Below are 57287 nucleotides of genomic sequence, written 5' to 3'. Positions count from 1 at the left end.
CACCATTTGCCCTCGCCATGGCGATGGCAGGCATGGGCGTCCAACCATCGCTCTGGCTGGCCGCGGCGGTCGGCATGCTCGGCATATTGGCTTTCTCGGCAATCATCCTGATCAGAAGGCAGCCTCTTGAGGTTGCGATACCTCTTGTGAATGCCAATAGCAGCTGATCCTAACAGTCCCCCGCCCAGATCGGCGGATGCCGCGTCGGCCATTGCGTTACCTGCTCCAGCTCATGGGCAATGCGGAGCAGCCGGTGATCCTCATTCTGGCGGGCAACGAGCTGGATGCCGACCGGCACGCCGCCCTCGGCGTGAAAGAGCGGAAGGCTGGCGGCGGGCTGCCCGGTGACGTTGAAGATCTCAGTGAAGGGCGCGAACCCGTAGGCCCTGTTTGCCCATTCCTCATAGTCGAAATGCGTGCCGTTGCCGTTGATCTCTCCGAGCCGGAGCGGTAATTCGGCCGTGGTCGGCGTCATGATCAGATCGAACCGATCGAACTTTCTCGCCATGGCGAGAGACGCTCGATGAGCGCAACCCAGGGCATCGAGGTAATCGGCCGCCGAGGCTTGTTCGAAGCGTTCCAGCGCGTGGCGGCTCAGTCGCTCGATTTCACCGTTTTCCGGCATGCGGCCGATCTCACCGGCTCGTTCCCGGATGGTCAGGCCAATCTCCGACATCCACAGGAGGCTCCAGCCGTCGCCGCAATCGGCCTCGGGTGGAAACGATGCTTCCTCCACCTCGTGCCCCATCTTCTCGAGCAGCGCCATGGTCTCCAGAAACCGGGCCTTGATTTCGGGCGCGATGTCGGTGCCATCGGCTCGCCGTTCCAGGCAGGCGATGCGCAGGCGCTCGCTCGGCGTGCGCAGCCAGTCGAAATAGGAGGGCACCGATCTGGATACGCGGTAAGGCGCCCCCAGTTCCGGGCCGGCGGTCATATCCAGCATGGCAGCGCTGTCGCGGACCGTGCGCGAAAGCACGTTTTCGGCATGAAGTCCGGCTCCGACCTCGCCGCGATAGGGGCCGAGAGGATTAAGAGCGCGGGAAGGTTTTAGGCCGAACAAGCCGCAGCAGGCCGCCGGCACGCGGATCGATCCGCCAATATCGGAGCCATGGGCTACGGGCACCATGCCGCTCGCGACGGCGGCAGCAGCCCCACCGCTTGAGCCGCCGGCTGTGATCGTCAGATCGCAGGGATTTAGCGTCGGCCCGCGGAAGGCCGGCTCGGTCACGAAGTCGTTGGCATATTCCGGCGCGTTCGTCTTTCCCAGAAATACCAGGCCGGCCGTCCGCCACCGCCGGACGATCTCGCTATCGGGCTTGGGCGCGGCATCCCTGAAATAGGCGGAGGAATGCGTTGTCGGCCAGTCCGCCGTGTGGATACCGGTATCCTTTATGAGGAAAGGAACGCCGGCTAAACGAGCGCTTCGATCCACGTTCCTTGCGCTGGAACGAGCGCCTTCGGCATCGACTAGGGTCACGGCATTGAGGACAGGATTGATCTTTGCGATCGCCTCGATTGCCGCCTCAGCCACCTCGGTAGCGGACAGGTCGCCGGAGCGAACATGTTCGGATAGCGCAACGGCGTCGAGCGCCGCATATTCCGGCAGCTTCATGGCTGGCTCATTTGCCTCGGCTCATTGTGTGCCGGAAAATGTGCAGAGATCAGCTGGGCGATCAGCGCCGGGTCCTCCCAGTGCGGGTTGTGGCCGCTATTTGCGGCTTCGACGACTGCAGCGGTGGGAAAGGCTTCCACCAGCCGCTGCCGATGCATACTGTCGAACAGCGGGTCGCGCCCGCCGTTTACGATCAGCGTATCGACCTTGACGCTTCGCGCAGCCGCCGTCAGATCGGTGCGGCGCACCTGATCCAGTATGGCGCGCCAGCGTGGCGCTGGCATGGTCGACGCCTCCGCCGCCGCCATTGTGAGGAAGTCGGGTGGAACGTCCGCCTCGCAGGCGTGCCAATAGGCATAGAACGGGTCCGTCGGCGATATCGGGTCGCGCAGTGATTGCACCCCGACGACCATCGGATGCGCATCGGGGATTTCGGGCTGCAGCGTGCCCGCAAGCAGCACCAGTCCACCGGCCAAAGCCGGATGCCGGGCAACCATCTCGATTGCAATCATGCTGCCCAGCGAATGGCCCACCAGAACCGGCCGTACGAGCTGCAGTTCGGCAATGAACGCGGCAAGATCGTCGGCGAAATCGGCCGGCCCGAAGCCGCTCGTCCCGGCCTGCGAGGCGCCGTGCCCGCGCAGGTCCGGGATGATCAGGCGGCGGCCTTCCAGATAGGGCACGAGCAGGGAAAAACTGCGGCTCGTATCGGTAAAGCCGTGGATGAGGACAAGCGGCGGCTCGGCGCCGCCGATTTCGATACAGGCCATGGCGATCCCGCGGATAGCGACACTTCGCTTGCGGCCGGCCCATCCCTCCTGCATTGCTGAGTTCACAGGCCGAGCTTTGCCTTCACGGCGTCGAGCGCCGGCTTGCCGTCGAAGGTGGTAACGCCTTGCAGCCAGGCGTCGAGCCTTCCCTCATTTTCCGATATTGCCTTCTCAGCGGCATCGAGCGGCGCCATGCCGTCAATGATCAGGTAGCCCATGCCGGTATTCTCGAAGTCGATGTCGAAGCTGAGGTTCTTCAGCAGCTGCGCGGCGTCCGGACAGGCTTCCAGATAGCCCTTGCGCACCTGGGTGCTGACGGTCGCCGCGCCAAAATTGGGGCCGTAGAATTTGTCGCCGCCAGTCAGATATTTGAAGTCGTACATCGTGTTCATCGGATGCGGCGCCCACCCCTGGAAGACGATGAAGTTCTTCTCCTTTATGCGATATCCGACCTCCGACAACATGCCGGCTTCGCTCGACTCGACGACTTCCCAACCGTTCAGACCGAGGCTCGGGTCGGCGATGGCGTCCATCATCAACTGGTTCGATCCAGGTTCGATGCCGTACATCTTGTTTCCGAATTTGTCGGCGAACTTCTTGAGGTCGGCCACGTCCTTGACGCCTGCTTCCCAGACATAGGTTGGAACGGCAAATGTGTATTTGGCGCCTTCGAGATTGATGCGGACGGTCTCGACCGAGCCATCCTGCTTGTACGGGGCAAAATTCGCGACCATGGCCGGGTCCCAATAGCCGAGGAAGACGTCGAGATCATTGTTCTTCAGGGCGGCGTAGATGACGTCTATCCCGAGCAGTGTGCTCTGCGGCTTGTAGCCGAGAGCGTCGAACAGGACGGAGGCGACACCGGTGGTGAAGGCGAGATCGTTCCAGCCAGGCTCGGCCATGCGGACGACTCTGCATTGTTCCGGTTCCGCGGCCTGGCTCGCCTGCGGCGCAAGCGCCAGAACACACAAGGGCATGCTGATAAGAAAGGCGCGAAGCATTCTGATATCTCCCGTTGTTGACCGTCTGGTCTGATTATTGTCCCACTGGTCAATTGTTGATCTCGGTGGACGGGAATGTCAATATGCATTTGCATCGGGACCAATCATGAAACTCACCCGCCTCAGCGACATCCGCCGCAAGGAGCTGCGCCAGGCAGCATTCGCCGTGCTTCAGCGGGAAGGCATAGCCGGCGCGACGATCGAGAAGGTCGCGGCACAGGCCGGCGCGTCGAAAGGCATCGTGCTGCATTATTTTAGGGATAAGCGAGAGCTGTTCGAACACGCGATGCGCGAGTCGAACCTGGTGCTGCGCGATGCGGTGGTGGCACGGCTGAAAGGCGCCCATACGCCTATGGAAAGGCTCGACGCGGTGATCGACGGCAATTTCGAGCCGCATTTCTTCCAGCCGTCGCTTTGTCATGCGTGGCTCTCGCTATGCGCGGAGGTGCCGCGCGACGAAAAATTGAAACGCATTCAGCGCGTCATCCACAGCCGGATGCGTTCGAATTTGCTGTCCGGCCTGCGCAGTCTTGTCGTCGAAGCTGATGCAAACGATATCGCTTTCGGCATCACCACGCTGATCGACGGACTATGGCTGCGGCTTGGCCTGCAACCCGGCAGCGTTTCGCGCGACTACGCGCTGCGCCAGGTCAAGGACTATGTCGCCGCGCGGCTGGCAAGCGCCGAATCGCCGGCCGCGCGGCCCGCATCAGTCGGCGTCGAGAAGGCCAGCTAGCCGGCGCCTGATGGCTGCGCGCCATCCGCATTCGTCCAGCTTGTGCGCAACAGCGAGCCGTCGGCCATGCGCGCTCGACGGGCCGCGATGCGGTTGATAAGCCCTCTCCCCAAGGAGAGTCGAGACATGACCGTTGCGATCGAGATGGGCCACACGACCGCGGGCGCCCCGGCGGCGCTGGATCTTGAGGAGCTGCTGGCGACCCGCCTTTTGGTGCAGGGCAATTCGGGCTCCGGCAAATCGCATCTGCTGCGCCGGCTGCTGGAGCAGAGCGCGCCCTGGGTGCAGCAGACCATTATCGACCCCGAAGGTGATTTCGTGTCGCTGGGCGACCGTTTCGGCCATTTGGTGATCGATGCCGAGGAGCATACCGAGCGCGGCCTGCAGAGCGCCGGCGAGCGGGCACGCGTCCACCGTGTCTCGACAGTGCTCAATCTCGAAGGGCTCGACGCCGAGAACCAGATGCGGCGCGCCGCCGCCTTTCTCGGCGGGCTGTTCGAGGTCGCCCGCGACCACTGGTATCCGATGCTGGTGGTGGTGGACGAGGCGCAACTGTTCGCGCCGGCGGTTGCCGGCGAGGTGTCGGACGAGGCGCGCAAACTCTCGCTCGGCGCCATGACCAATTTGATGTGCCGCGGCCGCAAACGCGGGCTTGCCGGGATCATCGCCACCCAGCGGCTGGCCAAGCTCGCCAAGAACGTCGCGGCGGAAGCGTCCAATTTCCTCATGGGCCGGACTTTTCTCGATATCGACATGGCGCGCGCCGCCGACCTTTTAGGCATGGAGCGGCGACAGGCCGAGGCTTTTCGCGACCTGGAGCGCGGGCAGTTCATTGCGTTGGGCCCGGCGCTATCGCGCCGTCCGCTCGGCCTGCGCATCGGCCCGACCGATACTAGTCCGCGCAATGGCACCCCGCGGCTGATGCCGCTGCCGGAATCGGCGCTTGAGGATGCCCGCGCGATCATCCTGGCAGCCCCGCCGCCCGAGACAGTGAGGCCGCAGCGCCGGGCGGCGTCGCCGGACCTGCTCGACCAGCTGATGGCGGCCAAGTCGGCGGCGCTGGAAATGCGCCCCGAACCGGTGGAGCCGCCGATTAGCGCCGAGGATCTGGCGGAGCGGCGTGAGCGGGTGGACCGTGTCCTGCGCGCCGTGATGGCGCAGCCCGACGCGGGGTTCCGTGTCATCGGCGTGCTCTATCAGGAGTTCGTGGTCCGCTGCCGCATCGAGGGCCTCGCCTCGGTCGTGCCGGATCTGCCGGAGTTCCGCCGCATGCTGACGCGCGCCCGCGCCGGGCTCGGCTCCGACATGGCAGGGGATGACGCGTGGCAGGATGTCTCGGTTCGCGCCTCGCTGCTGCCCGAGGATATGCAAGGCGTGTTCATGATGATCGCCCGCGCGGCGAAGGAGGGCTGGCCCTGCCCGAGCGACGCGGCGATCGCCCGCGCCTATGGCTCGCACTCGCTGCGCCGCGCCCGGCGCCTGCTGACTTACATCGAGGAGCAGGGGCTGATCGTGTGCCAGCTCGACGGTGTGGGACGGCGGACGGTGACGCTGGTGGAACTGGCCTGGGCGACGGCACCGGGCGATCCGAATGCGGAGGAGGCGGAGCAGGGGCGTTTGGCGGTGTGAGGTGGGTGAAGGGTGCGTGAGAAGAAGAGCCTTTCTTCAAGCTGCTGGTATAGTCGATGGTAGGCACAGCGGCCATGCCTGCATTGCGCCCATAGGCGGACACTCCGGAACGGCCAATTCCTCGCCCCAGCCATCCGGAAGATTTCTATGCGACGCGTGCGGGCCCCGGCCCGGGTTTGAGCACAGTAGCGAGCACGATGCCAGCGACGATAAAGGCAGCGCCGATCAGGTCGTAGCCGTGCAAGCCCTCGCCAAGCAATAGATAGGCGAGTATGGCGACGAACACTGTCTGCAAATAGAGCAGCATGCTCGCCCGGCTCGCACCAAGGGTTTCCACGCTTTTGTTGTAGAGATAGTACATCAAGGCGCCGCCCGGGCCTGCCAGATAGGCGAGCGCGAGAATGCTATTGACGTCCATGGTGGAGCGTTCGTCGTTGAACAATTCCCATAGATGGAAAGGCAAAGCGACCAGCGCGCCGGCGCCGAGCAGCAGCACGACCATCGGCAAGAGTTCGATGCCGAACCTGGCACGGCGCAAAAGCACGGTATACAGGCCCCAGCAGAACGCGCTGCCAACGATCCATAACTCGCCAGCGTTGAACCTGAGCTGAAGCAGTGCCGTCAGGTTCCCGTGCGCGACGATGAAAACCATCCCGGCCAGCGCAACCAGCGCGCCAAGCGACTTCCAAAGCCCGAGCGGCTCGCCAAGCAGAAAACGGGCGAGCACCATCGTCATGACAGGAGATAGCGCCATGATGATGCCGGCCGTGGTTGCGTCAGTGTCGTTGAGGCCATGGTAGATCATGCCTTGGCACAACGTGAGGCCGATTGCGCCGACGGCGACGACCTCCACGGCGCGCGTTCGCAAAAGTTCGATCATTGCCTCATGGTGACGGTGCACGATCGGCAGCAGGATGGCGCAAGCCAGCGCCAGCCGCCAGAAGCATAGCCCCCAAGGCGGCATTTCAGGTGCCACCCATTTGGCCGCGATATAGACACCGGCCGAAAGCAGCCAGCACAGGACAGCGGTTGGATAGCCGGCCATGGAGGATGCGGGACTGACGGCAGGTTGCGTCGCTTGATGCGCTATCGGCACTGCCTGCATGCCATGCCCTCCCGCGATGAGCCTCCGCCCGAGGGAGGTAATATAGCCTGTGGCGTTGGATCGTGCATCTGGTTTTGGATGGTGGAGGGAATCGGGCCGGCCGCACTATGTCTCCCGATGGGGTGGAAACTCTTTCCCCTGAGTGGAAATGCGTCCTGACTTCGAGGGCGGCAACCTGCCGGCTGCAGCCGGATGCCGGGCGGACATTATGAAACCTTCTGACTATCAAGCCGTTGTCGGCGATGCCAGAGGCTGAATTCAAAGCCAAACCGCCCGGCAGCGCCAAACCGCCCGGTGCGAGAAAGCCGCGCCCGTCGCGCCGAGAGAAATCGCGTCCAGAGGTACCGAGCGAAGAGAAACCAGGCGAAGAGAACGCCCCGGTCATCGAACCCGCTCCCGAGGTCGACGGCGAGCCCGCGCCACCGCCGGAGGCGATCGAACCCGATCCTCAGCTGACGCCCGAGCAGGCCGAGCAGGCGCGCAAGAAATATCTGCTGAAGCGCTTCTGGATCAGCGGGCGCGGATACTGGGGCGGCGGCGGCGACAGGCTCGCCTGGCTGTTCACGATCGCGCTGTTGATTCTGATCTGCATCAATGTCGGCTTCCAGTATGGAATCAATGTCTGGAACCGCTCGATTTTCGATGCCATCGAACAACGCAATGCCCGCACCGTTTATTTCCTGAGCGCCGTTTTCCTGCCGCTCGTGTTCGGCAGCGGAAGTCTGGTCGTTGCGCAAGTCTACCTTCGCATGACGATCCAGCGCCGCTGGCGTTCCTGGCTCACCACAGCGGTCATCGCGCGCTGGCTCGCAAACGGCCGCTATTATCAGTTGAACCTCGTCGGCGGCGACCACCAGAATCCCGAAGCCCGCATCGCGGAGGATCTGCGCATTGCCACCGAATCCCCCGTCGACTTCATCGCCGGTGTCCTCAACGCGTTTCTGTCGGCTTCGACCTTCATCGTCGTGCTGTGGACGATCGGCGGGGCGCTGACGCTGACGATCGCGGGTTCGAGCGTCACCATTCCCGGCTTCCTCGTCATCACGGCGGTCGTCTACGCCGCGATCACCTCCACGTCCATGACTGTCATCGGCCGCCATTTCGTCCACCTCTCCGAGGAAAAGAACCAGGCGGAAGCCGAGTTCCGCTACACGCTGACGCGCGTGCGGGAAAACGGCGAGAGCATCGCCTTGCTCGGCGGCGAGGAGGAGGAGCGCAGCGGCATCGACAGGAATTTCGGCCATGTGCTCAGGCAATGGGCGCTGCTCACAGGCCAGCACATGCGCACGGCGCTGGTGTCGCAAGGGTCGAGCCTGTTTGCGCCGCTCGTGCCGGTCCTGCTTTGCGCTCCGAAGTTTCTCGAGGGAAGCATGACGCTTGGACAGGTCATGCAGGCTGCGTCCGCCTTTGCCATCGTGCAGGGGGCGTTCGGGTGGCTGGTCGACAACTATCCACGTCTCGCCGACTGGAACGCCTCGGCCCGGCGCATCGCTTCGCTGATGATGTCGCTCGACGGGCTGGAGCGCGCCGAACAGAGCGACGCCCTGGGGCGGATCCAGCGTGGCGAGACCGAAGACGATGCGATGCTCAGCCTCGACAATCTGTCCGTGACGCTCGACGACGGCACCTCCGTGGTCAAGGAAACCGAGGTCGTGATCGAGCCAGGCGAGCGGGTGCTGGTGGCCGGCGAATCGGGTTCGGGCAAGAGCACGCTGGTGCGAGCCGTCGCGGGTCTGTGGCCATGGGGCGGCGGCAGCGTCAGTTTCCACGCTGAGAGACGACTGTTCATGTTGCCGCAACGGCCGTATATCCCCTCTGGTACGCTTCGCCGCGCCGTCGCCTATCCAGCGGCGGCCGACAACTGGACGACCAACGAGATCAAGGCTGCCCTCGACAAGGTGGGCCTCGCCTATCTCGCCGCTAAGATCAAGGAAGACGCGCCATGGGACCAGACCTTGTCGGGTGGCGAAAAGCAGCGGCTCGCCTTCGCGCGCCTCCTCCTGCACAGTCCCGATATCGTCGTCCTGGATGAAGCGACCTCAGCGCTCGATGAGAAGAGCCAAGGCAGGATGATGGAGGTGCTGCTCCACGAATTGCCCGATGTCACCATCATAAGCGTGGCGCACCGAGCCGAGCTGGAAGCCTATCACAGCCGCAAGATCACCCTGGAGCGGCGCAAGGACGGCGCAAAGCTTGTCAGCGATATCGAGCTTGTCCCGCGCAAGGGCAAACGGAACCTGTTCACGCGCGCCCTATGGGGCTCCGGTGCGACCGACAAGCGGCGTGCAGGGAAGTAGGCTCATGATGGCTGGGACGGAGAGTTGCAAGACCGCATGGCCGCAACGGTCAACGTGTGCAGACGTAAGTCGACTTTGCCAGAAGCAGGCGCCGCGGCGCCTTCACCTCTGTTTCACAATCCGCAAATACGCCGCCGTCACGAGCAGCACGATCACCCGAACAATATCCGCCGCGCGCCCTCCGGCATTTGCAGAATGGTGAGCAGTGTCGTCAGCACGGTGAGGATCAGGGCGCCGATGATGGTGCCGGTATAGCCGCCGCGGCCGCCGAAGATCGAGGTTCCGCCGATCACGGCGGCTGCCACCGAAGGCGGCACCAGCAGTTCTTTAGTTAGTTCCCGAAGCGCCGATGGACGCTTCGGGGTTGACGTAGTCTCATTCACTTGCTTGTCGCAGCCTGCTCGATGAGTGCAGCGACAGCCTCGGGCTTTGATACATAGACGGCATGGCTGCCGGCGGTTTCTGTGACGGTTGATCCGGCACGCCCGGCCATCATGCGCTGCGCCGCCGGCGGGATCATTCGGTCTTCAGACGCAACCAGGTAGTAGCTCGGCTTCGACTTCCATGCCGGATCGGTGACTGCGCCGGTCAGCGCTTCGACGCCCCACGGAACCTGCGAATCGGCCATGAACGATGCCACATCGGCGTCTACATCTGCTGCGAACGAGGCAGCGAACTTGTCTTTGTCGAGGAAGAGGAAACCATCCACGGGCGGCAGGATCGGCGGCACAGGCGCGCCAGCAGGCGGATTGGCGATCAGCGAGGAAACGGACTCACCCTTGTCCGGTGCGAACGCTGCAATGTAGACGACAGCCTTCACCTTCTCGTCCGTGCCGGCTTCGCTGACGACGACGCCACCATAAGAATGGCCGACGAGAACGACAGGGCCGTCCTGTTCGGCAATCGCGCGCCTTGTCACGGCTACATCGTCAGCCAACGAGGTCGTCGGATTCTGAACGATGGTGACGTTGTAACCGTCCTTCTTCAGGATCTTGTAGACGCCTTGCCAGCCCGAACCATCGACGAAGCCGCCGTGGACGAGAACGACGTTCTTTACGCCTGCCGGCTGTGCGGCGGCGGGTGTGAGAGCGGTTGCCGCCATTGCAAGTGTCGCAGCGGCGGCGATGAGGGTCTTGATCATATCGGCATCTCCTTGTTTGTCACGATAATCATTATCGCGATAATCAACGTGTACAGATGCGCATTCGGCTTGTAAAGCGATTTCTTTATCGCGATATCATTTTCTGTGATAGTGGACATCCGCGCCACGAAATGGAGGCTACAATGGCCAACGACCCCGTGCTACCGCTTGATGGTCAGCTTTGCTTTTCGATCTATTCCGCCTCGATCGCCATTCAGCGTGTCTACAAGCCGATGCTGGACGAGCTTGGCGTCACCTATACCCAGTACCTGGTATTGAGCGTCCTTTGGGAGCGCGACGGACTAACGATCGGCGCTATCGCGGACAGGCTGGCGCTGGAGCCAAGCACGATCACGCCTGCCGTAAAGCGCCTCGAAGCTGCGGGCTTTGTTGCTCGCCAGCGCAGCACAACGGATGAGCGGCAGGTGCAGGTCCATCTCAGTGAAAAGGGCGCTAGCCTTCACGCCAAGACAGGCTGCTTGACGGCCGCCCTACTGCTCCATTCGGGCTTCACGGCACCCGAAATGATCGAGCTAAACCGTAAAGTGCAGTTATTGCGCGACGGCATGAGAGACGCTGCCGCTCCAACTCCGGTCGCGTAGTCCTTCGCTACGGCGTCTGCTTTCGCCGGTAGCGGTCCTACTGGCGGCAAAGCCGGCTGTCCGCTTCGGGTCACAAGCAGCGGCTCGCGCCACCCCTACCGATCCTCGATAATCCGCAAATATGCCGCCGTCACAAACAGCACGATCAGCCCGAACAATATTCGCCGCGCGCCTTCCGGCATTTGCAGGATGGTCAGCAGCGTCGTCAGCACGGTGAGGATCAGCGCCCCGATGATCGTGCCGGTGTAGCCGCCGCGGCCGCCGAAGATCGAGGTTCCCCCGATCACGGCGGCTGCCACCGAAGGCAGCACCAGCGGTTCGGCCAGCGATAGCGACGGCGCCTTGATCAGGCCGATATAGAGCAGGCCGGTGATGCCGGCGAGCACGCTCGAGATGATGTAGAGCGCGGTGATGACCTGCCAGTAGCGGACGCCGGACAGGCGTGCCGCCCCTTCATTGTCGCCGACCGCGTAAAGCAGGCGGCCAAAGCCGGTGCGGTTCAGGGTGAAGACGATGAGGATGGCGACGGGCACGAACAGCAGCAGCGCATTGGGTATGCCATAGGTCAGGCCGGTGCCGAGCCAGGCCAGGAAGGGCGGAATCTTGGCGCCCGAAGCGATGACGGTGCGCTGGTAGACCTGCAGGCAGCCGGTGCCGATCAGGCTGGTGCCGAGCGTCATGATCAGCGGGTGCACGCGAAAGACGCCGACGCCGATGCCGTTGACCAGGCCGATCAGCACCGCCGGCACCAAGGCGATGAGGATCGCCACCGCCGGGTCATGGTTGACGACCTGCGTCGCCATGATGAAGGCGCTCATCGTCGCCACGGTTCCGACCGACAGATCGATGCCGCCGGTCAGCATGGTCATGGTCTGGCAGCCGGCGAGGATCGCCAGCGGGATGGCGAACTTGACGGTGTTGGCGAGCCAGCGCTCGTTGACGATGCCGGGGCGCAGGATCTGCAGGATCACCACCAGCATGACCAGCAGGATGATCAGCGGGATCAGCGGCCGGTCGGCCATGAAGCGTTTCAGGCGGCGGCCGAAGGGGACGGGTTGGGGAGTGATCGCGGTTGTGCTCATCAGATTGCTCGCGATTGGTTTTGCCCGGGGCAGGACAGAGGGGGGCGCCGTAGAGCGCCAAGCCTTACTTCATTCCGATGCGCCAACCTCACGGCACTGCTCATCATTGCCGCCCTCTCATCGTAATAAACGCCCCGAACATCACCACGGCGACCATGATCGCGCCCTCGATGATTGCGGTGACGTTGGGATCGATGGCGAGCAGCGTCAAGTCGGTGCGTACCAGCCGCAGCACGAAGACGGCGACGATCGGGCCGAGCAATCCGCCCTTGCCGCCGCCAAGCGCGACGCCGCCGAGCACCACCGCCGCCACGCTGGCAAGAAGATAGGGGCCGGGGATAGGCGCGCCGATGCCGGTGCTCATAGTCAGCGCCAGTCCGCCCATGGCGCCGAAAAGCCCCGACAGGGCATAGGCGATGATCTTGGTGCGCGCGACGGGCACGCCGCTGCGAAATGCTGCCAACTCGCTGCTGCCGATGGCGTAGATCGAAAGGCCGAGTTTTGACCGCTTGAGGGGTATCCAGATGATGCAAAGGCAGACGATGAGCAGCACCAGCGCCTTCGGTATCCAGGCAGAGATCCCCGGCAGCCCCGGAATCGGGACGGTGCCGATGATGGTCGCCCGCAGCCATTCGGCCACCCCACCGCCGGGCGCGCCGAGGACGAGCAGGGCGGCGCCCTGCAGGACGAACAGGGTGGCCAGCGTGACGACGATATCGGGCACGCGGGTGACGACGATCAGCATGCCGTTGACGGCGCCCAGCACCAGCCCCATGGCCAGCACGAACGGCACCACGAACAGCGCGTATTCCTCGCTGGCGCCGTCCATCATCGAGGCGGCGGTGACGCTGGTCAGCGCCATCATGGCGCCGACGGAAAGATCGATACCACCGGCGATGACGACAATCGTCTGGGCGGCCACGGCAAAGGCGTAAGGCAGCACCGCGCGCACCAGCGAGCCGAAATCGCCGCTGCCATAGCCCGGCTGGATCAGCTTGGTGATCACCAACAGCACCACGAACAGGACAATCAGGCCGGCGACCCAGCCCTGGCGGCGGATAAGGCGGCTCAAGGCGTCACCGCCGGGTTCGCGCCAGCAAGGATGCCGACATCCTCCTTGGCGCCGCGCGGCAAGCCGTAAGCGGCGCGCATCAGCGCCGGCTCGTCGGCGAGTTCGACGGGGAAGACATCGACGACGCGGCCCCCAAAGATGACGATGACGCGATCGCAGACACGCTGCACCTCCTCGAGCTCGGACGTATAGAACAGCACCGACTTGCCCTGGTCGGCGAGTTGGCGCAGCAGCTTGTAGATCTCCTGCTTGGTGCCGACATCGATGCCGCGCGTCGGGTCGAAGCAGAGGATGGTCTGTGCCTCAGCAGCGATCCAGCGGGCGATCGTCACCTTCTGCTGATTGCCGCCGGACAGGCGCTGCACCTCGCGCTGGGCGCGCGTGTCGATCTGCAGCCGCTCGATCGCATTGACGACCCTGGAGCCTTCCTGCCGCATGTTGATCGGCCCCCAGTTGCGCAAGGCGGCGCTGAACGGGAGCGCGATGTTTTCACGCACCGAGCGCTGCATGGCGAGCGCCTCGGTGCGGTCGCCGGGCACATAGGCGATGCCTGCGCGGATCGCATCGGCCGGATGCGCGAATTTCACCGGCTGCCCGTCCACCTCGATCGTCCCGCCAGACGGGCGGATCGAGCCGGCAAGTGCTGCGAAGAGCTCGTCCTGGCCTTGGCCCTCAAGCGCGACGACACCCGCGACTTCGCCGTTCGCCAGCTCGAACGACACGTCGTTGAGCTTGGTGCCGACACGAAGGTTCGCCACGCCGAGACGCGGACGGCTATCCCTGGGCGAGGCGGCCTGGCCCGCCTGGCGCGCGGCCACTCGCGTCCTTTCGATCTTGGCGCCGAGCATCATCTCGACGATGCGCTCCTCTACGCCCGGTTCGATGTCGACGACACCGACGGTCTCGCCGTCACGAAGCACGGTGGCGCGGTCGCAAAGCGCCGATATCTCGACAAAGCGGTGGGAAATGAAGATCACCGAACGGCCGCTGTCGCCTTGCCGGCGTACGACTTCGAGCACTTTTTCGGCAAGGTTTGCCGGCAGTGCTGCGGTCATCTCGTCGAGCAGCAGAACGTCGGGCTCGACGGCTAGTGCGCGCGCCAGATCGAGCACGCGCAGCACGGCAAGCGGGATGTCGCGCGCGGTGTCGCGGATGTCGAGGTCGGGAATGCCGAGCTCGCGCACCCAGGCGCGGAACGGCTCGACCGGCGTGTCGGTCAGGCGAAGGTTGGAGGCAACGTCGAGATCCGGGATGAGCGATGGTTCCTGGTAGACCGGAAGCAGGCCGGCGCGGCGCGCATCGGCAGGCGAGCGGACGTCGCGGGCTTCGCCGCGGATCAGGATATGCCCGGCATCGGCGCGGATGGCGCCGGTCAGGATCTTGACCAGCGTCGATTTGCCGGCGCCATTGGCGCCCATCAGCGCGTGAACCTCACCCGGCAGAACCGAAAGCGACGCGTTGCGGAGCGCCACCACGGCGCCGTAGGTCTTCACGACGCCGGTGGCGTCCAGGAGGGGGTTTTGCTGCAAAGGGTTTGTTGTCAAAACGTGTTGTTCTCGTCCAAACTGTCCAAATATTTATGACGCCAACCACTTACGCTGTCCGCATCAGAAACAGAACATTCTTGCTGGCGCTCTACGGCGCCCCCCTCTGTCCTGCCGGACATCTCCCCCACAAGGGGGGAGATTGGCAGCTTTGACGCCGACCCTCTTCTTGCAACGCCGAAGATTGGCCAAAGCCTTGGTAACGGCTGATCTCCCCACTCGTGGGGGAGATGTCCGGCAGGACAGAGGGGGGCGCCGTAGAGCGCCAACCAATCAACTCGTTGTATCGCGAGGACGGCAGTTCGCCGTCCTCGCTACGCTGCTCGAAGCGATCATTACTCGCCAGGGCCTTTGCAGGCGACGATCTGTTCCTTGGTGTAGGTGGTCCAGTCCGGGATGGAGATCGAGACCGGCCATTCCGGGCTCAGCGACGGATCGGCGGCGGCCTTCAGCTTGGCCTTGCCCTCCTCGGTGGCGTTCTCCCAGAGCTGCGGCTCGACCAGCACGGTCTGCTCCGCCGGCTTCTTGCCGTTCAGGATCTGAAGGGCCAGCGTCACGCCGGCGCCGCCGATTGAACCGGGGTTGGTCACCGCCGCGCCGACAAGGCCTTCGACCGAGTTCAGCTGGCCGACGAAGCCGGCATTGTCGGCGCCGACCACCGGCACCAGCGGCGTCTGCGACTCGACCAGCGCATCGACGATCACATTGTCGATGCCCGAGGTCCAGATGCCGTTGACGGGCGTTCCGGTGGCGATGAAATCGAGGATCTGCTGCTTGGCCTGATCTTGCTGCCAGCCGGTGAAGACCTCATGCACGACTTTGACGTCGGGGAATTCGGCGAGCGCCTTCTTGAAGCCCTTGTCGCGGTCGCTGTCGGCCGAGGCTCCGGCCGCACCCCGCATATAGACGACGTCGCCCTTGCCGCCGATCTGCTGGAACAGCCATTTGGCGCCGAGATAGGCGTACTGTTCCTGGTTGTTGGAGATGATGTAGGCCGACGGCTCGGTGACCGCCTGGTCGACGGCGACGACGACGATGCCGGCCTTGGTGGCTTCCTCAAGGGCTGACTTGATGCCGGCCGGATCGGCCGGGTTGACGACGATGGCGTTGACCTTGGCGCTGATCAGGTTGCGGATATCCTCGAGCTGGCCGGCGGCGTCGGTGTTGCGATGGGCGATGTTCAGCTTGGTCACTTCGCCGGAGGCAAGCGCCTGCGCCTTCATCGCGCAGATCATCTCCTCGCGCCAGCCATTGCCCTGGACGGTGTTGGAAATGCCGATCGTGTATTTGGCTTCGGCGGCCGAGACGCCCACCGAAGCCATCAAGGCCGCGCTGGCGAGCAGCGGGACCATTGCCAGATATTTCCTGTTACGCATGTACGTCTTCCTCCACATTGATTTCGGTTCAGTTCAAAGCAATGTCACTTCACGAAGGGGCGCAGCACGTCGCGGGCCAGCAGAAAGCCCCGCTTGACCTTGTCGTCGCTCCCTTCAAATCGCCGGTCCTCGTGTTCGATGATGATGGGTCCGTCATAGCCGGCGCGATAGAGGCCTGAGAAGATGACGTTCCAGTCGACATCGCCGAGCCCCGGCATGCGCGGCACCTGCCAGCCTATGCCGGCCGACAGGATGCCGCGCTCGTAAAGTGCATCAGGATCGATCATCAGGTCCTTAGCGTGGGCATGCAGCATGTATGGGCCGAATTCCTTGATGAAGCGGGCCTGGTCGATCATCTGCCAGACCAGATGCGACGGGTCGAAGTTCATGCCGACATCGCTGCCCCAGGCCTCGAGGATACGGCGCCAGATGTAGGGCGAATAGGCGATGTTGTGCCCGCCTGGCCACTCGTCATAGCTGAAGATCATCGGGCAGTTTTCAAAGGCGAGCTTCACGCCGTGCTCGCGCGCGTGGGCGACGATGGTGGGCCAGACCTTGAGGGCCTCTTCCCAGTTGGCGTCGATGGTTTTTGAAGCGTCGCCGCCGCAGAAGGTGTTGACGACCGGCACGCCCATATGGCTCGCCAGCACGATCACCTTTTTCAGATGGTCAATGACGGTCTTGCGGTGGGCGGCATCGGGATGCAGCGGATTGGGGTAGAAACCGAGGCCCGAGATCGACAGGTTCTTTTCCGCCAGTGATGACGCGATTTCCTTGGCCTGCGAAGCCGAGGCCGAGGCGGCGTCGATATGGCTGGTGCCGGCATAACGCCGGGCGGACCCGGAGGATTTCGGCCAGCAGGCAATCTCCAGCGCCTCAAAGCCGACCGAACTCGACCAATCGGCAACCTCGTCAAGCGAGGTGTCCGCAAACGGTGCGGTGAGCAGTCCGAGCTTCATAGTGCCTCCCTTCCCCCTACTATGCCGATTGTGTGGGCCGCTTCAACCGTGCGGCCGTCGGCAAGGCACAAACCTGTCTGACGAAAGCCATCGGATCGTCGCCGAGCAGGCCGTCGAGACCGGCGATGATCGCGTTGCGGAAATCGCCGTTTGCGGCAAGCTTCGGATCGAAGATCGTGTCGATGGCGAGGATCGCGGCTGCCAAAGCCTTCGTGTCGGCGCCGATCGCGTCGGCAAGGCCGGCGATCCTGTCGCCATAAGGGTCGGACACCGGCCAGCGTCTGCCGAACCGTGCCGAGGAGCGGATCAGATAGGCCATCCAGCCTGCAACCGGGACCGACAAGAGCGCGATGCTGTCGCCACGCTGCAACCGCTCGCGGATCGGATTGAGAAGCCGCTGCACGATCTTTTGCGAGCCGTCGGTGGCAATCTGGTGATTGCGATGCCGGATCGCCGTATTTCGCAAGCGAGCGAGGCTTTGCTCGACATAGGCCAGCGGCGCCATACCCGGCACAGGCATCAGCGTCGGAAGCGTCTCTTCGATCAGCATGCGCCGAACGAAAGTAGCGAGCAGCGGGTCGGCGATCGCATCCGACGTGTGCTCAAGGCCGGCCAGCACGCCGAGCGTGGCAAGCGTGGTCTGGGCGCCGTTGAGCACCCGCATCTTGAGGTGCTCGAACGGCGTGACGTCGCCGACGAAGCTCGCGCCGACCCGGTCCCATCGCGGCACGCGGCCGGCGAATTTTTGTTCGATCACCCACTGCCTGAACGGCTCGCCGACGACGACGGCGGCATCGCGATAGCCGAAACGCTGCTCCACGGTATCGATGTCGGCCTGAGAGGTCGCTGGCGCGATGCGGTCGACCATGGCCGAGGGGAAAGCGACGTTGGCGGCGATCCAGTCGGCAAGAGCGTTGCTGCGCCGGCTGGCCAAAGCCTGCACAACATTGGCCAGGATGACGCCGTTGGTCGGGATGTTGTCGCAGGAGAGCAGCGTCACCGGACGACCATGCGAGCTCATCCGCAGTTCGAGCGCCCGCGCCAGAATGCCCGGCACGCTTCGCGGCGTTTGCGGGTTGGCGAGATCGTGGACGATGTCCGGGTGATCGACATCCAGCGCGCCGCTGGACGGGATGTGGCAATAGCCTTTCTCCGTCACCGTCATAGTGACCATCTCGATGTCGGCGGAAGCCAGCACGTCGAGCGCGGGTGCCGCACTGTCCTGGCTGTCGACGACCCTGGTGATGCTGCCGATGATTCGCGCCTCGACCTTGGTGTCCTGCCGGATCAGGCGCGTGTAGAGCCCGCTTTGCCTGCCCAGTGTCTGCGACAGGTTTGGAGCGCGGATGTTGATGCCGACCACGCCCCAGCGATCGAAATGGCTGGACAGGAGATCGTCGGTGTATTCCGCCTGGTGGCAGCGATGGAAGGCGCCGACGCCGATATGGGCCATGCCGGCGGCCAGCGCTGTCCGGTCGTAGGACGGCTTTTGAATGTCAGAACGAAGCCGGCTAATAAGTTTCGGGCCGAGCGTTTCGGGGGACGCTGAAGCGTTCACCGGTTCGCCCCCACGACCCACTGTTCCTGGTCGATCAGCGCACCGGTCATCGGCCCGGAGGCGTCGGAGAGCAGGAAGACGGCGAGGTTGGCCACTTCGTCGGCCGCCAGCAGTCGCCCGAAAGGTTGCGACGCGTTGGCGGCGTCGAGCCACCCCGGGCCCAGCCCAAGCGTCTCGGCCTGCATGATGCGCTCGGCCGGCGTGTCGGTCCAGCCGACATTGATGCCGTTGACGCGGATGCGGTCGAAGCGATGCGCATTGGCGGCGTTGCGGGTGAGGGTAGCGAGCGCGCCCTTGGTGGCCGAATAGACGGCGAGTTCGGGCGAGCCGCAATGCGCGTTGATCGATAGGATGTTGACGATGGCGCCGCCTTGACCTTGCTTGCGCATCTGCGCAATGGCCGCCTGCATCAGGAAGAACGGCGCCCGTGCGTTGACGGCGAACAGCGCTGCCCAATCGTCGAGGCCGGCATCGAGGAACGAGGCGCGGTTGGTCAGGCCGGCGGCGTTGACCAACGCGTCGATGCGCCCGAAGCGCCCGACGCATGCCTCCACCAGCCGCGCCGGCGCCGTGGCGTCAGCCAGATCGGCGGCGACGAATGCGGTGGGCGTGCCTATCTCTGAAAGCGCCGCTGCGACTTCGGCGCCACGCGCCGGCTCACGGCCAGTGACCAGCAGGCCGCCGGCGCCAGCGCGCCCAAGGCTTTCGGCAATCGCCCGGCCAATGCCTTGCGTCGCGCCGGTGACCAGCATCACTTTGCCCTCTAGCCGAAGCTCCATTGCTCCTCCCGGAACAAAGTTTCTATTTTTCTAAATATGGAACAAGAATTCCCGATAGTCAATCGTGTCCGTCTGCGGCCGTGCGGCGCGCGACGACGCCGTGGACAAGGGCCATGCCGACGGCGAGCGAAGCGGCAAGCGAGCGGAAGCCGGCGAAGTCGGATTCGACAACCTCCAGCCATGTGTCCGAGAACTTGACCAGGGGAGAAAACGTGCTGTCGGTTATGGCGACGATGCGCGCCTTTCGCTCATAGGCGACAGCAACGAGATCCGGCGTGATCGAGTTATAGGGGCTGAAGGAGACCGCCAGCACGGCGTCGCTCTTGCCAATGCAGCTGATCTGGTCGAGCGCGGTGGACCCGACATTGTCGACCAGCACATTGCGCACGCCCTGCTGCGACAACGTGAGCGAAAGATAAGTGGTGACCGGAAAGGCGCGTTTGCTGCCGATCACATAGATCAGGTCGGCCGCCGCCAGCAGGTCGACCATGCGCTCGAAGCTGGCAATGTCGAAGCTATTGTCGATGCGGCCGAGCGAAGCCTGAGAGGCGCCGATCATGCCGTTGAGAAAATGCAGATCGGCGTTGGGTTCGGTGGCCGCGCGATCCTGTCCGTCGCGCGCCCGGCTTTCCGGCCAGGAGCCTTTGACATGGTCCTTGAAAAGCCCCTGGAAATCGGAAAAGCCGGCATAGCCGAAGATCTGGGCGAAACGGACGAGCGTCGAGGGCTGCACACCGGCCTGCTCGGCGACCTGCGCGATCGTGCCGAGCGCGACGTCGCTCGGATGCTGCCACAGGAAGATGGCAACCTGGCGCAGGCGTTTTGGGAAATGCACGGTGCCGGACGACAGCACCGCGCGCAGTTCCTCATAAGTCTGCGGCTTGGTGTAGCCGAGCGCAGCAAGCGAGCGGCCCTGTTTCTTCGCCGGGGCCTCGTTGCGGCCGCCAGTGCCAGCTTGGTCGGGCGATCTGCGCGCTCCGCTCATCGCACAGGGAAGGCGGCGTCTAACAAGCTGTGTCTCGTCACCCGAACCCTCCTCCCAAGGTCATGACAGCCACCAAGCTAGCGCGGCATGATCGTTTTACAAAACAAAAATTGGAAATCATGTTCGAAAATGGCGTCCGACATCCTATAGTCGCGTTCACAATCTTCGGCACGGAGTTCTCAAATCATGGTCTATGCAACCTCGGACGGATCAATGCGCCAACGCCTGAGGGTCGGCATGGTGGGTGGCGGCCGCAACGCCTTTATCGGTGCCGTGCACCGGCTGGCCATGCGGCTCGACGACCAGATCGCGCTGGTTGCCGGGGCATTGTCCTCGGATCCGGAAAACGCGGCCGTCTCGGCCGCCGAGATCGGTATCGTGCCCGAGCGCAGCTATGCCGACTACCGCGAAATGGCGCGCGCCGAGGCGATGCGGCCCGACGGCATCGAAGCCGTCGTCATCGTGACGCCCAATCATCTGCATGCGCCGATCGCGACGGCGTTCCTCGAAGCCGGGATCGACGTGATCTGCGACAAGCCGCTGTCGACGACACTGACTGACGCAGAAGCACTGGTGAGCCTGGCGCGCGTGAAAAACCGTAAATTCGTGGTGACGCTCAACAACACCGGCTACGCTATGGTCCGGCAGGCGCGCGAGATGGTGGCGGCCGGCGAGCTCGGCCGGGTCGTCGCCGTGCACGCCGCCTACATCCAGGATTGGCTAACCTTGCCGATCGATGCGGAGGGCCAGAAGCAGGCCGAATGGCGCACCGATCCGGCGCGGGCCGGGCAATCGGCGGTGCTTGCCGATATCGGCGTGCACGCGTTCAACCTCGCAAGCTTCGTCTCGGGATACCAGGCCGAGCAGGTCTCTGCCGATCTCTTCACCGCCGTGCCGGGGCGGCGGCTCGACGACAACGCCCATGTGCTGGTGCGCTGGACGGGCGGGGCGCGTGGCACCATCCTGGCCAGCCAGACCTCTCCCGGCCATTACAACGACCTGTCGGTCCGCATCTACGGCGACAAGGCCGGGCTTGAATGGTCGGGCCTGCGGCCCGAAGAACTGCGCTTTTCGCGCCATGGCGAGGAAACGCGCACGCTTGTGCGCGGCGGTCATGGTGCGTCCGAGGAGAGCCGGCGTGTGTCGCGCATGCCGGCAGCCCACCCGGAAGGTTACATCGAGGCGTTCGCCAACCTCTATCGGGACGCCGCCGATATCATCCGCGCTCATCGCGCCGGCGAAGCGGTTGATGCCGTCCGCGCGGCCCAGGTGCCCGATGTCGTCGACGGCGCCCGTGGCGTGAAGTTCGTCGCGGCGGCCGTTGCCTCGAGTTCGGCCGGTGGAGCGTGGGCGCCGGCTTCGTTTCCCTGAGTGCCGAGAATCCAGGCTCGAAGGAACAGCAGTGGCCGGCACTTGGCATCGGTCAGCGCGCGGATCGATCCGGGCGCGCAAAATAGTTGCCGTGAAAGCCAAAAGGGATGTGATGCGGGACGGATGCCCGGGCGCGTTCGGCGAGCGTCGCGGCGTCGAGCACGAGCAGGAATGACGTGCCGGCACCGACATCGAGGACAACGGACAACAGGACGCCATCGTCTTCCTCCACGCCGGCCTGCCGCGCCACATAAACAGGCTCGCCAGCATAGCAGCCCGGTTCGACCCAGGTCGTCACGGTCGCCGGCGCGGTGGCTGAAAGGTCGATCTTGGCTATGGTGTGGAGGAAACTGTCCGGTTCACTTTGCCCGGCTCCCCATACGCAGCGGTACGATCTGCCTGCGCGGCGGGAATAGTCGATGCGCGGCAACTCGATGCGCGTGTCGCAGAGCGGTTCCGGCTCGATCTCGACAGCCGCAGAAGGATTGCCGTCGAGCGGAATGCGGTACCGCGTCAAGGTCGAGGTTGGGTTGACCTGCGCTCCGGAGCGCAGCCGGTCGAGGCGCAGCTCGTCGATGATCCTCGCATCAGGATAGGCGAGGAGGTCCACCAGCAGCGCACCGTCCGCCTCGAAGGCATTGACGTGGTGAAAGCAGAAGCACGCCGCCGCCCTGGCACGGGCGGCGACAGCGCCGGTCGACTTATCGATCACTGTGAATACCGTGCCAAACTCCGGCTGCCAGCGATAGTTTGTGATGAAGGGCCTGCCTGAGAAAGCGAGCTTGAGCGGGTTCACCCGAAGCGGAAACTCCGTCAGCACCAAATACCGTTCCGACATGCCGAAGGAATGCATGTAGCTCGGCCGATCAACGGGCAATTCGGCCAGGACACGCTGCACGCCGCTTTCGTCGACGAACAGGCGATACGTGCTGCGGCGACCCATCTCGATGACGTAGGAGTAGCCGCGCTCGCCGTCGCTGTGCGGGTGCGCAGTCGAGATCTGCCCCTTGATCGCCCGACTGAATTGGAGCCCGCCGTGCGTTTTGAGCGTGCGTGGATCGAAGCGGATCGGCATCGGCGTCTCGGTCAGCGCCACGATCTCGCCGGCCAGCACCGACACATTGACATTCGCATTGTCGGTCAGCTTCGGATTGAAGATCGCCATGACGCGACCAAAGATCGTGCGGCAGGGATCGGTCATGAATTCGCCGCGCGTGATGCGACCCGTCTCCATCGCCTCGCAATAGGATTGCGATCGGATGAAGCGGTTGGAATAGCCGACCGCGCCATCGCTGAAGTCGAAGGCGTGGAGCATGGCGAGACCGTCGAACCAATGCGTATAGGCTTGCCGGCCTACCTCGAATTTCGCGGGCCCGGTTCGGAGAAGCCGCCCGGTGAGCCACGCCGGCAATTCGCCTTCCACCTGCAACGGGAGTTGATCGACCTCCTGTTCGAGTGTGGTGAAGCCCAGTGCATAACGGCCATTCGCTTTGGGCATTCCAGCCTCCTTCACTTCGCTGGTGCCTCCGCCCTCCTGCTGCTAAACGCGTCAGCGTCGCCGATGTTTCGCATCCGAGCCGTAGAGCCGGACCGACTGCCAAGTTCCTGATAGCAGCGGGGTCAATCGGCTTCGCCACCAGGTCGCCGATCTTTTTTGATCGAGACAGGACCGCGTACGACGCGGTTCTGGGCGTCATAACCCGTCGGCGTGGCGGTGGACCTTCGTCATCCGCCCATATGCGGCCGCCGCCGTGCCGGGGATGACCGGTTGCGCGAACCACAGTCCAGCCAACGGAAAACCGTTCACTGGCAGCGAAATCAGATATTTAGGCTATCCCACTGGTGGAGCTGAGGAGGATCGAACTCCTGACCTCGTCATTGCGAACGACGCGCTCTCCCAGCTGAGCTACAGCCCCGTCCAGCGGATGGGCGCATTTATCGGGCGCGGCGGTTTCCTGTCAAGACGGTGTTCTGCCCAAAAAGCCGCGCGGCCAACCCTCCGCGCGGCCTGCCGCGGACAGCGGCTCTTGCTGCTTTCGCCCGTAATGGCTACATGTCGGCAACAATCGGAGACCGGCATGATAGCTCTCATTCAGACCATTGTCCTGGCGCTTGACATTTATTGGTGGATCATCATCGCCTCGGCGATTTTCTCCTGGCTCTACGCCTTCAACGTCGTCAACTCGCGCAACCAGTTCGTCGATAGCGTCAGCAACATGCTCTTCCGGCTGACCGAGCCGGCGCTGCGGCCGATCCGCCGCTTCTTGCCCGACCTCGGCGGGATCGACATTTCGCCGATTATCCTGCTTCTGATCCTGTTCTTCCTCCGGCAGTTCCTGCTCACCACGGTGGCGCCACTGGTCGTCTGACCGGTCATTCCATGACTGGGCCGTTTCGCCCGCGTGACGACGGCGTCGACCTGTTCGTCCGGCTGACGCCGAAAGCGGCAATGGACAGGCTTGAAGGCATCGAGATCTCGGCAGACGGGCGAAGCCATCTGAAGGCTCGCGTCCGCGCCGTGCCGGAAAACGGCGCCGCCAATCAAGCGCTTGAACGGCTGGTCGCCAAGGCACTGGGCGTGCCGCGATCGGCCGTCTCGGTCGTCGCCGGTGGCACGGCCCGGCTGAAGACGCTGCGCGTCCTCGGCGATCCGGCTGCGCTGGCGAAAAGCGTCGAGCTGCTCAGCGACGCCTGAACCGTCTCATTCCTTCGCGCCCCCTCAGTCCTGCCCTCGTTACCAAAACTTGGCATCTCCCCACGAGGGGGAGATCGGCAGCTTCGGCGTTCAGACCAGCCCGCGCTTGATCATCATCGCTTCGGGCGAAGGCATCTTGCCGCGGAAGGCGGTATAGAGCTCTTCCGGGTCCTTCGAGCCGCCGGCAGCATAGATGTTCTTCCTGAGCCGCTCGGCCAGCGCCGGATTGAACGGGTCGCCCGTCTCCTCGAAGGCGGCGAAGGCGTCGGCGTCGAGCACCTCCGACCACATGTAGGAATAGTAGCCGGCCGAATAGCCGTCGCCGGAAAATATGTGGCCGAATTGCGGGGTGCGATGGCGCATGGCGATGGTGTCGGGCATGTCGAGCTTTTCGAGCGTTTCGGCTTCGAAACGAAGCGGTTGGTCCGGCGCATCCGGCCGCGCATGGTAGGCCATGTCGACCAGCGCCGACGCGGTGAATTCGACCGTGGCGAAGCCGGCGCCGAAGGTGCGCGCCGCCAGCATCTTGTCGACCAGCGCCTTCGGCATCGGCTTGCCGGTCTTCACATGCAGCGCATGCTTTTCCAATACCGCCGGCACGGTCAGCCAGTGCTCGTAGAGCTGCGAGGGCAGTTCGACGAAATCGCGGCTGACCGAGGTGCCCGCGACCGAAGGCCAGGTGACGTCGGTCAGCATGCCATGCAGCGCATGACCGAACTCGTGGAACAACGTCTTTGCCTCGTCGACCGACAGCAGAGCGGCCTCGCCTTCCGGCGGCTTGGCGAAATTCATGATGTTGTAGATGACGGGCTTGGAGCCATGGCCAAGCTTGTAGCCGGATTTCAGCGCGCTCATCCAGGCGCCGGAGCGTTTCGAAGGCCGCGCGAAATAGTCGGCCAGGAACAGCCCGCGTTCGCTGCCGTCGGCATTTTTCACTACGAAGACACGGGCGTCCGGATGCCAGGCGGTGATGCCCTTCTTCTCCTCGAAGGTGATGCCGAACAATCGTGTCGCCACGTCGAAACAGGCGTCGATGACGCGGTCGAGCTGCAGATAGGGCTTCAACTCGGCCTCGTCGAAAGCGAATTTCTCGGCGCGCAGCTTCTCCTGATAGAAGCGCCAGTCCCAGGCCGCGAATTCTTCGTTGCTGCCGGCCTCGGCCGCCAACCGCTGCAATTCCGCCTGGTCGCTTGCGGCCTTTTCCAAGGCTTTTTCCCAGACCGGGTCGAGCAGCATATGCACCGCCTCCGGCGTTTTCGCCATGGTGTCGTCGAGCTTCAGCGCCGCGAAAGAGGCGTAGCCGAGCAGCTTCGCCTTCTCGGCGCGAAGGCGCAGCATATCGCGCACCACGGCGGTGTTGTCGCTGGCGCCGCCATTCTGGCCGCGCATGGTAAAGGCGCGGAAGGCGATTTCGCGCAGGTCGCGGCGTTCGGAGAAGGTCGAGAACGGCTCGTAGATCGAGCGCGACAAAGTGACGGCGTAGCGGCCCTTCTGGCCGCGCATCTCGGCGGCCTCCGCCATCGCGCTTTTCAGGAATTCCGGCAGGCCGGCAAGATCGGCCTCGTCAAGGAACAGCGCCCAGTCGCGCTCGTCGGCTAGCAGGTTCTGGCCAAATGTCGTGCCGAGCGACGACAGTTCCTCATTGATCGCCGCCAGCCGCTTCTTGCCTTCGGCGTCAAGCTTGGCGCCGGAGCGGACGAAGCTTTTCCAGGTCTTTTCCAGCACACGCAGCGTCTCGGCATCGAGATTCAGCGCCTCCCGGCGCTGGTAGAGATCGTCGATGCGGGCAAACAGCCTCTCGTTCATCGAGATCGCCGAAAAGTGCCTGGACATCTTTGGCGAGATCTCGCGCTCCAGCGCCTGGATTGCTTCGTTGGTGTGGGCGCCGGCCCGGCACCAGAAGATCGACGAGACATGGTCGAGCGCCTCGCCGCCAAGCTCCAGCGCCGCGAGTGTGTTCTCGACGGTCGGCGTCTCGGCATTGCCTGATATTGCCTCGATCTCGGCCTCATGCGCCTTCAATGCCGCATCGAAAACCTCAGAAAAATCGTCGTCGCCGATGCGGGTGAAATCGGGCAGGCCAAGCGGTCCTTGCCAAGCGGTCAGCGGATGGGCGGCGAGGTCGACGGCTTTTGTGGACGGCATGGACAAATCTTTCGCTGAGATGGCTGTAGAGGCAGGGCGGGATCATTACCGATGTAAGGCGCTGGCTTGCCGCACGCAATATTGCGGCTGGCCAGTACCCGCTCAGTAGCCGTCGCAGTTTTCCGCGATCGCCGCCTGCGAACTGGCGGTGATGCGGTTGTCGGCGATCGCGAAGGTTTCCTGCATCAGCATGTCGTTTTTGGGAAAATCATAGCAGGCGATCACCGTGGTGACGCCGCCCTCGGTCTTCTCGATCCGATGCCGGATTTCAGCCCCGGCGACAGCGCCTTTCCATTCGTCGATCGCGGCGATGAATTCCTGCTTGGTCTGGACGACGCCGAGGTCGTCGAGTTTTATCCGGACGTCGTCGGCAAGCAGGTCTGACAATTCCGTGCGATCGGCGACCAGCAGCGCCGCATACCAGCGGCCGATGAGCGCGCCGTCATCGGCGCGCGCGGACATGACTGAAAACAGCAACGCCGCTACGGCGAAGGCGATCGGACGGCATGCCATGCAACCCTCCTATGTGATTTCCGGCCGCTCGAAGTCACCGGTGTCCTTGTTCATCACCCAGAGCTCGCCGGTCGAGATGTCGAACCAGGCGCCATGCAGCGACAGCCGTCCCTTGCCTTCCAGGATCGAGACGCAGGGGAAGGTCCTGAGGTTGGCGATCGAATAGCGGATCGAAATGCGCTCCAGCGCGGTCTGGCGCTCCGTCGCCGTCATGAAGGTGCTGGAGGATACGGTCTCGGCCGCCGGTGCAATCAGGCTCATCCATTTGCCGATGAAGTCGCCGGGCGACAGCGGCGCGGAATTAGGATCGAGTGCTGCGCGGATGCCGCCGCAGCGACCATGGCCCATCACCACGATGTTCTTCACCTTGAGGCTCTGCACGGCGAATTCGAGCGCCGCGGAGGTCGAGTGGAACTGGTCATCGGGTGCATAGGGCGGCACCAGATTGCCGACATTGCGCAGCACGAAGAGTTCGCCGGGGCCGGCGTCGAAGATCGCCTCGGGAGCCGCGCGGGAGTCGCAGCAAGCGATTATCATTGTTTCGGGTGACTGGCCCTCGCGAGCGAGCGAGCGATAGCGTCCGCTTTCTGCGAGATAGCGGCCGCTCATGAAATTTTGGTAGCCGGTGAGTAGATGGTCAGGGAGATGAGGCATGGGCGGCGTCTGGAGCCTTTCCGGGTTGGGCGGCAGCTCTTTTTAAGTCAGGAAGGCTCTAGCGGCAAAAGCCGGTCGCGAGCAATGCCGAATTGTACAGGACTGCAATTGTCATGCTGGAAGGCCCCTCTCATTCGGCCTTCGCCGATGCGGTTGCCTCAGGAAATTCATGCCCAGATGGCGACAGGAATGCCAAAACGATCGGCGAGCGGCGGATCCGGAAACGGCCTTGCCTCACCGCTGGCGATGCGGCCGGCGATCAGCATCATCACCGCGGCGTCGAGAAAGTCGTCGGCAGCGGCGCCTCGCGGCGGCGCCCGATCGAGAAAGGCCCTGGTATAGCCGTGCTGGCAAAGCAGCGCCTTGCGTTCCGCCATGCCGGCCGGGTTGACGGCGCCTTTGATCTTCTTCGGCAAGTGCATTGCCTGATCGTTGTTCAGCCGGCAGAAGGCGACCTCCGGATGCGATTCGAACACGCGGCTGCGCAGTTCGGGACGCGCGATGAGCACGGCATCGATCTCGCGGATCTTGGTAAAGATGCCGAAGGCCTGGATCGAGACGCCACGCGGCGGATCGGAGGTCGCCTTCGCCACTTCGCTTGCCCGGCGATGGGCGGCATACCAGGCCTCGACCGTGGTGAAGCCATCTGTATGCGCGTAAAGCGCCGCACGCGAGGGGATGGCGAAGACGCTGGATTGCCTGTTACCGAGCAGCGGCCGCACCAGCGCCTCCGGCCCGCGTCCGCCTCTTTGCGAAAGATCGGGCAGACCGATCGGCATGTCGACGGCGACCGTCGCATCGGCCGGCAATGCTTCGAGGAGTGCTGCGAAGCTTGGAAAAACGGCTACCGAGGGTGCCGCGTCGGGGTTACGAAGTATCGAACCGGGGTTACGAGATGTCGAACCGGGATTACGAGGTGTCGAATCAGGATCGCGGCGAACGGCGATCCAGCCAGCCTTGCAGCCGTCCACGCCGACAAGCGCGACATTTCTGGCAAAAGTCACGCCCTTTTGTCCCGCCCCGGATGCAGGAGATGGCGAAGCTGCACCATCGCCATCGGGTGCGACAGGCTCTGTGCGTCGGTTTCGAGCTGCAATTCGTCGCCGCCGCGCTTGGCGGTGCGCGCCAGTATCTCGTAGACCGCCGCCGTGGTCGACTGCAGCGCCTTGACCGCCGGCTGACCGGACAGGATGCGCGCCAGATAGACGGCCGCGGTCAGGTCGCCGAGCCCATTGGGCGGCTTGTCGATGAGGCGATGCTCGGCCAGCAGCGCCTGGTTGCCGTTGAGCAGCAGATTGCCGGTACCGCCGGCCATCATCGCCGGCGCCGAAGTGACCAGCATGGTCGCTGGCCCGGCATGAAGGGCGGCCGTCATCACCGCTTTCAGGTCGGGCAGCGGCGCTCCCGCCATCCATTCCAGCTCGTAGCGGTTTGGCGTGGCGATGTCGGCGATCGGCATCAGCCGGTCGCGCATGGCGATGGCGGTGGTCTCGGGCACATAGAGCCCGCCCGAATCGCCCATCACCGGGTCGCAGATGTAGACGGCATCCGGCGTCTTCGCCTTGACCGCGCCGACCAGCGAGGCGACGGCGTCGGCCTGGCCGCCTTCACCGAGATAGCCGGACAGCACCGCGCCGACCTCGCCCAGCCACGGCGCGCGCTCGAGATCGGCCATCAGCGCCTTGAATTGATCGAGCGGCGGCACGATGCGCGTCGCCCGTCCATGGCCGGGATGCCAGGGCAGGATGACGGTCGGCACCGCCCACACCGGAAAGCCCAGCGTCTCGAGTGCAAAGACCGCGGCGCGGTTGCCGACCGAGCCGCGCGCGACATGGCTGGAGATGACGATGACCGCGCGCGGCGCGTCGTGTTCTTCGGCGTTCACGAGATTCCTAACTTTGGATGATGAAAAGCACGAGCCAGATCAACAAACCAATGGCAATAATGAGCCCTAGTGCCCGGCCAATGCGCGTGCCCCAATATTCGATCGGGTCCGACTGGTCGGCATCCACTGCTGCGACGTGATCGCGCGCGCCCTTCGCGGCTCCGCTAGTGAACGAGGTGCCGCCTGGGTCGGTCTCACGTGCCACGCGCTCAATGATACGGCGTGATTCATCGTCGCTGTCCTGGCGTCCGGCCATGGCGAATGTCCTATTTCGTGGCGACTTTAACCCGTTCGCCCGGCCAATCACAGGGCCTTGCGGTGGATGATAAAGAACCAGTAACGCTTCCACGGGGAGGTCATGTTCTTGCGCGCGGATTGTGGTAATGCTTCGCCTGTCAGTCTTATTGAGGGATCTTACCATGCTTGCCCAGCGTCTTTCCTCTCCTTTCGTCTTCCGCAACCTGCCAGCCTTGCTGATGATGGCGATCGTGCTGCCGCTGCTTGCCGGCTGCGGTTACAACACCATCCCGACGGCGGAGGAAAACGCCAAGGCCGCATGGAGCCAGGTGCTGAACCAGTACCAGCGCCGCGCCGATCTCATTCCCAATCTGGTCGAAACGGTCAAGGGCTATGCCGCGCACGAGAAGGATACGCTCGATGCCGTGGTCGAGGCGCGCGCCAAGGCGACGCAAGTGACGGTGACGCCGGAAACGCTGAGCAATCCAGAGGCCATCAAGAATTTCCAGGACAGCCAGGCCGGCCTGACCAGCGCGCTTTCCCGGCTGCTGGCAGTGGTGGAGAATTACCCCGACCTCAAGGCCAACCAGAATTTTCTGGCGCTGCAGGCGCAGCTAGAAGGCACCGAAAACCGCATTGCGGTCGCCCGCCGCGACTATATCCAGGCGGTGCAGGAGTACAATCTGACGCTGAAGACCTTCCCGTCGGTGATTTGGGCAACCCTGTGGTTCCGCGGCAACCAGCCGTTCGCCAACTTCACCATCGAGGAAGACAAAATGCAGACGCCGAAGGTCGATTTCGGTACGACGCAGGGCGGGTGATGAACAGCTAGTGAGCGTGATCCCTATTGGCCTTGCACTCCGTCTCACCCCCCTCTGTCCTGGCGGACATCTCCCCTGCAACGGGCGAGATTGCCAGCTTCTGCGTTCCGTTCACCCCTGCAATATTCAAAATTGGCGAAAGCCAATGCGATAGTCGATCTCCCCCATTGCGGGGGCGATGTCCGGCAGGGGGGATGGGACGAAGCGCCAGCCTCGCATTCCTGCCGGTCGTTCTAGCCCTTCTCTGCTTAACCCTCTTCCTCCCTCTCGCCGCCCTTGCCGCCGAATTGCCTGCGCTGACCGGGCGGGTCGTCGACAATGCCGGTATCCTCGATGCCGCGACCGAGGCGGCGCTGTCCCAGAAGCTTGCGGACTTCGAAGCCAAGGGCGCCGACCAGATCGTCGTCGCCACCGTCCCCAGCCTCGACGGCGAGGAGATCGAGCCCTACGCCAACCGGCTGTTCCGCGCCTGGAATCTCGGCCAGGCCGGCGAGGACAATGGCGTGCTTTTGCTGGTGGCGCCGAACGACCGCAAGATGCGCATCGAGGTCGGCTACGGGCTGGAAGGCACGCTGACTGATCTGCACACCAAACTGATCATCGAAAACGACATGGTGCCGGCCTTCCGCGCCGGCGATTTCTCCGGCGGCATAGTCAAGGCCGTCGACGACATGGTCATGGTGCTGGAAGGCAATCCCGAAGAGCTGGAAGCGCGCGGGACCCGCAACCAGCAGGCGCCGTTCAACACCGACGATCTCTTCGTCACGTTATTCATCGCCATCTGGGCGATCATCTTCTTCGGCAGCATCGCCGCCTCCATCCTGCCGCCGATCTTCGGCCAAAAGATCGGGCCTGGCCGCTATCGCTGGCTGGGCATGACTTTCGAGCCGAGCCGGCGGTCGTCCAGCGGTTGGTCTGGCGGCGGCTGGTCGTCGGGCGGGGGAGGCTGGTCGTCCGGCGGTGGCGGCTTTTCGGGCGGCGGCGGCTCGTCCGGTGGTGGTGGCTCTTCGGGAAGCTGGTGAGAGACAACATGGCGACACGACCGATCAGCCCTGAGGATCATGACCGCATCGCCGAAGCGATCCGCGCCGCCGAGACAAAGACCGACGGCGAAATCTACTGCGTGGTGGCCTATGCCAGCGACGGCTATTTCTTTCCGGCCGCCTTCATGGCGACGCTGGCCATGCTCGTCGTAAGCCTCGCGGTCAGTTACGGGCTGGAAGTGTGGTGGCTGTCGATCCGCTTACCGCATTTCGTCATTGCGCAGCTCCTGGCGATGGCCTCGGTGCTCGTTCTGTTGTGGGCGCTGCCCGGCTTGCGCATCCATCTGGTGCCGAGACGGCTGCGCTACCAGGCCGCGCACGCCAATGCGATAAAGCAGTTCCTCGCCCGCAACGTCCATCGCACCACGGCGCGCACCGGCGTGCTGGTCTTCGTCTCGATTGCCGAGCGCTACGCTGAAGTGGTCGCCGATAGCGGCATCGACAGCCGCGTCGGCCAGGATGTCTGGGACAGTGTCGTCCGCGACCTTACCGCGCATGCCGGCGACGATCGTCTCGCCGATGGCTTCATCAAGGCAATCGAAGCGACGGGCGCGGTGCTGGCCGAGCATTTCCCAGTCTCGGCCGGCGACAGCAACGAGCTCGACGATCATCTGGTCGAAATCTGAGTCGTTACGAACGGGTTCGTTCAGCGTTCAACGGCCCCTCGATCGCCTGTGCGAAAGCCTGGGAGCCGCTGACCGGACTCTTGCAATCGGGCGATGCGGGTTTATGGTTAACCAATCATGAATACGCTGAGCATCGATATCAGGAAAGCTGAGCCGCGCGACGCAAGCGCCATCGCCGACGTGCACCTGCTGGCCTGGAGTGGCGCCTATGCCGGCATCATCCCGCACCGCACGCTGACATCGATGATCAACCGCCGCGGCGCCGACTGGTGGGCGAACGCCATCCGTCGTGCCGCCACCGTTCTGGTCGTCGAGATCGGCGGCAAGATCGCCGGCTACGCCACGATCGGCAAGAACCGCGCCCGCGAGCTCAAGCAGCAGGGCGAGATCTATGAACTTTACGTGCGCCCGGAATATCAGGGCATCGGGCTCGGCAGCCGGCTTCTCTCAGCCGCACGAGCGCGACTGGCCGACCACGGGCTGAAAGGCATGGTGGTGTGGGCACTGGAGGACAATCAGAACGCACTCACCTTCTATGCCGGCGCCGGTGGCCGCGACGTCGCCGAGGGCGTCGAGATCTTCGAGCAGAAGGCTCTGAAGAAGGTCGCCTTCGTCTGGGAATGACGGCTCGACACTCCTTCCGCTGAACCCCCAGTCCGTTTCCAGTACCATTCGCCGCATTGCACCATGCGCCACCGCCCGCTATCGGTTTTCCAAATCGATAGAGGGATAAAAGTCATGCGTATCGAAGCCATAGCCATCGGAAAGAACCCGCCGGAGGACGTCAACGTCATCATCGAGGTGCCGATCGGCGGCGAGCCGATCAAGTACGAGATGGACAAGGAGGCCGGCACGCTGTTCGTCGACCGCTTCCTGCACACCTCGATGCGCTATCCCGGCAATTACGGCTTCGTGCCGCACACGCTGTCGGGCGACGGCGACCCGATCGACGTGCTGGTCTGCAACACGCGCGCGCTGGTGCCGGGCTGCGTCATCAATGTGCGGCCGATCGGCGTGCTGGTGATGGAAGACAATTCCGGCCAGGACGAGAAGGTCATCGCGGTGCCTTCGCCCAAGCTGACGCTACGTTACCAGAACGTCACCGAATACACGCAACTGCCTGACATCACGCGCGATCAGGTTCAGCATTTCTTCGAGCACTACAAGGACCTCGAACCCGGCAAATGGGTCAAGATCGAGGGTTGGCACGATGCCGCCTACGCCAAGAAGATGATCATCGAGGCGATCGAGCGGGCGAAGGCGAGCAAGTAGGCCAAGGCCCGAAGGACGAACAATGGGCTGTCGCAACCGTTGAGGTTGGCCAAAGCCCCTCAGCCTCGTCATCCTGGGGCGGAGCAAGGAGCGTAGCGACGCAGCGCAGACCCCTGGATCCATGCCGTGACGTCAAAGCGCTGCAACGGTGCAGAATTCTGGTCCGCTGCGCACTTCGGTTGATGTCACGGAATGGATCCCAGGGTCTGCGCTCCGCTTCGCGTCGCTCCGCCCAGGGATGACGAAGTCAGTTATCGACGCGGCCGAAGGCGGGGACGTCGCCGACCGTCACGCGCATGTCCGTGCCACAGGCGAAGCTCCGCGCCTTCTCGTCGGCGAGCTTGCGCGCCTCATCGTTGGCGGCCGGATTGCCGGTGGCCAGCACCAATGCGACCGTACAGCCCTCATACTTCTCCGGCTGGGAGACCTTGGCGACGACCAGCACCTCGGTCGATTTGCTCTCGTCCTCGGGATTGCTGATCGAGCGGCGGTGGATGACCGCGAAGGGAATGGCACGGTCGCCATTCGTCTCGATGCGCCATTCGAGCCTGGGTCCAGCCGAATTGAAGCCGATAAAACTTTCCCAGACCGCGGTCATGTCGCTGGACGGAAAACCGTAGAACAGCGATTCGCGGGCGTCGTCGTAGGCGATCAACACCGGGTAGCCGCGATAGCCCGAACAGGTGAGGCTCGCCCAGTCGCCATCGTCTTCCTCCGCCTGCGCATAGGTCACGCAGTCCTTCTTCGCGTCGAGATCGGTGTAGGCGCTGGAAATATCGCCGGCCTGGGCAGCCTGGCTGAGGGCGGCGAGGGCAAGCGGGATCATCAAAAGAGCACGCATCGCAGGCAACTCCGTTTCGGGCTGCCGTAGCGTATCGCATGACCCCGAAAATCGAAACCGATTTCGGAAAGGATCATGCGCAGAATCAAAGTGTTACAGCGTCCTTTGCGCGTCCGAAAGGACGCGCGGCGCTGTAATCCAAACGCTATTTCTTCAAGCTCGCTTCGATCAGGAGGTCGGCGTTGCGGGCGACGGATTTCGCCGGTCCGCCGGCGCCGAACAGCTGCCCGCTGATATAGGCGCCCTCGATCAGAAGCAGCAGCCCGTCGCCCAGCGTATCGGCGTCGCCGGCACCCATCGTCGCCGCCATGGCGCGCAGGCGGCGGCGCAATTCCTGTTTGTTGGCCTCACTCACGATGCGGGCCGGGTGGCCACGTTCGGGATATTCCACGGCCGCATTGGTCATGCCGCAGCCGCGATAGTCGGGTTTTTGCGTGCGCTTGCCGACGCGGGTCAGGAAGGCGGCGATCTGCGCGCGCGGATCGCCGGGATGGGCAGCCACCGCCTCGTCGAAGCGGGCCCAGAACTCGAGGTCGTATTGCCGGAGATAGGACGCCGCCAACTCGTCCTTGGACGGAAAGCTGCGATAGAGGCTGGGCTTGGTGACGCCGGCGCGCCGTACGATCTCGTCGACGCCAATCGCCCGGATGCCTTGCCGGTAGAACAGGTCGCGGGCCACGCGAAGGATTTTTTCGCCGGCGCGCGGCAAGGCTGACGCGTGAGGGTCTTTGATGGACGTTTCAATATTTTTGTCCGATGGCATGCAACGACTCTCTTGACAATGTTACTGACCGGTACGTATGGATGGCTTCAAGCAATTGCAACGTACCGGTCAGTAACATGATAGTCCAATCCCGCCCGTTTGGCCAGCGCTACGCTTTCGTCGTGGTCGCCGTCATTTTCCTCTGTCTGTTGATCGCAGCGGGCCTCCGGTCGGCACCGTCGGTCATGATGCTGCCGCTGGAGGAGAGTTTCGGCTGGCGGCGCGACGTCGTCTCGCTCGCCGCGGCGATCGGCATCTTCCTCTACGGCTTGACCGGGCCGTTTGCCGCGGCCCTGATGGAACGGATCGGGCTGCGCCGCACGCTGCTCGCATCGCTGGTGATGATGTCCGGCTCGACGGCGCTCAGCCTGTTGATGACCCAGCCGTGGCACCTGCTCCTCACCTGGGGCGTATTCTCCGGCGTTGGTTCGGGCGCGGTCGCCACGGCGCTTGGCGCCACCATCGTCAATCGCTGGTTCAAGACCAATCGCGGCCTGGTGATGGGTCTGATGTCGGCCTCCGCCGCCACCGGCCTGTTGGTGTTTCTGCCGCTGCTCGCCGCGCTCGCCCAATCGGGCGGCTGGAAGCCGGTCGCCATAGTCATTGCGATCGCCACCGCTTGCATGGTGCCGCTGGTCTGGCTGCTGGTGCCGGAGCGTCCGGCTTCGATCGGCATGGTGCGCTATGGTGCGGACGCCGACGACGTGCCGCCGCTTCCGCCGGCCTCGCAAGGCAATTTTCTCATGCAAACGCTCGGCACGCTGCGCCGTGCCGCCGGCACCCGCGTGTTCTGGTATCTGTTTGCCACCTTCTTCATCTGCGGCTTCACCACCAATGGACTGGTCGGCACGCACCTGATCGCGTTTTGCGGCGACATGGGCATCGGCCAAGTGCAAGCCGCCGGCCTGCTGTCGCTGATGGGCATCTTCGACCTGATCGGCACGACGCTATCGGGATGGCTCACCGACCGCTTCGATCCCCGCAAGCTGCTCGGCGTCTACTACGCGATCCGCGGCCTGTCGCTGATCTATCTGCCCTATTCCGGCTTCTCGTCGACCAGCCTGATCATCTTCGCGGTGCTTTATGGATTGGACTGGATCGCCACCGTGCCGCCGACACTCAGACTGTCAAACGAGGCGTTCGGCGACCGCAGCGGGCCGATCGTCTTCGGCTGGATCGTCGCCGGCCACCAGGTGGGTGCGGCGACCGCTGCTTTCTTCGGCGGCACCATGCGTGAATTGCAGGGCAATTACGAGCTTGCCTTCCTCATCGCCGGCATGACGGCAATAGCCGCAGCCTGTATCTCGCTGTTGATTAACACCAGCCGTCCGGCATTCGAGCCGGAACCGCAGGCGGCTTGAGGTGTGCTGATATTCAGGTGAAGCCGGCCTGCAAACGGCGGTTTCCTGCGCTTCCGGTGCTCACGTACCAAAAGTACGCTCCGCTCCGGTTCTCGGAAACCACCATTTTCGACTCGGCCTGACCTGAATCTCAACACACCTTCGCGGCCGAAACTTTAAAAAGGGTGGCCTGACGATCAGGCTGCCCCGTTTGAATGACGTTTTCTGCCTGTCGATTGTTATGAAACCTTCATGGTTTCGAGATGCGGCTGAAACATTGACGCTGGAGCTTGGCGGCGACGTTCAACGCCATCCAGGAGACAGCCATGAACAAGATTTCGCGCCGCGCTTTCGTCACGTCGGCGAGCGCCATTGGCCTCGTCGGCGCCTCGGGCCTCGCGCTGCCCTATTATTCGCGCGCCAATCAGCGGCCGGCATTCACCCATGGCGTCCAGTCCGGCGACGTCGACGCCACCGGCGGCATGATCTGGACGCGCACCGATCGCCCGTCGCGCGTCATGTTCGAAGTCTCCTCGACCGAGAATTTCGCCAACGCCGTCCGCCTTGCGCCGCTCGATACCTCGCCGGCAAGCGACTACACGGTGAAGCGGCTGCTCACCGACCTCGCCTCCGATCAGGACATCTTCTACCGCATGACAGCGGCCGATCTCGCCGACATCAACGCCGTCTCCGAGCCGATCGTCGGCCGTTTCCGCACGGCGCCGGCCTCGAAGCGCAATATCCGGTTCGCCTGGTCGGGCGACACAGCCGGCCAGGGTTGGGGCATCGACGACACCGGCATGAAGACTTACGCCACGATCGGCAAGCATACGCCCGACTTCTTCCTGCATTCCGGCGACACCATCTATGCCGATGGCCCGATGAAGGACGAGGCGGACCTGCCCGGCGGCGGCAAGTGGAAGAATACTGTTCTCATCGACGAAAAGCGCAAAGTTGCCGAGACGCTGGACGAGTACCGGGGTCAGTGGAAGTACAATTTGATGGACAGGAACGTCCTGGGGCTCAACGCCATCTGCCCGACCTTCTACCAGTGGGACGACCACGAGGTGGTGAACAACTGGTCGGATTCGAAGGACCTGAGCGCCGACGACCGCTACTCGGAAAAATCCATTCATGTGCTGGCAGCACGCGCGGCACGCGCTTTCCAGGAGATGACGACGATCCGCTACGAGCCGTCGGAACCCGGCCGGGTCTATCGCAAGGTCGCCTATGGGCCGTTGCTCGACGTGTTCTTCCTCGACATGCGTTCCTATCGCGGCGCCAATGGCCCTGGCATGCAGGATACGGTAACGCCGCAATCGCGCATTCTCGGCGAACAGCAGACGAAGTGGCTGAAGCGCGAGCTGGCAAATTCCAACGCGACTTGGAAAGTCATTGCTGCCGACATGCCACTTGGTCTCGTCGTCTGGAACGATGCCACTGAGAAGGCCGGCGCCGAGGCCGTCAGCAATGGCGACAATGGTCCGGCCAAGGGCCGCGAACTGGAAATTGCCGATCTTCTTCGCTATATAAAGAACGCTGGCATCAGCAACACCGTCTGGCTGACCGCCGACGTGCATTACACGGCGGCGCATTACTACAATCCTGACAAGGCGCAGTTCCAGGATTTCAATCCGTTCTGGGAATTCGTTTCGGGTCCGCTCCACGCCGGCACTTTCGGCCCCAATGATTTCGACATGACCTTCGGGCCGGAGCTGAAATTCATCAAGGCGCCGACCGCCGAGCAGGGCCAAAACCTGCCGCCGTCGGCCGGCCTGCAGTTCTTCGGCCTCGTCGACATTGACGGCGCCACCGAACAGATGACGGTGCGGCTGATGGATCGCGACGACAACGAACTCTACAAGATGACGCTCGATCCGGTGCGGTCGGCCTGAGGAGACATCCTTGGGTGGAGCGAATGCGAAGCGGAACGCAGATCCAAAGTCCATGCCGCGGCGTCGAAGCGCGCAACGGTCCGGAACTGACGGACAACGGGGGCGAGAAGGATCGATCAGAGCGGCTACGCCGGGGATGACGACTGCCGACGGCGGCAGTCAGTCCGGATAGCAGACGGTTGGAATCTCGGGCCAGACCGCGCTGTCGCAGCCGGCGTTTTCCTGCCTCTGCTTGAAAGCGGCGGTGACCGGTCCGGTCACCACCGGGTCGACGCCATCGGGAGCATCGGCAAAACGCTGTTCCGCCAGACGCGTATCGGACGGCAGGCCAAGGCGTGCTTCCTTCAGCGTCGCGGCCGAGTGCGCCGCGCCTGCCGCAAGGAGGACGGCGAGGGCAGCCCATGCGAGGATTGGCCGATATCCGATGCCCGTTTTGCTCATGAAATTTGAACTGTCCCGACCGCGAAAGGTTCCGCTTTGGTTAATAAATCCATTTCACACCAAGACGCTTAAGATTTGGTGACCATGTATTTGGTGGCACGCCTCCTCTTTCGCAATTGCGAAAAACCCTGTATGAGCCGCCCAACCGAAAGAGGCAGCGCCTTTTGGCCTGCTGCCTGCAACGCTCCCGAGACCACAACATGAAAATTCGTAATATCGCGATCATCGCGCACGTCGACCATGGAAAAACCACCCTCGTCGACCAGCTTCTGAAGCAGTCCGGCTCGTTCCGCGACAACCAGCGTGTCGCCGAGCGCGCCATGGATTCCAACGACCTCGAAAAGGAACGCGGCATCACCATCCTGGCCAAGGCGACCTCGGTCGACTGGAAGGACACCCGCATCAACATCGTCGACACCCCCGGCCACGCCGATTTCGGCGGTGAAGTCGAGCGCATCCTGTCGATGGTGGATTCGGCCATCGTGCTGGTCGATGCCGCCGAAGGGCCGATGCCGCAGACCAAGTTCGTCGTCGGCAAGGCGCTCAAGGTCGGATTGAAGCCGATCGTCGTCATCAACAAGATCGACCGGCCGGACGCCCGCCATGTCGAGGTGGTCAACGAAGTGTTCGACCTGTTTGCAGCGCTCGACGCAACCGACGAACAGCTCGACTTCCCGATCCTGTACGGTTCAGGCCGCGACGGCTGGGTGTCGGAAAACCCCGAAGGCCCGAAGGACCAGGGCCTGGCGCCGCTGTTCGACCTCGTTATCAAGCATGTGCCGGCGCCGACCGTTCATCCCGGCCCGTTCCGGATGATCGGCACCATTTTGGAGGCCAATCCGTTTCTCGGCCGCATCATCACCGGCCGCATCGAATCCGGCACGCTGAAATCCAACCAGGCGGTCAAGGTCCTGCATCACGACGGCACCCAGGTCGAAACCGGCCGTATCTCGAAGATCCTGGCTTTCCGCGGGCTCGAGCGCCAGCCGATCGACGAGGCGCAGGCGGGCGACATCGTCGCCATTGCCGGCCTGTCGAAGGGCACCGTCGCCGACACGTTCTGCGACCTGTCGGTGACCGAACCGCTGCATGCGCAGCCGATCGATCCGCCGACCGTGACGATGTCGTTCCTCGTCAACGATAGCCCGCTGGCCGGCACCGAGGGCGACAAGGTGACCAGCCGTGTCATCCGCGACCGCCTGCTGCGCGAGGCCGAAGGCAATGTCGCGCTGAAGATCGAGGAATCGCCTGATAAGGATTCGTTCTTCGTCTCAGGGCGCGGCGAATTGCAGCTTGCCGTGCTGATCGAGACGATGCGCCGCGAAGGTTTTGAGATCGCCGTGTCGCGTCCGCGCGTCGTCATGCAGCAGGGCGAGAACGGCGAATTGCTGGAGCCGGTCGAGGAAGTCGTTATCGACGTCGACGAGGAGCATGCCGGCGTCGTCGTGCAGAAGATGTCGGAGCGCAAGGCCGAGATGGTCGAATTGCGTCCGTCCGGCGGCAATCGCCAGCGCATCGTCTTCCACGCGCCGACGCGCGGCCTGATCGGCTACCAGTCGGAACTGTTGACCGACACGCGTGGCACCGCTGTCATGAACCGGCTGTTCCATGCCTACGAGCCCTACAAGGGCGAATTGCCGGGCCGCACCAACGGCGTGCTGATCTCCAACGAACAGGGTGAATCGGTGGCCTATGCCATGTGGAACCTGGAAGACCGCGGCCCGATGGTCATCGATCCGGGCGTCAAGGTCTATCAGGGCATGATCATCGGCATCCATAGCCGCGACAACGATCTCGAAGTGAACGTGCTGAAGGGCAAGAAGCTGACCAACATCCGCGCCGCCGGCAAGGACGAGGCGGTAAAGCTGACGCCGCCAATCCGCATGACGCTGGAACGCGCGCTGGCCTGGATCCAGGACGACGAGCTGGTCGAGGTGACGCCGAAGACCATCCGCCTGCGCAAGCTCTATCTCGACCCGAACGAGCGCAAGCGTTTTGAGAAGTCGGCGAAAGTGGTCGGCGCGGCGTAAGCCACTTTTTTCCAGCGATTATGAGGAAGGGAGCACGTGCGTGCTCCCTTCCTTTTTACTTATCCGCTGGCAGCCGAGATAATGGCCTCGCGATCGGATTCTGCGGCCAGATCGATGCGGATCGCCATCCCCGCTCGAGCCGGCTTGCGCAAGGCTTTGGCCCCGTCCGGACCGACGACCAGCAATCGCTTCTCTTCCCAGGCCTGAAGCCGCGATCGCGAGATACGGAGTTCGCTGGCGAGCAGCCGGTCGAGCCGCAAGGCTGTCGGCGTTTCGAGCCTGAGCTGGAGTTCGAGAGCGGTGTTTCGCGGCCTGCCGCCGAGCACCTCCTTATGAACGGCTGCTTCAGGAAACTCCTCGACGCGCCCGATCCTGCTTCGCAGTGCGACAACATCGAAGGCATGGCGATGCGCCAGGGCGGGGTCGTTGCTTTCGAGCGCCTGCAAAAGCGCAGGCTCGATGTCGCGGCGGTTGCACCGCTCCAGAATGCCGAAATTCCAGGAATTTTCGCAATCGATGCATCGGTAGATCAGCCACGCATCGATGCGTTTGCCATTGGCGTTGACGCGGAATTTTCCGCTGCTGTGGTGGGCCTTCAGGCCGCCGCAGCGGTTGCAGTTGATCAGAGGTCGAGGTGCGGTTTTGGGTGCGATCGCCCAGCGGATACGCAGTATCGAAGACATGCCGAAAAGCCCTTCCCGTCGGGAAGTTCGTCAGATCGGCGATGTCGAGATGCCCATGCGGGCACGGCGTGGCGAGAGGCTGCGGCGATCGGGAATCAGGTGTCGCGGATGATTGTGCGCGACAGCGGTTCAGCAGTGCCAAACCGGTCTCGAACCGCCACCCTGAAGAACACGTGATATGAAACAGAGGTCGCGATGCGGCGCCCTGCATTGTGTCGGGGGAGTTGACGAGACCGGCGGTTACGTAGGCAAAGTGAAGCTCGAAATTGTGTCGGGGCGCAACTTCTAGCCGTGGGGCGGCGGGCCGACAAGCCCCCCTATTATCGATGCTACCGCCACTGGGCCGTTTGCGCTAATATCGATCGGTCAACCCAAGCAAAGATCCCGGTCATGCAGTTCACATCGCTTCTGATCTTCGCCGCCGCTCTTTTCGTCGCCGCTGGCTCGCCTGGCCCCTCGATCGCCGCTCTGGTGGCGCGGGTCATCGCAAAGGGCTTTCGCGACGTGTTCCCGTTCCTGCTCGCCATGTGGATCGGCGAGGGCATCTGGCTGTCGCTGGCGGTGTTCGGGCTGGCGGTGGTGGCGCAGACCTTCCATCTCGCCTTCGTCGTGCTGAAATGGCTCGGCGTCGCCTATCTCGCCTACCTCGCCTGGAAGATGTGGACGGCGCCGGTCGAGGCGCGTGAGGGCGAGATGCCGCGCGAGGAGTCGGCCGTCAAACTGTTCTTTGCGGGCATGGCGGTGACACTCGGCAATCCCAAGATCATGATGTTCTACCTAGCGCTGCTGCCGACCATCATCGATCTCGCCTCGGTGACGGTCGTCGGCTGGGTCGAGCTGACGCTGACCATGGCCGTGGTTCTGGTCGCCATCGATCTCGCCTGGGTGCTCGCGGCAGCGCAGGCGCGAAAGCTGTTGAAGAGCAAGCGGGCGATGAAGATCGCCAACCGCGTCAGCGCTGGCACCATGGCCGGCGCTGCGGCGGCGATCGCGGCGCGGTCCTGAGCCGGCGCGTCAACTCATTTCGATGATTGGGGCGATCTCGACGCTGAAACCCGGATCCGTCAGGATAGGACAATCCTTGGCTTTGGCGACGGCATCGTCGATGTCTTTCGCTTCGATGATCGTGTAACCGGCGGTCGGATTGCTGCCGCCATTGTTCTCGACCTTGCCGCCGGGCAGCACGGTCTTCGACATGCCGACCGGATTGCCGCCGTCGACCACGGCCGAGCCAAGCTTGCCGTACCAGCCGTTCCAGGCATCCATCGCTGCTTGCCGCTCGGCCTCTTCCGTCGGCATCTTGCCCGAGCCGTGATAGACATAGAGAAACTTCGCCATGGTCTCCTCCGTTGATCGCGGCATCGAACCGGCATGCGGTCACGCCGCGTGCTGATCATCGGACCAAACCGGCAAACAAGCAACGAAAATGAGGAATATCTAATATACTGCCCGGGTTAGATCTTAGCGGCCATGCCTCGTAGAGCCATCGCGTGACGCACGGTTCGGATCGCGCTTAAGCAGGTCCCGGGCCTGATCCATCCCGATAGAACCGGGGCCGGGGTCCAGCTAATTGGGCAGCACGCCGGCCGTCGGTGCCGTTGCACTCTTCGGTGCCTGCGGCCCACCCTGGTAGAATTTAGACGCGGGATTGTCCTGCATGAAGTCATAGGCAACCATGCCAAGCGGGCGCTTTTGCCGTTCGGCGGCCGGCTGGCGCCAAGGGATCAGCTGGCGGAGCGCTGCCAGAGCGGCGGTTGGCGCTTCACCGAATTTCCGGTCCGGGTCCTGCGCCTTGCGCAGCTCCATCCAGTAGCTCGCCGTCAGCAGATCCTGCGCCAGAAGGTGAAACGACAGATCGACCGCCTGGCGGGCCCGTGCTGTCTTGATGCGCGTCTGTGCCTCCAGATCCTCGACTGTCGCGACGATGGCCTGTCCGGCAGGCGTCACCGGCGTGCCCATGCCGGCGAGTTCCTGCCACAAATCGGTTGCCAGATAGCCGTCGAAGGTGGGGATGTCCTTGCGTTCGTCAGCGTTCAGGATATCGGCGGGTTTGATCACGGTGAAGAACGGGTTGCGGAAGCGCTCGATGCGCTGGGCGACGGCAACCCCCAGATTGGTCAAGGCAATGGTGAAGGCCTCGACCTGGTTGGCCATCGGATACGGGTCCCAGTTGGCGTTGGAGAAGATGTAGCCGGACTTGCCGTTACTCAGCGGCCCCCCCTTGATGTAGTATTTCATGAATTGCGGCGTGCTCAATTCCCAAGAGCTTTCGGGCGTCAGGCCAGGCAGGACGGCTGGATTGTGGTCGGAGGAATTGATGGACAGCAGCACGGAATCGCGTAGCTCGGCCCAGGACTGCCACGCCGAGCCCTGGCGCTGGCTCGAAGCCCGCATGCTTTCCGGATCCTGGATGATGCGGGCTGGATCCTCGTCAAACAGGTAGCTGCCCTTGATCATATCCATGATCCGGGCGGCGTCCCACGTCAGCCACTCGTAGGGCCGCATCGATTGCACCGGCACGGAGATCGGCGTGACGCTGGAATTCATACCGGTAAGGCCCATCGCGTAGCTGAGATCCGTCCACTCCAGGAGCTTTCGTGCATCCTCGACCAGCAGGACCGCCTGCGCCTGCGCATAGGCGTTGGTGCTGATGAGCGCCGCCTGGTCGGCCGCAAACGGCTCGAGCGGCTTCAATCCGGCTTCGGCAAGCGCCTGCGCCGCCGGCATGCGGACGCCGCGGTAATGGGCCTCGCCCTCGCCGACCATGGCGGCGGCGATGTTGCCCATCGTCGGCAGGTCGCCTTCTCCCAGCGTACCGCGCGATTGCACGACCGGCGTCACGCGCTTGTTCAGCATGTCGACAAGGCTGCGGGTCAGTTGCGGGCTTGCTGCCTCATAGGACATCGTGTTGGCCCGGATTGCCATGATGGCGCGTACCAGCGCTTCCTCGTCCATCTCGGGCCCATAACCGCGCGTCACGCCGCCCTTGAAGCGGGCCAACTGCTGGTCTTTCAGCAGTTTGGTGTTTTCGGGCGTGGTCGGATCGCCAGAGAAGATCACCGTTTCGCGCTGGTCGCCGGCGCCACGGTTGAACCAGTAGATCGTCACGCCTTCCGCCGCGCCCTGCAAAAGCAGGCCGTATGCATCGGCTGAACGCTGCAACGCTTCGGCGCTGAGCTCGACCTTCGCGCCGTTGCGCGCGATATCGACGACCTGTTCGATGGTCAGGTCGCGGCCGGTGAGCTTGATCGTCTTGCCGGCGGCGGTCTCGGTGATGGGCTGGTAGATTTGAGCCGCTTCGAAGGCGAGCGTTGGTGTCGCGACGAGCGCCCATGTCATGGTCAGGGCGCAGAGGAATATCTTGGGCGTATGAGCGGAAATTCGGTCCAGCATAACGGCTTCCCATCTCTGAAGCTAGGTTTCAGGTACGAGTTTCACCCCCTGGAAATTTTGTTTCCTAGAAAACTAGCCGGCGGCGCCTGCCTGTCAAACGATTGTTGGCCCCAGGACCGATAGTGGGAACCGCCGTGGCCCTATCGTGCCATCGCGTGGTATTCATCGTTCGGCCGCATGTCGACTGCAGCCGCCACCCGGTTCGACATGTTGAAGAAGGCGGCGGTCGAGGCGATGTCCCAGATGTCGCGGTCGGAAAAGCCGGCCTCGCGCAGCGCTGCCCGGTCGGTCTCGACGATCTTAGCCGGCTCTTCGGTCAGCTTCACCGCGAATTCGAGCATCGCAATCTGTTTCGCAGAAAGGTCGGCGGCCCGGAAGTTCATCGCCACCATCTCGCCGAAGGCCGGGTCCCCGGAAAGCTGGCGCACCGCCGCGCCATGCGCGGTCAGGCAATAGTAGCAATGATTGATGGAGGAGACTGCCACCGCGATCATCTCACGCTCCAGCTTCGACAGGCCGGATTCACCCAGCATCAGATCATTGTACATGTCGGTGAAGGCACGCAGCTTCTTCTCGTCGAAAGCGTAGGCCAAGAGCACGTTGGGAACGAGGCCGAGTTTCTCCTCGCATTTGGCGAGATAGGCTTTTGTCGCTTCGCTCAGCTCCGCGGGTGCGAGATCGAGTGCAGTGATTTTGTCCGTCATGGCGGATTTCTCCTCATTTCCAGGCGACCCGCAGGCGAATTCCGACATTTCGTCGCAAGCCGTCAAACCTTTGTCGCCAAATACCGGTCATCTGCTACCATAGTTGCAAAAGCATGTGACGGGAGGGAATTAGCGCCTATGGCCAGCCTGAAATCAGCAAGCCAGTTGAAAAAGATGAGCACGGCCAAGGGCAGCGAAAAGCCCGGCAGGCTTGCCGATTACCTGCTGGCGCGAGCGCCGGCCGAAGATGTCGCCGCTTATGATGTCACCGACCTCGAACGCGCCGCCGATCTCGCCGGCCGCGCCGTCGCCCGTCACAAGAAGGGTGATTGCGTCGTCGCCATAGAGGTCGATTCCGGTGTTGTCCGCCAGGGCAGGCCGATGACCGTGATCACCGTCGTCAATGACAACATGCCGTTCCTGTTCGATTCCATCCTCGGCGAGATCACCGAGAGCGCCGGCGAACCGCTGCTGGTTACCCATCCGGTGATCGTCGTCAGGCACGGCAAGAGCGGCGTCGACGAAATCCTCGGCGATGGCGGCTTTGCCAAGGGCGATCATAGTCATGAACGGCTGAGCGTCATCCACGTCCATATCGGCCGTCTTTCGGCCGAGCAGGCCGAAGCATTGGCCGGGCGGCTGAAGAAGATATTGGAACAGGTGCGCGCCGCGGTCACCGACTGGAAGCCGATGCTGGCCCGCCTCGACCAAGCGATCTCGGAGTTCCGCTACGCTCCGGTGCCGCTCGACAAGGCCCATGTCACCGAAGCAATCGCCTTCCTCGAATGGCTGCGCGACGACAATTTCACCTTCCTTGGCATGCGCGAGTTCAAATACACCGGCGGCGAGAAGAGCGGCACGCTGGAGCGCACCGAAAAGCCCGGGCTCGGCATCCTCTCCGATCCCGACGTGCTGGTGCTGCGGCGCGGCACCGAAGCGGTGACGACGACGCCGGAAATCCGCGCCTTCCTGCACGGACCGGAACCGCTGATCGTCACCAAGGCCAACGCCAAATCGTCGGTGCACCGCCGCATCTATCTCGATTACATCGGCATCAAGACCTACACCGCCAAGGGCGTGCTTTCGGGCGAGTTGCGCATCGTCGGCCTGTTCACCTCGACCGCCTACACGCGCTCGGTGATGAAGATCCCTTATCTCAGGTCGAAAGCCGCAACGATCATCGCCAAATCCGGCTTCAACCCTGAAGATCATTCTGGCAAGGCACTGATCAACGTGCTGGAGAGCTATCCGCGCGACGAGCTGTTCCAGGTTCCGGTGCCGGTCCTGCGCAAGCACGCCGAAGCCCTTCTGGGGCTGATCGAGCGGCCACGGATCAGGGCGCTGGTGCGCGTCGACCAGTTCGACCGCTTCGTCTCGGTCCTCGTCTTCGTGCCGCGGGACCGCTACGACAGCATCGTACGCGAGAAGATCGGCACCTACCTGAAGACGGTGTTCGAAGGCCGGTTGTCGGCCTACTACCCCGCCTTTCCGGAAGGCGGACTGGCGCGCGTCCATTTCATCATTGGCCGCTCCGGCGGCAGAACGCCGAAGATCGAGCAGGCGACGATCGAGGCCGCGATCCGCGACATCGTGCGGACCTGGGACGATACGCTGCGCGAAGCCGCCGCGGAGACCGGTGCTGAGGCGGCGCTTACAGCCATCGCCTCGCGTTTCTCGGAAAGCTATCGCGACAGTTTTCCACCGGCCGTAGCACTGGCCGACGCTGGACGCATATCGAGGATCAATGCCGACAATCCGATCGCCATCGACTATCACCGCCATGCTGACCAGAAGCCGCATCAGGCCGCGCTGAAGATCTACCATCACGGTGAGCCGGTGGCACTTTCCAGGCGGGTGCCGGTTCTGGAAAACATCGGCTTCCGTGTCATCAGTGAGCGCACCTTCGAGGTCGGCGACCAGACCTCAGGCATGATCAATAGTGATCAGCCGGGCATGGTCTTCATCCACGACATGGAGCTCGAAAACAGCTACGGCGAACCGATCGACCTTAGCGACGGCGGCGCGCTGTTCGAGGACGCCTTCCTTTCCGTCTGGCGCGGCGACATCGACAATGACGGCTATAACGGCCTTGCCCAGACGGCGGGGCTGTGGTCGAGCGAGGTCACCATCCTGCGCGCCTATGGCCGCTATCTGCAACAGGCCGGCATTCCGCAGAGCCAGGATTTCATTGCCGCCGCGCTCAACCGCTATCCCGACATCGCGCGGGGCCTGCATGCGTTGTTCGTCGCCCGCCTCGGACCGACGGCCGACACCGAAGGGCTGATCGCGGCCAAGCACCTCAAGGCCAAGATCAAGGATGCGTTGGAGGAGGTTCCCAACATCGATGACGACACCATCATCCGCCGCTACCTCAACCTGATCGAAGCCTCGCTGCGCACCAATCATTTCGTTGCCGATTTGAAGGAGAAGGGCCAGTCGCTGGCGATCAAGCTCGATTCGCAGGCGGTCGAGGGCCTGCCGGCGCCGCGGCCGTGGCGGGAGATCTTCGTTTACGGTTCCGAGGTCGAGGGCGTGCATCTGCGCTTCGGCCCGGTCGCCCGCGGTGGGTTGCGCTGGTCGGACCGCGCCCAGGATTACCGCACCGAGGTGCTCGGCCTGGTCAAGGCGCAACAGGTCAAGAACGCGGTGATCGTGCCGGTCGGCGCCAAGGGCGGCTTCTATCCGAAGAAGCTGCCGGTGAGCGCCGGCCGCGACGCCATCTTCGAAGCCGGCACCTCGGCCTACAAGAACTTTGTCTCGAGCCTGTTGTCGATCACCGACAATATCGGCCTGGACGGCGTCATTCCGCCGGCCGGCGTGGTGCGGCGCGACCCGGACGATCCCTATTTCGTTGTTGCCGCCGACAAGGGCACGGCGACCTTCTCCGACACAGCCAATGCGATCAGCGAGAAGCATGGTTTCTGGCTCGACGACGCTTTTGCCAGTGGCGGCTCGGCCGGCTACGACCACAAGAAGATGGGCATCACCGCCAAGGGCGCCTGGGAAGCGGTCAAGCGGCATTTCCGCGAGATGAACCGCGACATCCAGACCACACCCTTCACCGTGGTCGGCGTCGGCGACATGTCGGGCGACGTGTTCGGCAACGGTATGCTCCTGTCCGAGCAGACCCGGCTGATCGCCGCTTTCGATCATCGCGACATTTTCATCGATCCCGCTCCCGACATGGCGGCTTCGATGGCCGAGCGCCGGCGTATGTTCGCGCTGCCGCGTTCGAGCTGGCAGGATTATGACAAGACGAAGCTGTCGGAAGGCGGCGTCATCGTCTCGCGCAGCCAGAAGTCGATCACGCTGCCGCCGGCCGCGGCCGCCGCGATCGGCCTCGGCAAGACAACGGCTACGCCGGTTGAGATCATGAGCGCCATCTTGAAGGCGCCGGTCGACCTTTTATGGTTCGGCGGCATCGGCACGTATCTGAGGGCGTCGACGGAAACCAACCAGGATGTCGGCGATCGCGCCAACGATGCTATTCGGGTGACCGCGCTCGACGTGCGCGCCAAGGTCATCGGCGAAGGCGCCAATCTCGGCGTGACGCAGCGGGCCCGCATCGAGTTCGGGCTGAATGGCGGGCGCTGCAATTCCGACGCCATCGACAATTCGGGCGGCGTCAACTGCTCGGACGTCGAGGTCAACATCAAGATCGCGCTGGCTTCCGCCATGCGCAAGGGCGTGTTGACCCGCCCAGTGCGCAACAAGCTTCTTGCCGAGATGACCGACGAGGTGAGCGGGCTGGTGCTGTCCAACAATTACGAACAGACGCTGGCGCTGTCCCTTGCCCGCAAGCGCGGCCTTGCCGACATCGCCCATCAGAGCCGTTTCATGGCCGCGCTCGAGGCGCGCGGCCTGCTCGACCGCAATGTCGAAGCTCTGCCGTCGCCGGCAGCCCTTGCCGAGCGCGAGGCGCGCGGAGAGCCATTGACCAGGGCTGAGCTCGGCGTGCTGTTGGCCTATGCAAAGATCGTGCTGTTTTCCGACATCGTCGCCAGCGACGTGCCGGACGATCCGCATTTCGACCGTGATCTGATGGGCTATTTTCCGGACCGTATGGCGAAGAAATACGCGGCCGAGATCCATGGCCATCGCCTGCGCCGCGAAATCATCGCCCGTGTCGTCGCCAACGATCTGGTCAATCGAGGCGGCCCATCCTTCGTCAACCGGCTGCAGGAAGCGACCGGCCGCAGCGCGGCCGACGTGGTCCGGACCTTTGCGGTCGTGCGCGACGGCTTCGGCTTGCCGGCACTCTACCGCCAGATCGACGCGCTCGACAACCAGATCGACGGACAAGTGCAGCTCGATCTCTATCAGGCTGTTAGCCGGCTTACTTATGTGGCCAGCGGCTGGTATCTCAAAAACGATACCAGCACCGCACCGCTCGGCCAGCGGATCGGCGAACTGCAGGACGCGCGCAAAGCACTGGAGCCGAAGCTCGTTTCGCTGCTGCCGGCCTTCTCGCGCGAACGGATCGAGGAGCGGCGGCATGGTCTGGCCAAGGGCGGCGCGCCCGAAAGCCTGGCCGAACAGCTGGCGCTGACCGATGTGGCTGGCCTCGTCCCCGACATCGCGCTGACCGCACGGACGGCGGATGCCGACATCGTCGTCGCCGCGAAGGCGTTTTTCGCGGTGAGCGACGCCTTCCGCATTCCGCGCGTCGAGGATGCGGCACGCTCGATCTCGCCGTCCGACTATTACGACCAGTTGGCTCTCTCCCGCGCCACCGACACGATCGGCGCGGCCAGGCGCGGCATCGCGATGGCGGCGCTGACCGGCCACGCCGAGGCGACGGACCCGGTGGCGGCATGGCTGGAGGCCGGCGGTGAACGGGTCGCGCGCATCCGCGAGCGGCTGCAGGCGCTGACCGAGGGCGGCGACATCACCGTGTCGCGGCTATCGGTGGCGTCGGGGCTGATCAGCGACCTGACGGGGATGTGAGAAGTCTTCGACATCGCGCGGGATTGCCGACAGGAACTGCGCTATAGAGCGAAGCGGTTCCCTGCTTCGGGGGGCGTTTGTGGGAGGGCACATGGCCGAAGTAGCAGTGCAGCGGGCATCGGGACGCGGCATCTGGGGATGGATGCTGTTCGACTGGGCGGCGCAGCCGTTCTTCACGGTCATCACCACTTTCATCTTCGGACCCTATTTCGTCTCGCGCATGGCGAGCGATCCGGAAACGGGCCAGGCGGCATGGGGTTACGGCATCGCCGCAGCGGGTCTGGCCATCGCTGTGCTGTCGCCGATCCTCGGCTCGATCGCCGACCAGACCGGCCCGAGAAAACCGTGGATCGCCTCTTTCGCTGCGATCAAGATCACCAGCCTCTGCCTGCTGTGGTTCGCTGCTCCCGGTTCGAACATTTTCCTGGTTGTGCTGTTCTTCTCGCTGGCTTCGGTCGCGGCGGAATTCTCGACCGTTTTCAACGATTCGATGATGCCGCGCCTGGTGCCCAAGAGCGATATCGGCCGAATCTCGAACATGGCCTGGGGTCTTGGCTATCTCGGCGGCATGGTAGCGCTGATCTTTGTCGTCGCCTTCATGGCCAGTTCCCCGGAAACCGGCAAGACGCTTCTCGGCCTCGATCCGGTCCTCGGGCTCGACCCGAAACTCGGCGAAGACGCGCGGGCGACCGGACCGCTCTCGGCAGTCTGGTATTTCCTGTTCATCCTGCCGATGTTCTTCTTCACGCCGGATGCGGCGAAGGGCATTCCCCTACGGCCGGCGGTGCGCGAGGGACTGTCGGAACTGCGATCGACGCTGGGCGAAATACGCAAGCGCAGCGGCATCTTCCGCTTTCTCGTCGCCCGCATGATCTATCAGGATGGCGTCAATGCGTTGCTTGCGCTGGGCGGTGCCTTTGCGGCGGCAATGTTCCATTGGTCGATCACCGAGATCGGCCTGTTCGGCATCATCCTCAACGTCGTCGCCATCGTCGGCTGCCTGGTTGCCGCACGCCTCGACACGGCGCTTGGCTCCAAGACCATAGTGATGATTTCGCTTGTCCTGCTGAGCATCGCCACGATCGGCATCGTTTCCACCGGCCCGGGCTATACGCTGTTCGGTGCCTGGACTATGCCCGGAGTCGATCGCGGCGGGTTGTTTGGGACACCGGCGGAAAAAGCCTACATCTTCTTTGGTCTGCTGATCGGGATTGCCTTTGGGCCGGTGCAGGCATCTTCGCGCTCCTACATGGCGCGTAGCGTCACGGCGGCAGAGTCGGGCCGCTATTTCGGCATCTATGCGTTGGCCGGGCGGGCGACCAGTTTTGCTGCGCCGTTCATGGTGGCGACGATCACGCTGGCCAGCGGCTCGGCGCGGCTCGGCATGGCGGCTATTATCCTGTTCCTCGGCGTCGGCCTGGCGATCTTGGTCCGCACGCCGTATCCGGCGGACCAGCCGGCGGAGTAGCTGCTCTTGCCTTCTCCCCCTTGTGGGAGAAGGGAAAAGTTCTCAATGCCTGAAATGTCTCACACCGGTAAACACCATGGCGATGCCGTGCTCGTCGGCGGCAGCGATGACATCGTCGTCGCGCATCGAGCCGCCGGGCTGGATGACGGCGGTGGCGCCGGCTTCGATCGCAGACAAAAGCCCGTCGGCGAAGGGAAAGAACGCGTCTGACGCGACAACAGAACCTTTGGTCAGCGGCTCGGCCAGGCCGGCAGCTTCGGCCGCGTCGAGCGCCTTGCGCGCCGCGATGCGCGAGGAATCGACCCGGCTCATCTGGCCGGCGCCGATGCCGACGGTGGCACCATCTCTGACGTAGACGATGGCGTTCGACTTGACGTGCTTTGCGATGCGGAAGGCGAATTTGAGATCGGCCATCTCGACCGGCGTCGGCGCGCGCCTTGTCACCACTTTCAGGTCGAGGTCATCGACAACCGCATTGTCGCGGCCCTGGACGAGCAATCCGCCGGAAACGGATTTCACGGTGGTGCCGGCCGAGCGCGGATCGGGCAGGCCGCCGGTGACAAGCAAGCGCAGATTCTTCTTGGCGGCGACGATGCGGATTGCTTCTTCCGAGGCGCCCGGCGCGATGATGACCTCGGTGAAGGTTTTGACGATCTCCTCGGCGGCTTCGGCATCGAGGGTACGGTTCATCGCGACAATGCCGCCAAAGGCCGACAACGGGTCGCAGGCAAGCGCCTTGGCATAGGCCGTCTTCAGCGAAGTACCCTCGGCGACGCCGCACGGGTTGGCATGCTTGATGATAGCGACAGCGGCGGAGCGCGCCGGGTCGAACTCGCCGACCAGTTCGAAGGCGGCGTCGGTGTCGTTGATGTTGTTGTAGGAAAGCTGCTTGCCCTGAAGCTGGCGCGCCGTCGCGACGCCCGGCCGCTTGTCGCCATCGACGTAGAAGCCGGCGCCCTGGTGCGGGTTCTCGCCGTAGCGCATCACCTGGTCCAGCCTGCCGCCGAAGGCGCGCCAGGTGGGATGCTCGATCTCCAGCGCCTCGGCGAACCAGCCGGAGATCGCCGCATCATAGGTGGCGGTTCGGGCAAAAGCCTTGGCCGCCAGCTTCTTGCGGAAATCCAGCGAGAGCGAGCCGAAATTCATCTCCAGGGCGTTGAGCACCGAGGCATAGTCTTCGGGGTCGGTGACGATGGCGACGTAAGCGTGGTTCTTGGCGGAAGCGCGGATCATCGCCGGGCCGCCTATGTCGATGTTCTCGACGATCGAGGCATAAGCAGCGCCGGAGCGGCGGACATCCTCGAATGGATAGAGATTGGAGACGACGAGATCGATCGGCTCGATGCCATGATCGCGCATCGCCGCGGCGTGTTGGGGATCGTCGCGCACGCCAAGCAGCGCTCCATGTACCGACGGATGCAGCGTCTTGACGCGGCCGTCCATGATCTCTGGAAAGCCGGTGAGGTCGGACACGTCGCGTACCGCCATGCCGGCCTCAGCGATGGCCTTTGCCGTGCCGCCGGTTGAAACCAGCTCGACACCGGCCGCGGCCAGCGCCCTGGCGAAGTCGATGAGCCCGGTCTTGTCGAAAACGGAAAGCAGCGCGCGACGCACGGGAACGAGATCGGGCGCGGGAATGTTCTTGGCGGCGACGGCCATGGGCTGGCGGCCTTTCACGGCTGGTTGGGAAAGTGTCGGCGCGCCGTAGCACATGACATCAGGAAATCAAGCCGCTAGAGCGACGTGCGTCCACTTGGACGCACAAAGTACGCTCTAACACTTTGATCTACGCATCGTGCTTTCCGAAAATCGATTCCGATTTCCGGGCCGATGCGTTAGAGCCTCCTTGCTCCAGGCTCAGACCATTCGCCACGGGCAGTTTCAGCTTTTTTCCGGATAGCCGGCGATGCCGGTCCGCGTCAGTTGCCAATGGACCTCGGAAATCTCCGATGCCTTGAACGCCAGTACGATCTGCCGGCTACGGCGCGGGCCGCCAAGGCCGGCGAAGTAGATGGATTCATCGACCTCGGGCGCCACTTCGGTACAGGTAAACACCCAGCTGTCGGCCTGGTCGGCGGCCAGTACCAGGCGGCCGTGCTCGTCCTGGAGCAGGCTTATGTCGGGATGGATGTGGAAGCGCACCGTGACGAAATCGCGGCCGTTGTTGCGGATCGCAGCATTGCCCGGCCGCAGAAAGCGATCCCTGCCGGCGAGCACATTGCCGTTCGCCGACAATTTCAGCTCGCGCTCATGCAGCAGGCCGAAGCGCGCGACATAGCCGTCGTGGCGGGCCAAAAACCCTTGGCTGCCCTGCTGGTCGGTGCGCTTGCAAGGCACATGCTGCGGGCCGCCGATCAACGGCGTGCCGAGCAGATCGTTGACGCGCAGCGAATGGCTGAAACGCGCCGACGACGTATCGTTGATGGTGGCGGTCGAATGGGCCGCGGTGGCGCGGGCAAGCGGCCGGAATTCGGCGGCGCCATAAGTGTCGACGCCGGCGTTGACGACATAATGCTGACGGCCGGAGGACAGCTCGAAGGCCAGGCATCCGGCGTGCGCCGCGTTGGAAACATCGATGGGGGGCGGCGGGCCGGTATCGGCGATCACGGTGACGCCGCCCATGGAAAGGCGCTCGTAGCCCGAATGCGGCGCGTGCAGCAACGGCGCGCCGGCGGTGTCGTCGTGGCGCAGAATGGTGGCGATGCGGTCGTGGATGGTCGCGCCCATGCCGTTGAAGCGGGCGAGGCTGCCGTCCTGGTGGCGAAAGAAGCGCAGCGCCGGCAGCATACGGTCGATGGCGCCCATCAGCGCAGGCGGCGGTGTTTCGGCTTGATTGGCATAAGTCTGGCGCAGCGGCAGAAGGTCGGCGAGGATTTCAAGAACGGCTATCGGATTGCGGGAAATATGGCCGCCATCCGGCAGGATCTGGCGGTCGAGCTCCTCGGCGAGATTGCGGGTCGCGCCGCGCAGCGTCGATGCCGACGCCGGCAGCGACAAGGCGGCGAAGGCGAGCGCGATGCGGGCGCGCAGCAGGTCCTTGCCGTCCGGCATCTCACGTGCCATCGCCCTGAGATAGCGTATCTGCACGGCCAGCGATTTCAGGAACGCCCGATAGAAGGGAAATTCAGCGCCCTGCAGCACCACCGAGGAATGCTGCAGCCAGGCAATGACGCGCTTGGCCGTCGTGCCGGGTTCCCAGGCAACACCGGAAATATGGCTGCCATGGATAGTGATCCAGTCGGAGACCAGCGCGCGGGCATTGGCGGCGGCGAGTTCGGTGCCGGCGGCGCGCATATGGCGCAGCCAGCGAAAGCCGTGCAGCGTCTTTTGCCAGCCGGGATTTTGCACGGCGATCTGGAAGGGCGACTTGCCGCCGGTTTCGACCAGATGTCCCGACAGCGGATAGCGGCCATAATAGATCTCGAGCGCGATCTGCGGGTCGGCCAGGCGCAGGTCCGGCGGCGCGATCAAAACGCGTTCCGGCGTGCGGCCGGAATAGCGCCAGCGATAGATCGGCCCGGCACGCAGGCGCCGGCGCGCCTTGCGCCAGAACTCCTTCGCGACAAGCGTCCATAGGCGCGTCGTGCTGCCGGCAGCGATCGCCAAAAGCCCTCCTCAAGTCCTCATCCGAGAACAAGCTTATATGATTCAAGAACTTATGCGAAGGCGAATTCAACGGAAGCCCTGGATATCAGCCTGTTTTCCGCAGGATTCTTCTACAACCAGTCGGCGAATTTTCCGCGTTAGGCGGCTCTGCGCATGCGGGCGGCGAAGAAGCCGTCCAGGCCTGACCGTTCCGGTGTGCCGAGTTCAAGATCGGCGGGCGTGGTGCGCAGCGTGCCTTGCGGGGTCAGGAAGGGATCGATGCCGGCGATCTCGCCTGGGCGGAGCGGATCATCGACAATGTCCGCCGTGCCGGCGAGGAAGGCCCGGTGAAGCGCCTCGCCTTCGAGCGGGTCGAGCGAACAGTTGGAAAAGACGATGCGCCCTCCGGGCCTAACCAGGGTGACGGCGCGAGCGAGCAGCCTTCGCTGCAGATCGGCGAGCTTTTCGACGTCGGCCGCTGTCTTCGTCCAAGGCACGTCGGGATGCCGCCGCACGGTGCCGGTCGAAGAACAGGGTGCGTCGAGGAGAACGGCGTCGAACAGTTGTTTCTGCTCGTATTTGAGCAAATCGGCCTGGACGATCTCTGCGGACAGACCGAGCCGTTCGAGATTCTGCGAAAGCCGCGCCAGCCGGTTTTTTGAGGAATCGATCGCGGTGACCTCGGCGCCGCCGAGAATGAGCTGAGCGGTCTTGCCGCCAGGGGCGGCACAGAGGTCGGCAACGCGCAACCCCCTTATGTCGCCCAGGAGTCGGGCCGGAAGGCTGGCGGCGGCATCCTGAACCCACCAGGCGCCGTCTTCGAAACCGGGCAGCTCGGTAACCGAGGCGCTGAGCTTTTCCACCCGTACCGTGCCGGTCGGCAGCACAATGCCGCCGAGCCGCTCGGCCCACAGCGCCGGATCGGACTTGACGGTGAAATCGACCGGCGCCTCGTACCGATGGGCAGCGAGGATTTGCCTGGCCTTGTCGACGCCGTAGGCAGCTTTCAGGCGGTCGGAAAACCATTTCGGCGCTTCGTCGGTAGCGGCAAGCGCTGCGGCCAGTTCTGTCTCCTTGGATCGGGCCAGCGTGCGCAGCACGCCGTTGACGAGACCGGAAAAGCGCACCGTGCGCGGATCCGACTTGGCGTGGGTCACGGCAAGGTCGACGGCGGCGCTGTCGGGAATGTCGAGGAACAGGATCTGCGCCGCCGCCACATGCAGAATATGCGAAAGCGCGGTGGCGTTGGGCGGCAGCGGCTTTTCCAGCCGACGCCCCAGCAGCCCCGATATGGTCATGCGGAAACGCAGCGCAGTGACCAGTATGGCGCGCACCAGCGCCCGGTCGCGCAGGTCGAGCGCCTTGTATTGCGGATGGCCGTTCTCGTGGTCGGTCAGCCCGTCGAGCGGCGTCTTGGCATCGATGACGGCGGCAAGCAGCCTTGCTGCCGCCTTGCGCGCCGCAAGGCCGGCAACGGGCTCGCCGGGGCTCACCGCATAGTTTTCGTGATCGCCTGAAATTCGATGTCGGCGTTTCGCTTCGCTCACGACCACGGGCCCTTGGGTCCGGTCGGATTGCGGCCCCAGGGATTGGATTTCGGCCGGGCCGGTTGCGCCGGCGGCTGCTCAGGCTGCTGGCCTGCCTTCCCCCACGGGCCGGATGGCTGCTGCTCGCCAGCCTGCTTTGG

General features: G+C 63.7%; 50 protein-coding genes, 1 tRNA gene and 1 pseudogene (2 of these 52 running past the window's edge). 19 read left to right on the top strand and 33 right to left on the bottom strand.

The window, feature by feature from the left end; genetic code table 11:
- A protein-coding gene (gene arsK, locus NKH73_RS04565; RefSeq protein ID WP_352928515.1) for an arsenite efflux MFS transporter ArsK crosses the window boundary here: on the top strand, positions 1-167 show its end. The gene continues 1075 nt to the left of window position 1, outside the view; 167 of the gene's 1242 nt are visible here — the last part of the coding sequence; the start codon falls outside the window, past its left edge; it ends in the stop codon at positions 165-167.
- A 2-nt stretch (positions 168-169) separates the two neighbouring features.
- On the opposite strand, the gene NKH73_RS04560 is transcribed toward arsK, so the two are convergent.
- The 3 genes from NKH73_RS04560 to choX all read right to left on the bottom strand — a co-directional run bounded on the left by NKH73_RS04560 (position 170) and on the right by choX (position 3359).
- On the bottom strand, positions 170-1612 hold the full coding sequence (locus NKH73_RS04560; protein ID WP_352928513.1) for an amidase: 1443 nt from the start codon (positions 1610-1612) through the stop codon (positions 170-172).
- Entirely contained in the window at positions 1609-2382 is a 774-nt protein-coding gene (locus NKH73_RS04555; RefSeq protein ID WP_352928511.1) for an alpha/beta fold hydrolase, read from the bottom strand. Before NKH73_RS04555 ends, NKH73_RS04560 begins: the two co-directional genes overlap by 4 nt.
- Before the next feature lie 62 nt (positions 2383-2444).
- On the bottom strand, positions 2445-3359 hold the full coding sequence (choX, locus tag NKH73_RS04550) for a choline ABC transporter substrate-binding protein (protein WP_502893885.1): 915 nt from the start codon (positions 3357-3359) through the stop codon (positions 2445-2447).
- 130 nt (positions 3360-3489) lie between these two features.
- Here choX and betI point away from each other — a divergent pair, with 130 nt between their 5' ends.
- Positions 3490-4119, top strand: a complete 630-nt coding sequence (betI, locus tag NKH73_RS04545) for a choline-binding transcriptional repressor BetI (RefSeq protein WP_352928508.1) — start codon at positions 3490-3492, stop codon at positions 4117-4119.
- Between the two features lie 126 nt (positions 4120-4245).
- Positions 4246-5748, top strand: a complete 1503-nt coding sequence (locus tag NKH73_RS04540) for a helicase HerA domain-containing protein (protein WP_352928506.1) — start codon at positions 4246-4248, stop codon at positions 5746-5748.
- Between the two features lie 145 nt (positions 5749-5893).
- Here the strand turns inward: NKH73_RS04540 and NKH73_RS04535 are convergent, their stop codons facing one another.
- Positions 5894-6853, bottom strand: coding sequence for a DMT family transporter (locus NKH73_RS04535; protein ID WP_352928504.1), 960 nt, complete (start codon positions 6851-6853; stop codon positions 5894-5896).
- A gap of 242 nt (positions 6854-7095) precedes the next feature.
- Here NKH73_RS04535 and NKH73_RS04530 point away from each other — a divergent pair, with 242 nt between their 5' ends.
- Positions 7096-9150 carry an ABC transporter ATP-binding protein/permease gene (locus tag NKH73_RS04530; RefSeq protein WP_352928503.1) on the top strand — a complete coding sequence of 685 codons (2055 nt, stop codon included), beginning with the start codon at positions 7096-7098 and terminating at the stop codon, positions 9148-9150.
- 102 nt (positions 9151-9252) lie between these two features.
- Here NKH73_RS04530 and NKH73_RS04525 read toward each other — a convergent pair.
- Positions 9253-9476: pseudogene (locus NKH73_RS04525) on the bottom strand (ABC transporter permease); the annotation flags it as partial.
- Positions 9477-9529: 53 nt separating this feature from the next.
- Entirely contained in the window at positions 9530-10252 is a 723-nt protein-coding gene (locus tag NKH73_RS04520) for an alpha/beta hydrolase (protein ID WP_352928779.1), read from the bottom strand.
- Between the two features lie 182 nt (positions 10253-10434).
- Here NKH73_RS04520 and NKH73_RS04515 point away from each other — a divergent pair, with 182 nt between their 5' ends.
- Positions 10435-10893 carry a MarR family winged helix-turn-helix transcriptional regulator gene (locus NKH73_RS04515; protein ID WP_352928501.1) on the top strand — a complete coding sequence of 153 codons (459 nt, stop codon included), beginning with the start codon at positions 10435-10437 and terminating at the stop codon, positions 10891-10893.
- 95 nt (positions 10894-10988) lie between these two features.
- Here NKH73_RS04515 and NKH73_RS04510 read toward each other — a convergent pair whose 3' ends face one another.
- From NKH73_RS04510 to NKH73_RS04475, 8 genes are all read right to left on the bottom strand, one after another.
- Positions 10989-11975, bottom strand: coding sequence for an ABC transporter permease (locus tag NKH73_RS04510; RefSeq protein ID WP_352928499.1), 987 nt, complete (start codon positions 11973-11975; stop codon positions 10989-10991).
- A gap of 103 nt (positions 11976-12078) precedes the next feature.
- The gene (locus NKH73_RS04505) at positions 12079-13047 is read right to left on the bottom strand and encodes an ABC transporter permease (protein ID WP_352928497.1); all 969 of its coding nucleotides are present in this window, start codon (positions 13045-13047) and stop codon (positions 12079-12081) included.
- The gene (locus NKH73_RS04500) at positions 13044-14576 is read right to left on the bottom strand and encodes a sugar ABC transporter ATP-binding protein (protein ID WP_352928777.1); all 1533 of its coding nucleotides are present in this window, start codon (positions 14574-14576) and stop codon (positions 13044-13046) included. Before NKH73_RS04500 ends, NKH73_RS04505 begins: the two co-directional genes overlap by 4 nt.
- A gap of 350 nt (positions 14577-14926) precedes the next feature.
- The gene (locus NKH73_RS04495) at positions 14927-15985 is read right to left on the bottom strand and encodes an ABC transporter substrate-binding protein (protein WP_352928495.1); all 1059 of its coding nucleotides are present in this window, start codon (positions 15983-15985) and stop codon (positions 14927-14929) included.
- 26 nt (positions 15986-16011) lie between these two features.
- Positions 16012-16926 (bottom strand): sugar phosphate isomerase/epimerase family protein, encoded by a 915-nt coding sequence (locus NKH73_RS04490; RefSeq protein WP_352928493.1) that lies wholly within the window; start codon positions 16924-16926, stop codon positions 16012-16014.
- Between the two features lie 19 nt (positions 16927-16945).
- Positions 16946-18484 carry a mannitol dehydrogenase family protein gene (locus NKH73_RS04485; protein ID WP_352928491.1) on the bottom strand — a complete coding sequence of 513 codons (1539 nt, stop codon included), beginning with the start codon at positions 18482-18484 and terminating at the stop codon, positions 16946-16948.
- Positions 18481-19263, bottom strand: coding sequence for an SDR family oxidoreductase (locus tag NKH73_RS04480; protein ID WP_352928489.1), 783 nt, complete (start codon positions 19261-19263; stop codon positions 18481-18483). Before NKH73_RS04480 ends, NKH73_RS04485 begins: the two co-directional genes overlap by 4 nt.
- A 58-nt stretch (positions 19264-19321) precedes the next feature.
- Positions 19322-20248 carry a MurR/RpiR family transcriptional regulator gene (locus NKH73_RS04475; RefSeq protein WP_352928487.1) on the bottom strand — a complete coding sequence of 309 codons (927 nt, stop codon included), beginning with the start codon at positions 20246-20248 and terminating at the stop codon, positions 19322-19324.
- A 186-nt stretch (positions 20249-20434) separates the two neighbouring features.
- Between NKH73_RS04475 and NKH73_RS04470 the strand changes: the two genes are divergently transcribed.
- On the top strand, positions 20435-21619 hold the full coding sequence (locus NKH73_RS04470; RefSeq protein ID WP_352928485.1) for a Gfo/Idh/MocA family protein: 1185 nt from the start codon (positions 20435-20437) through the stop codon (positions 21617-21619).
- Positions 21620-21671: 52 nt separating this feature from the next.
- Here the strand turns inward: NKH73_RS04470 and NKH73_RS04465 are convergent, their stop codons facing one another.
- Positions 21672-23117, bottom strand: a complete 1446-nt coding sequence (locus NKH73_RS04465) for a carotenoid oxygenase family protein (RefSeq protein WP_352928483.1) — start codon at positions 23115-23117, stop codon at positions 21672-21674.
- 342 nt (positions 23118-23459) lie between these two features.
- A tRNA-Ala gene (locus NKH73_RS04460) sits at positions 23460-23535 on the bottom strand.
- 162 nt (positions 23536-23697) lie between these two features.
- Between NKH73_RS04460 and NKH73_RS04455 the strand changes: the two genes are divergently transcribed.
- Both NKH73_RS04455 and NKH73_RS04450 read left to right on the top strand, forming a co-directional pair.
- Positions 23698-23988, top strand: a complete 291-nt coding sequence (locus NKH73_RS04455) for a YggT family protein (protein ID WP_023800489.1) — start codon at positions 23698-23700, stop codon at positions 23986-23988.
- Positions 23989-23999: 11 nt separating this feature from the next.
- Positions 24000-24314: a DUF167 family protein gene (locus NKH73_RS04450; RefSeq protein WP_352928480.1), complete on the top strand. Its 315-nt coding sequence runs from the start codon at positions 24000-24002 to the stop codon at positions 24312-24314.
- 90 nt (positions 24315-24404) lie between these two features.
- Here NKH73_RS04450 and NKH73_RS04445 read toward each other — a convergent pair whose 3' ends face one another.
- From NKH73_RS04445 to NKH73_RS04420, 6 genes are all read right to left on the bottom strand, one after another.
- Positions 24405-26459, bottom strand: a complete 2055-nt coding sequence (locus NKH73_RS04445) for a M3 family metallopeptidase (RefSeq protein ID WP_352928478.1) — start codon at positions 26457-26459, stop codon at positions 24405-24407.
- A 102-nt stretch (positions 26460-26561) separates the two neighbouring features.
- Positions 26562-26972: a nuclear transport factor 2 family protein gene (locus tag NKH73_RS04440; RefSeq protein ID WP_352928476.1), complete on the bottom strand. Its 411-nt coding sequence runs from the start codon at positions 26970-26972 to the stop codon at positions 26562-26564.
- A gap of 9 nt (positions 26973-26981) precedes the next feature.
- The gene (locus tag NKH73_RS04435; RefSeq protein WP_352928473.1) at positions 26982-27626 is read right to left on the bottom strand and encodes a carbonic anhydrase; all 645 of its coding nucleotides are present in this window, start codon (positions 27624-27626) and stop codon (positions 26982-26984) included.
- 167 nt (positions 27627-27793) lie between these two features.
- Positions 27794-28630 carry a DUF429 domain-containing protein gene (locus NKH73_RS04430; RefSeq protein WP_352928471.1) on the bottom strand — a complete coding sequence of 279 codons (837 nt, stop codon included), beginning with the start codon at positions 28628-28630 and terminating at the stop codon, positions 27794-27796.
- The gene (pdxY, locus tag NKH73_RS04425) at positions 28627-29511 is read right to left on the bottom strand and encodes a pyridoxal kinase PdxY (RefSeq protein WP_352928469.1); all 885 of its coding nucleotides are present in this window, start codon (positions 29509-29511) and stop codon (positions 28627-28629) included. The genes NKH73_RS04430 and pdxY overlap by 4 nt, the downstream gene beginning before the upstream one ends.
- 7 nt (positions 29512-29518) lie before the next feature.
- Positions 29519-29767 carry a hypothetical protein gene (locus NKH73_RS04420; protein ID WP_352928467.1) on the bottom strand — a complete coding sequence of 83 codons (249 nt, stop codon included), beginning with the start codon at positions 29765-29767 and terminating at the stop codon, positions 29519-29521.
- Positions 29768-29930: 163 nt separating this feature from the next.
- On the opposite strand from NKH73_RS04420, the gene NKH73_RS04415 reads away from it, so the two are divergent.
- The 5 genes from NKH73_RS04415 (at position 29931) to ppa (ending at position 33510) form a co-directional block, all read left to right on the top strand.
- The gene (locus tag NKH73_RS04415; RefSeq protein ID WP_128241809.1) at positions 29931-30569 is read left to right on the top strand and encodes a LemA family protein; all 639 of its coding nucleotides are present in this window, start codon (positions 29931-29933) and stop codon (positions 30567-30569) included.
- A 194-nt stretch (positions 30570-30763) separates the two neighbouring features.
- The gene (locus tag NKH73_RS04410) at positions 30764-31591 is read left to right on the top strand and encodes a TPM domain-containing protein (RefSeq protein ID WP_352928466.1); all 828 of its coding nucleotides are present in this window, start codon (positions 30764-30766) and stop codon (positions 31589-31591) included.
- A gap of 8 nt (positions 31592-31599) precedes the next feature.
- On the top strand, positions 31600-32238 hold the full coding sequence (locus NKH73_RS04405) for a TPM domain-containing protein (RefSeq protein WP_352928464.1): 639 nt from the start codon (positions 31600-31602) through the stop codon (positions 32236-32238).
- Between the two features lie 117 nt (positions 32239-32355).
- On the top strand, positions 32356-32862 hold the full coding sequence (locus NKH73_RS04400; protein ID WP_352928462.1) for a GNAT family N-acetyltransferase: 507 nt from the start codon (positions 32356-32358) through the stop codon (positions 32860-32862).
- A 114-nt stretch (positions 32863-32976) separates the two neighbouring features.
- Positions 32977-33510, top strand: coding sequence for an inorganic diphosphatase (gene ppa / locus NKH73_RS04395; protein WP_352928460.1), 534 nt, complete (start codon positions 32977-32979; stop codon positions 33508-33510).
- A gap of 247 nt (positions 33511-33757) precedes the next feature.
- Here ppa and NKH73_RS04390 read toward each other — a convergent pair whose 3' ends face one another.
- Both NKH73_RS04390 and NKH73_RS04385 read right to left on the bottom strand, forming a co-directional pair.
- Positions 33758-34351, bottom strand: coding sequence for a hypothetical protein (locus tag NKH73_RS04390; RefSeq protein ID WP_352928458.1), 594 nt, complete (start codon positions 34349-34351; stop codon positions 33758-33760).
- 145 nt (positions 34352-34496) lie between these two features.
- The gene (locus tag NKH73_RS04385; protein ID WP_352928457.1) at positions 34497-35114 is read right to left on the bottom strand and encodes a TetR/AcrR family transcriptional regulator; all 618 of its coding nucleotides are present in this window, start codon (positions 35112-35114) and stop codon (positions 34497-34499) included.
- Between the two features lie 77 nt (positions 35115-35191).
- On the opposite strand from NKH73_RS04385, the gene NKH73_RS04380 reads away from it, so the two are divergent.
- Together NKH73_RS04380 and NKH73_RS04375 are read left to right on the top strand one after the other, a co-directional pair.
- Positions 35192-36475: an MFS transporter gene (locus NKH73_RS04380; protein WP_352928455.1), complete on the top strand. Its 1284-nt coding sequence runs from the start codon at positions 35192-35194 to the stop codon at positions 36473-36475.
- Between the two features lie 305 nt (positions 36476-36780).
- The gene (locus NKH73_RS04375) at positions 36781-38349 is read left to right on the top strand and encodes an alkaline phosphatase D family protein (protein WP_352928453.1); all 1569 of its coding nucleotides are present in this window, start codon (positions 36781-36783) and stop codon (positions 38347-38349) included.
- A 159-nt stretch (positions 38350-38508) separates the two neighbouring features.
- Here NKH73_RS04375 and NKH73_RS04370 read toward each other — a convergent pair whose 3' ends face one another.
- Positions 38509-38790 carry a hypothetical protein gene (locus NKH73_RS04370; RefSeq protein ID WP_352928451.1) on the bottom strand — a complete coding sequence of 94 codons (282 nt, stop codon included), beginning with the start codon at positions 38788-38790 and terminating at the stop codon, positions 38509-38511.
- 200 nt (positions 38791-38990) lie between these two features.
- Between NKH73_RS04370 and typA the strand changes: the two genes are divergently transcribed.
- A complete protein-coding gene (typA, locus tag NKH73_RS04365; protein ID WP_352928449.1) occupies positions 38991-40820 on the top strand; it encodes a translational GTPase TypA in 1830 nt (609 codons plus the stop codon).
- 59 nt (positions 40821-40879) lie between these two features.
- Here typA and NKH73_RS04360 read toward each other — a convergent pair whose 3' ends face one another.
- Positions 40880-41503, bottom strand: a complete 624-nt coding sequence (locus NKH73_RS04360) for a DUF1062 domain-containing protein (protein ID WP_352928447.1) — start codon at positions 41501-41503, stop codon at positions 40880-40882.
- A gap of 390 nt (positions 41504-41893) precedes the next feature.
- Here NKH73_RS04360 and NKH73_RS04355 point away from each other — a divergent pair, with 390 nt between their 5' ends.
- Positions 41894-42508: a LysE family translocator gene (locus NKH73_RS04355; RefSeq protein ID WP_352928445.1), complete on the top strand. Its 615-nt coding sequence runs from the start codon at positions 41894-41896 to the stop codon at positions 42506-42508.
- A 9-nt stretch (positions 42509-42517) separates the two neighbouring features.
- Here NKH73_RS04355 and NKH73_RS04350 read toward each other — a convergent pair whose 3' ends face one another.
- The 3 genes from NKH73_RS04350 to NKH73_RS04340 form a co-directional block, all read right to left on the bottom strand.
- A complete protein-coding gene (locus NKH73_RS04350; RefSeq protein WP_352928443.1) occupies positions 42518-42841 on the bottom strand; it encodes a YciI family protein in 324 nt (107 codons plus the stop codon).
- A gap of 228 nt (positions 42842-43069) precedes the next feature.
- Positions 43070-44896 (bottom strand): aromatic amino acid ammonia-lyase, encoded by a 1827-nt coding sequence (locus NKH73_RS04345; RefSeq protein ID WP_352928441.1) that lies wholly within the window; start codon positions 44894-44896, stop codon positions 43070-43072.
- Positions 44897-45036: 140 nt separating this feature from the next.
- Positions 45037-45600, bottom strand: a complete 564-nt coding sequence (locus tag NKH73_RS04340) for a peroxidase-related enzyme (RefSeq protein ID WP_352928439.1) — start codon at positions 45598-45600, stop codon at positions 45037-45039.
- Between the two features lie 138 nt (positions 45601-45738).
- On the opposite strand from NKH73_RS04340, the gene NKH73_RS04335 reads away from it, so the two are divergent.
- Positions 45739-50547, top strand: a complete 4809-nt coding sequence (locus NKH73_RS04335; RefSeq protein ID WP_352928437.1) for an NAD-glutamate dehydrogenase — start codon at positions 45739-45741, stop codon at positions 50545-50547.
- Between the two features lie 91 nt (positions 50548-50638).
- Complete coding sequence (locus NKH73_RS04330) at positions 50639-52015, top strand: MFS transporter (RefSeq protein WP_352928435.1); 1377 nt, start codon at positions 50639-50641, stop codon at positions 52013-52015.
- A 42-nt stretch (positions 52016-52057) separates the two neighbouring features.
- Here NKH73_RS04330 and purH read toward each other — a convergent pair whose 3' ends face one another.
- The 4 genes from purH to htpX form a co-directional block, all read right to left on the bottom strand.
- Positions 52058-53674, bottom strand: a complete 1617-nt coding sequence (gene purH, locus NKH73_RS04325; RefSeq protein WP_352928433.1) for a bifunctional phosphoribosylaminoimidazolecarboxamide formyltransferase/IMP cyclohydrolase — start codon at positions 53672-53674, stop codon at positions 52058-52060.
- A 222-nt stretch (positions 53675-53896) separates the two neighbouring features.
- Complete coding sequence (locus NKH73_RS04320) at positions 53897-55621, bottom strand: heparinase II/III family protein (protein WP_352928431.1); 1725 nt, start codon at positions 55619-55621, stop codon at positions 53897-53899.
- Positions 55622-55758: 137 nt separating this feature from the next.
- Positions 55759-57153: an RsmB/NOP family class I SAM-dependent RNA methyltransferase gene (locus NKH73_RS04315; RefSeq protein WP_352928429.1), complete on the bottom strand. Its 1395-nt coding sequence runs from the start codon at positions 57151-57153 to the stop codon at positions 55759-55761.
- A protein-coding gene (htpX, locus tag NKH73_RS04310; RefSeq protein ID WP_352928427.1) for a zinc metalloprotease HtpX crosses the window boundary here: on the bottom strand, positions 57144-57287 show its end. It continues 888 nt past the right edge of the window; the window shows 144 of its 1032 coding nt (coding positions 889-1032); its start codon lies off the right edge, out of view; the stop codon is at positions 57144-57146. Before htpX ends, NKH73_RS04315 begins: the two co-directional genes overlap by 10 nt.

Source organism: Mesorhizobium sp. M0938, from assembly GCF_040319125.1.
Classification (GTDB): Bacteria; Pseudomonadota; Alphaproteobacteria; order Rhizobiales; family Rhizobiaceae; genus Mesorhizobium; species Mesorhizobium robiniae.
This window is presented reverse-complemented; position numbering and strand designations above follow the sequence as displayed.

Bases quoted from the DNA above. Each gene is read 5' to 3' on its own strand.
- NKH73_RS04480 (WP_352928489.1), bottom strand. From the start codon at position 19,263: ATGGAGCTTCGGCTAGAGGGCAAAGTGATGCTGGTCACCGGCGCGACG.
- NKH73_RS04420 (WP_352928467.1), bottom strand. From the start codon at position 29,767: ATGGCCGGACGCCAGGACAGCGACGATGAATCACGCCGTATCATTGAG.
- NKH73_RS04455 (WP_023800489.1), top strand. From the start codon at position 23,698: ATGATAGCTCTCATTCAGACCATTGTCCTGGCGCTTGACATTTATTGG.
- NKH73_RS04435 (WP_352928473.1), bottom strand. From the start codon at position 27,626: ATGCCTCATCTCCCTGACCATCTACTCACCGGCTACCAAAATTTCATG.
- NKH73_RS04535 (WP_352928504.1), bottom strand. From the start codon at position 6,853: ATGCAGGCAGTGCCGATAGCGCATCAAGCGACGCAACCTGCCGTCAGT.
- NKH73_RS04470 (WP_352928485.1), top strand. From the start codon at position 20,435: ATGGTCTATGCAACCTCGGACGGATCAATGCGCCAACGCCTGAGGGTC.
- NKH73_RS04540 (WP_352928506.1), top strand. From the start codon at position 4,246: ATGACCGTTGCGATCGAGATGGGCCACACGACCGCGGGCGCCCCGGCG.
- NKH73_RS04450 (WP_352928480.1), top strand. From the start codon at position 24,000: ATGACTGGGCCGTTTCGCCCGCGTGACGACGGCGTCGACCTGTTCGTC.
- NKH73_RS04495 (WP_352928495.1), bottom strand. From the start codon at position 15,985: ATGTGGAGGAAGACGTACATGCGTAACAGGAAATATCTGGCAATGGTC.
- NKH73_RS04400 (WP_352928462.1), top strand. From the start codon at position 32,356: ATGAATACGCTGAGCATCGATATCAGGAAAGCTGAGCCGCGCGACGCA.
- typA (WP_352928449.1), top strand. From the start codon at position 38,991: ATGAAAATTCGTAATATCGCGATCATCGCGCACGTCGACCATGGAAAA.
- betI (WP_352928508.1), top strand. From the start codon at position 3,490: ATGAAACTCACCCGCCTCAGCGACATCCGCCGCAAGGAGCTGCGCCAG.
- NKH73_RS04515 (WP_352928501.1), top strand. From the start codon at position 10,435: ATGGCCAACGACCCCGTGCTACCGCTTGATGGTCAGCTTTGCTTTTCG.
- NKH73_RS04440 (WP_352928476.1), bottom strand. From the start codon at position 26,972: ATGGCATGCCGTCCGATCGCCTTCGCCGTAGCGGCGTTGCTGTTTTCA.
- NKH73_RS04445 (WP_352928478.1), bottom strand. From the start codon at position 26,459: ATGCCGTCCACAAAAGCCGTCGACCTCGCCGCCCATCCGCTGACCGCT.
- NKH73_RS04340 (WP_352928439.1), bottom strand. From the start codon at position 45,600: ATGACGGACAAAATCACTGCACTCGATCTCGCACCCGCGGAGCTGAGC.
- NKH73_RS04350 (WP_352928443.1), bottom strand. From the start codon at position 42,841: ATGGCGAAGTTTCTCTATGTCTATCACGGCTCGGGCAAGATGCCGACG.
- NKH73_RS04390 (WP_352928458.1), bottom strand. From the start codon at position 34,351: ATGCGTGCTCTTTTGATGATCCCGCTTGCCCTCGCCGCCCTCAGCCAG.
- NKH73_RS04335 (WP_352928437.1), top strand. From the start codon at position 45,739: ATGGCCAGCCTGAAATCAGCAAGCCAGTTGAAAAAGATGAGCACGGCC.
- NKH73_RS04360 (WP_352928447.1), bottom strand. From the start codon at position 41,503: ATGTCTTCGATACTGCGTATCCGCTGGGCGATCGCACCCAAAACCGCA.
- NKH73_RS04415 (WP_128241809.1), top strand. From the start codon at position 29,931: ATGCTTGCCCAGCGTCTTTCCTCTCCTTTCGTCTTCCGCAACCTGCCA.
- NKH73_RS04385 (WP_352928457.1), bottom strand. From the start codon at position 35,114: ATGCCATCGGACAAAAATATTGAAACGTCCATCAAAGACCCTCACGCG.
- NKH73_RS04490 (WP_352928493.1), bottom strand. From the start codon at position 16,926: ATGAAGCTCGGACTGCTCACCGCACCGTTTGCGGACACCTCGCTTGAC.
- ppa (WP_352928460.1), top strand. From the start codon at position 32,977: ATGCGTATCGAAGCCATAGCCATCGGAAAGAACCCGCCGGAGGACGTC.
- NKH73_RS04330 (WP_352928435.1), top strand. From the start codon at position 50,639: ATGGCCGAAGTAGCAGTGCAGCGGGCATCGGGACGCGGCATCTGGGGA.
- NKH73_RS04345 (WP_352928441.1), bottom strand. From the start codon at position 44,896: ATGCTGGACCGAATTTCCGCTCATACGCCCAAGATATTCCTCTGCGCC.
- purH (WP_352928433.1), bottom strand. From the start codon at position 53,674: ATGGCCGTCGCCGCCAAGAACATTCCCGCGCCCGATCTCGTTCCCGTG.
- NKH73_RS04510 (WP_352928499.1), bottom strand. From the start codon at position 11,975: ATGAGCACAACCGCGATCACTCCCCAACCCGTCCCCTTCGGCCGCCGC.
- NKH73_RS04530 (WP_352928503.1), top strand. From the start codon at position 7,096: ATGCCAGAGGCTGAATTCAAAGCCAAACCGCCCGGCAGCGCCAAACCG.
- NKH73_RS04465 (WP_352928483.1), bottom strand. From the start codon at position 23,117: ATGCCCAAAGCGAATGGCCGTTATGCACTGGGCTTCACCACACTCGAA.
- choX (WP_502893885.1), bottom strand. From the start codon at position 3,359: ATGCCCTTGTGTGTTCTGGCGCTTGCGCCGCAGGCGAGCCAGGCCGCG.
- NKH73_RS04475 (WP_352928487.1), bottom strand. From the start codon at position 20,248: ATGAGCGGAGCGCGCAGATCGCCCGACCAAGCTGGCACTGGCGGCCGC.
- NKH73_RS04380 (WP_352928455.1), top strand. From the start codon at position 35,192: ATGATAGTCCAATCCCGCCCGTTTGGCCAGCGCTACGCTTTCGTCGTG.
- NKH73_RS04410 (WP_352928466.1), top strand. From the start codon at position 30,764: ATGGGACGAAGCGCCAGCCTCGCATTCCTGCCGGTCGTTCTAGCCCTT.
- NKH73_RS04405 (WP_352928464.1), top strand. From the start codon at position 31,600: ATGGCGACACGACCGATCAGCCCTGAGGATCATGACCGCATCGCCGAA.
- NKH73_RS04555 (WP_352928511.1), bottom strand. From the start codon at position 2,382: ATGGCCTGTATCGAAATCGGCGGCGCCGAGCCGCCGCTTGTCCTCATC.
- NKH73_RS04520 (WP_352928779.1), bottom strand. From the start codon at position 10,252: ATGGCGGCAACCGCTCTCACACCCGCCGCCGCACAGCCGGCAGGCGTA.
- NKH73_RS04560 (WP_352928513.1), bottom strand. From the start codon at position 1,612: ATGAAGCTGCCGGAATATGCGGCGCTCGACGCCGTTGCGCTATCCGAA.
- NKH73_RS04375 (WP_352928453.1), top strand. From the start codon at position 36,781: ATGAACAAGATTTCGCGCCGCGCTTTCGTCACGTCGGCGAGCGCCATT.
- NKH73_RS04355 (WP_352928445.1), top strand. From the start codon at position 41,894: ATGCAGTTCACATCGCTTCTGATCTTCGCCGCCGCTCTTTTCGTCGCC.
- NKH73_RS04370 (WP_352928451.1), bottom strand. From the start codon at position 38,790: ATGAGCAAAACGGGCATCGGATATCGGCCAATCCTCGCATGGGCTGCC.